This window comes from Phycicoccus sp. Soil802, from assembly GCF_001429605.1.
Taxonomy (GTDB): domain Bacteria; phylum Actinomycetota; class Actinomycetes; order Actinomycetales; family Dermatophilaceae; genus Pedococcus.
Genome location: NZ_LMSS01000007.1, coordinates 281297 through 338967 on the forward strand (window position 1 = coordinate 281297; position 57671 = coordinate 338967).

50 protein-coding genes and 1 pseudogene (2 of these 51 running past the window's edge) are annotated in these 57671 nt (G+C 69.6%); 31 read left to right on the plus strand and 20 right to left on the minus strand.

All coding sequences use genetic code 11. The features are described 5' to 3' along the window. The 3 genes in view from ASG91_RS18285 to ASG91_RS18295 are tightly spaced (at most 2 nt apart) and all read right to left on the minus strand, a layout consistent with a single transcriptional unit that may run on beyond the window. Positions 1–272 carry the beginning of an amino acid ABC transporter ATP-binding protein gene (locus ASG91_RS18285; protein WP_056924064.1) on the minus strand. The gene continues 514 nt to the left of window position 1, outside the view, so 272 of the gene's 786 nt are visible here — the first part of the coding sequence; its start codon is at positions 270–272; its stop codon lies off the left edge, out of view. Continuing rightward, positions 272–1174, minus strand: coding sequence for an amino acid ABC transporter permease (locus ASG91_RS18290; RefSeq protein ID WP_056924065.1), 903 nt, complete (start codon positions 1172–1174; stop codon positions 272–274). The genes ASG91_RS18285 and ASG91_RS18290 overlap by 1 nt, the downstream gene beginning before the upstream one ends. A 2-nt stretch (positions 1175–1176) precedes the next feature. Beyond that, positions 1177–2094, minus strand: coding sequence for an ABC transporter substrate-binding protein (locus ASG91_RS18295; RefSeq protein ID WP_162257551.1), 918 nt, complete (start codon positions 2092–2094; stop codon positions 1177–1179). A 166-nt stretch (positions 2095–2260) separates the two neighbouring features. Between ASG91_RS18295 and ASG91_RS18300 the strand changes: the two genes are divergently transcribed. Next, positions 2261–2848 carry a cupin domain-containing protein gene (locus tag ASG91_RS18300; RefSeq protein ID WP_056924067.1) on the plus strand — a complete coding sequence of 196 codons (588 nt, stop codon included), beginning with the start codon at positions 2261–2263 and terminating at the stop codon, positions 2846–2848. Between the two features lie 78 nt (positions 2849–2926). Here ASG91_RS18300 and ASG91_RS18305 read toward each other — a convergent pair whose 3' ends face one another. Further along, positions 2927–5119: an Ig-like domain-containing protein gene (locus ASG91_RS18305; protein WP_056924068.1), complete on the minus strand. Its 2193-nt coding sequence runs from the start codon at positions 5117–5119 to the stop codon at positions 2927–2929. Between the two features lie 586 nt (positions 5120–5705). On the opposite strand from ASG91_RS18305, the gene ASG91_RS18310 reads away from it, so the two are divergent. Beyond that, positions 5706–6503, plus strand: coding sequence for an IclR family transcriptional regulator (locus ASG91_RS18310; protein WP_056924069.1), 798 nt, complete (start codon positions 5706–5708; stop codon positions 6501–6503). Between the two features lie 90 nt (positions 6504–6593). After that, positions 6594–7808 (plus strand): 4-hydroxybenzoate 3-monooxygenase, encoded by a 1215-nt coding sequence (locus ASG91_RS18315; protein WP_256363736.1) that lies wholly within the window; start codon positions 6594–6596, stop codon positions 7806–7808. 33 nt (positions 7809–7841) lie between these two features. Here the strand turns inward: ASG91_RS18315 and ASG91_RS18320 are convergent, their stop codons facing one another. Further along, a complete protein-coding gene (locus tag ASG91_RS18320) occupies positions 7842–8528 on the minus strand; it encodes a substrate-binding domain-containing protein (RefSeq protein WP_157606422.1) in 687 nt (228 codons plus the stop codon). Positions 8529–8626: 98 nt separating this feature from the next. Between ASG91_RS18320 and ASG91_RS18325 the strand changes: the two genes are divergently transcribed. The 6 genes from ASG91_RS18325 to ASG91_RS18350 are packed head-to-tail and all read left to right on the plus strand — an operon-like array spanning position 8627 to position 14637. Then, entirely contained in the window at positions 8627–9652 is a 1026-nt protein-coding gene (locus tag ASG91_RS18325) for an amidohydrolase family protein (RefSeq protein WP_056924070.1), read from the plus strand. Between the two features lie 24 nt (positions 9653–9676). Continuing rightward, a complete protein-coding gene (gene ligK / locus ASG91_RS18330; protein WP_056924071.1) occupies positions 9677–10366 on the plus strand; it encodes a 4-carboxy-4-hydroxy-2-oxoadipate aldolase/oxaloacetate decarboxylase in 690 nt (229 codons plus the stop codon). Positions 10367–10372: 6 nt separating this feature from the next. After that, the gene (locus ASG91_RS18335; RefSeq protein ID WP_056924072.1) at positions 10373–11302 is read left to right on the plus strand and encodes an amidohydrolase family protein; all 930 of its coding nucleotides are present in this window, start codon (positions 10373–10375) and stop codon (positions 11300–11302) included. Next, complete coding sequence (gene ligA, locus ASG91_RS18340; protein ID WP_056924073.1) at positions 11299–12660, plus strand: protocatechuate 4,5-dioxygenase subunit alpha; 1362 nt, start codon at positions 11299–11301, stop codon at positions 12658–12660. The genes ASG91_RS18335 and ligA overlap by 4 nt, the downstream gene beginning before the upstream one ends. A 1-nt stretch (position 12661) precedes the next feature. Next, a complete protein-coding gene (locus ASG91_RS18345) occupies positions 12662–13627 on the plus strand; it encodes a Gfo/Idh/MocA family oxidoreductase (protein WP_056924074.1) in 966 nt (321 codons plus the stop codon). After that, positions 13624–14637 carry an aldo/keto reductase gene (locus tag ASG91_RS18350; RefSeq protein ID WP_235545770.1) on the plus strand — a complete coding sequence of 338 codons (1014 nt, stop codon included), beginning with the start codon at positions 13624–13626 and terminating at the stop codon, positions 14635–14637. Before ASG91_RS18345 ends, ASG91_RS18350 begins: the two co-directional genes overlap by 4 nt. Positions 14638–15177: 540 nt before the next feature. On the opposite strand, the gene ASG91_RS18355 is transcribed toward ASG91_RS18350, so the two are convergent. Genes ASG91_RS18355 through ASG91_RS18380 form a run of 6 tightly spaced genes read right to left on the minus strand, consistent with a single transcriptional unit; the run spans position 15178 to position 20195 of the window. Then, a complete protein-coding gene (locus ASG91_RS18355; RefSeq protein WP_056924075.1) occupies positions 15178–15636 on the minus strand; it encodes a MarR family winged helix-turn-helix transcriptional regulator in 459 nt (152 codons plus the stop codon). Continuing rightward, on the minus strand, positions 15633–16625 hold the full coding sequence (locus tag ASG91_RS18360; protein WP_056924076.1) for a branched-chain amino acid ABC transporter permease: 993 nt from the start codon (positions 16623–16625) through the stop codon (positions 15633–15635). Before ASG91_RS18360 ends, ASG91_RS18355 begins: the two co-directional genes overlap by 4 nt. After that, on the minus strand, positions 16622–17476 hold the full coding sequence (locus ASG91_RS18365; protein WP_056924077.1) for a branched-chain amino acid ABC transporter permease: 855 nt from the start codon (positions 17474–17476) through the stop codon (positions 16622–16624). Before ASG91_RS18365 ends, ASG91_RS18360 begins: the two co-directional genes overlap by 4 nt. Then, a complete protein-coding gene (locus ASG91_RS18370; RefSeq protein WP_082594305.1) occupies positions 17473–18189 on the minus strand; it encodes an ABC transporter ATP-binding protein in 717 nt (238 codons plus the stop codon). The genes ASG91_RS18365 and ASG91_RS18370 overlap by 4 nt, the downstream gene beginning before the upstream one ends. Continuing rightward, positions 18176–18946 carry an ABC transporter ATP-binding protein gene (locus ASG91_RS18375; RefSeq protein ID WP_056924078.1) on the minus strand — a complete coding sequence of 257 codons (771 nt, stop codon included), beginning with the start codon at positions 18944–18946 and terminating at the stop codon, positions 18176–18178. Before ASG91_RS18375 ends, ASG91_RS18370 begins: the two co-directional genes overlap by 14 nt. Before the next feature lie 55 nt (positions 18947–19001). Continuing rightward, positions 19002–20195 carry an ABC transporter substrate-binding protein gene (locus ASG91_RS18380; protein ID WP_162257552.1) on the minus strand — a complete coding sequence of 398 codons (1194 nt, stop codon included), beginning with the start codon at positions 20193–20195 and terminating at the stop codon, positions 19002–19004. Between the two features lie 239 nt (positions 20196–20434). Here ASG91_RS18380 and ASG91_RS18385 point away from each other — a divergent pair, with 239 nt between their 5' ends. The 11 genes and pseudogenes from ASG91_RS18385 (at position 20435) to ASG91_RS18430 (ending at position 31393) form a co-directional block, all read left to right on the plus strand. Next, complete coding sequence (locus ASG91_RS18385) at positions 20435–21904, plus strand: aldehyde dehydrogenase (protein WP_200961353.1); 1470 nt, start codon at positions 20435–20437, stop codon at positions 21902–21904. Between the two features lie 100 nt (positions 21905–22004). Beyond that, positions 22005–23117 carry an NAD(P)-dependent alcohol dehydrogenase gene (locus ASG91_RS18390; protein ID WP_056924080.1) on the plus strand — a complete coding sequence of 371 codons (1113 nt, stop codon included), beginning with the start codon at positions 22005–22007 and terminating at the stop codon, positions 23115–23117. A 61-nt stretch (positions 23118–23178) separates the two neighbouring features. Further along, entirely contained in the window at positions 23179–24102 is a 924-nt protein-coding gene (locus tag ASG91_RS18395) for an SDR family NAD(P)-dependent oxidoreductase (RefSeq protein WP_056924081.1), read from the plus strand. Then, entirely contained in the window at positions 24099–25076 is a 978-nt protein-coding gene (locus tag ASG91_RS18400; RefSeq protein WP_305728752.1) for an amidohydrolase family protein, read from the plus strand. The genes ASG91_RS18395 and ASG91_RS18400 overlap by 4 nt, the downstream gene beginning before the upstream one ends. Then, positions 25073–26626: a long-chain fatty acid--CoA ligase gene (locus ASG91_RS18405; protein ID WP_056924082.1), complete on the plus strand. Its 1554-nt coding sequence runs from the start codon at positions 25073–25075 to the stop codon at positions 26624–26626. The genes ASG91_RS18400 and ASG91_RS18405 overlap by 4 nt, the downstream gene beginning before the upstream one ends. Beyond that, complete coding sequence (locus ASG91_RS18410; RefSeq protein WP_056924083.1) at positions 26623–27093, plus strand: MaoC family dehydratase; 471 nt, start codon at positions 26623–26625, stop codon at positions 27091–27093. The genes ASG91_RS18405 and ASG91_RS18410 overlap by 4 nt, the downstream gene beginning before the upstream one ends. Before the next feature lie 4 nt (positions 27094–27097). Beyond that, complete coding sequence (locus tag ASG91_RS18415; protein ID WP_056924084.1) at positions 27098–28060, plus strand: alpha/beta hydrolase; 963 nt, start codon at positions 27098–27100, stop codon at positions 28058–28060. Between the two features lie 30 nt (positions 28061–28090). Further along, positions 28091–29013, plus strand: a 923-nt coding sequence (locus tag ASG91_RS18420) for a Rieske 2Fe-2S domain-containing protein (RefSeq protein ID WP_371262069.1), incomplete at its 3' end; no start/stop codon positions are given. Between the two features lies 1 nt (position 29014). Continuing rightward, positions 29015–29230, plus strand: a pseudogene (locus ASG91_RS21310) (aromatic ring-hydroxylating dioxygenase subunit alpha); the annotation flags it as partial. A 175-nt stretch (positions 29231–29405) separates the two neighbouring features. Then, positions 29406–30437, plus strand: a complete 1032-nt coding sequence (locus ASG91_RS18425; protein WP_056924269.1) for a PDR/VanB family oxidoreductase — start codon at positions 29406–29408, stop codon at positions 30435–30437. Positions 30438–30451: 14 nt separating this feature from the next. Next, the gene (locus tag ASG91_RS18430; RefSeq protein WP_056924085.1) at positions 30452–31393 is read left to right on the plus strand and encodes an alpha/beta hydrolase; all 942 of its coding nucleotides are present in this window, start codon (positions 30452–30454) and stop codon (positions 31391–31393) included. Between the two features lie 57 nt (positions 31394–31450). Here the strand turns inward: ASG91_RS18430 and ASG91_RS18435 are convergent, their stop codons facing one another. Then, the gene (locus ASG91_RS18435; protein ID WP_082594306.1) at positions 31451–32935 is read right to left on the minus strand and encodes an MFS transporter; all 1485 of its coding nucleotides are present in this window, start codon (positions 32933–32935) and stop codon (positions 31451–31453) included. A gap of 102 nt (positions 32936–33037) precedes the next feature. Here ASG91_RS18435 and ASG91_RS18440 point away from each other — a divergent pair, with 102 nt between their 5' ends. Continuing rightward, positions 33038–33514, plus strand: a complete 477-nt coding sequence (locus ASG91_RS18440) for a MarR family winged helix-turn-helix transcriptional regulator (protein ID WP_056924087.1) — start codon at positions 33038–33040, stop codon at positions 33512–33514. Positions 33515–33642: 128 nt separating this feature from the next. Here ASG91_RS18440 and bioD read toward each other — a convergent pair whose 3' ends face one another. The 4 genes from bioD to bioB all read right to left on the minus strand — a co-directional run bounded on the left by bioD (position 33643) and on the right by bioB (position 38088). Continuing rightward, on the minus strand, positions 33643–34401 hold the full coding sequence (gene bioD / locus ASG91_RS18445) for a dethiobiotin synthase (protein ID WP_371262061.1): 759 nt from the start codon (positions 34399–34401) through the stop codon (positions 33643–33645). Continuing rightward, complete coding sequence (locus ASG91_RS18450; protein ID WP_056924088.1) at positions 34394–35518, minus strand: 8-amino-7-oxononanoate synthase; 1125 nt, start codon at positions 35516–35518, stop codon at positions 34394–34396. Before ASG91_RS18450 ends, bioD begins: the two co-directional genes overlap by 8 nt. A gap of 12 nt (positions 35519–35530) precedes the next feature. After that, positions 35531–36856 (minus strand): adenosylmethionine--8-amino-7-oxononanoate transaminase, encoded by a 1326-nt coding sequence (locus ASG91_RS18455; protein ID WP_371262062.1) that lies wholly within the window; start codon positions 36854–36856, stop codon positions 35531–35533. A gap of 215 nt (positions 36857–37071) precedes the next feature. Then, positions 37072–38088 carry a biotin synthase BioB gene (gene bioB / locus ASG91_RS18460; protein ID WP_056924090.1) on the minus strand — a complete coding sequence of 339 codons (1017 nt, stop codon included), beginning with the start codon at positions 38086–38088 and terminating at the stop codon, positions 37072–37074. 256 nt (positions 38089–38344) lie between these two features. Here bioB and ASG91_RS18465 point away from each other — a divergent pair, with 256 nt between their 5' ends. Next, the gene (locus ASG91_RS18465; protein WP_056924091.1) at positions 38345–39346 is read left to right on the plus strand and encodes an aldo/keto reductase; all 1002 of its coding nucleotides are present in this window, start codon (positions 38345–38347) and stop codon (positions 39344–39346) included. A 20-nt stretch (positions 39347–39366) separates the two neighbouring features. Here the strand turns inward: ASG91_RS18465 and ASG91_RS18470 are convergent, their stop codons facing one another. Beyond that, positions 39367–40233 carry an FGGY-family carbohydrate kinase gene (locus ASG91_RS18470; protein ID WP_082594308.1) on the minus strand — a complete coding sequence of 289 codons (867 nt, stop codon included), beginning with the start codon at positions 40231–40233 and terminating at the stop codon, positions 39367–39369. A gap of 12 nt (positions 40234–40245) precedes the next feature. Then, on the minus strand, positions 40246–41424 hold the full coding sequence (gene xylA / locus ASG91_RS18475) for a xylose isomerase (RefSeq protein WP_056924092.1): 1179 nt from the start codon (positions 41422–41424) through the stop codon (positions 40246–40248). 64 nt (positions 41425–41488) lie between these two features. On the opposite strand from xylA, the gene ASG91_RS18480 reads away from it, so the two are divergent. The 8 genes from ASG91_RS18480 (at position 41489) to ASG91_RS18515 (ending at position 53178) form a co-directional block, all read left to right on the plus strand. Continuing rightward, the gene (locus tag ASG91_RS18480; RefSeq protein WP_235545772.1) at positions 41489–42721 is read left to right on the plus strand and encodes an ROK family protein; all 1233 of its coding nucleotides are present in this window, start codon (positions 41489–41491) and stop codon (positions 42719–42721) included. Between the two features lie 243 nt (positions 42722–42964). Next, positions 42965–44197: an FAD-binding protein gene (locus ASG91_RS18485; RefSeq protein WP_056924094.1), complete on the plus strand. Its 1233-nt coding sequence runs from the start codon at positions 42965–42967 to the stop codon at positions 44195–44197. Positions 44198–44708: 511 nt separating this feature from the next. Further along, positions 44709–45959, plus strand: coding sequence for an MFS transporter (locus ASG91_RS18490; RefSeq protein ID WP_235545774.1), 1251 nt, complete (start codon positions 44709–44711; stop codon positions 45957–45959). A gap of 35 nt (positions 45960–45994) precedes the next feature. Continuing rightward, entirely contained in the window at positions 45995–49711 is a 3717-nt protein-coding gene (locus ASG91_RS18495; protein WP_056924271.1) for a nitrate reductase subunit alpha, read from the plus strand. Next, positions 49711–51360: a nitrate reductase subunit beta gene (narH, locus tag ASG91_RS18500; RefSeq protein WP_056924096.1), complete on the plus strand. Its 1650-nt coding sequence runs from the start codon at positions 49711–49713 to the stop codon at positions 51358–51360. The genes ASG91_RS18495 and narH overlap by 1 nt, the downstream gene beginning before the upstream one ends. After that, on the plus strand, positions 51357–52067 hold the full coding sequence (gene narJ, locus ASG91_RS18505) for a nitrate reductase molybdenum cofactor assembly chaperone (RefSeq protein WP_056924097.1): 711 nt from the start codon (positions 51357–51359) through the stop codon (positions 52065–52067). Before narH ends, narJ begins: the two co-directional genes overlap by 4 nt. Beyond that, positions 52064–52792: a respiratory nitrate reductase subunit gamma gene (gene narI, locus ASG91_RS18510; protein ID WP_056924098.1), complete on the plus strand. Its 729-nt coding sequence runs from the start codon at positions 52064–52066 to the stop codon at positions 52790–52792. The genes narJ and narI overlap by 4 nt, the downstream gene beginning before the upstream one ends. Positions 52793–52833: 41 nt before the next feature. After that, positions 52834–53178, plus strand: a complete 345-nt coding sequence (locus ASG91_RS18515) for a cupin domain-containing protein (RefSeq protein ID WP_369820394.1) — start codon at positions 52834–52836, stop codon at positions 53176–53178. 63 nt (positions 53179–53241) lie between these two features. On the opposite strand, the gene ASG91_RS18520 is transcribed toward ASG91_RS18515, so the two are convergent. Beyond that, complete coding sequence (locus ASG91_RS18520; protein ID WP_200961354.1) at positions 53242–53685, minus strand: hemerythrin domain-containing protein; 444 nt, start codon at positions 53683–53685, stop codon at positions 53242–53244. Positions 53686–54153: 468 nt separating this feature from the next. Here ASG91_RS18520 and ASG91_RS21315 point away from each other — a divergent pair, with 468 nt between their 5' ends. Then, positions 54154–54444: a substrate-binding domain-containing protein gene (locus tag ASG91_RS21315; RefSeq protein ID WP_056924100.1), complete on the plus strand. Its 291-nt coding sequence runs from the start codon at positions 54154–54156 to the stop codon at positions 54442–54444. A gap of 421 nt (positions 54445–54865) precedes the next feature. Here the strand turns inward: ASG91_RS21315 and ASG91_RS18530 are convergent, their stop codons facing one another. Next, positions 54866–57671: the 3' portion of an aminotransferase gene (locus ASG91_RS18530; protein ID WP_056924101.1), read on the minus strand. 107 nt of this gene lie beyond the right edge of the window; 2806 of the gene's 2913 nt are visible here — the last part of the coding sequence; the start codon falls outside the window, past its right edge; its stop codon occupies positions 54866–54868.

Genomic DNA, 57671 nt, shown 5'->3' on the forward strand with positions numbered 1-57671 from the left:
TTGGGCTTGAGCTCGAACTTCTTGCCGTGGCTGCGCCGGTAGCCCACGAGGTGGCCGTTGACGCTGATCTCGCCGCCGTCGATCCGTTCGAGGTGGTTGATGCAGCGCAGGAAGGTGGACTTGCCCGAACCGGACGGTCCCAGGAACGACACCACCTCACCCGCCCGGACGCTCAGGTTGACGCTCTTGAGCACCTCGTTGTCGCCGAACACCTTGCGGACGTTGATGGCCTCGACCATGGGTGTCGCCGGGCCTGCAGTGGTGCTGGTCATCACCGACCTCCGATCGCGAAGCGGTTGCGGCGTACCTGCGCACCGAGGACTCCCCTGCTCATCCGGCGCTCGATGCGTGACTGCACCACCGTCAGGATCGTGGTGAGCACGATGTACCAGATGCTGGCGACGATCAGGAGCGGGATCTGCTGGAAGTTCCTCCCGTAGATGAGCTGCGCCGTGGTGAGGAGCTCGGGGAGGCCGATCACCAGGCACAAGGACGTGAGCTTGAGCATCGAGATCAGCTCGTTGGCCGTCGGTGGCACGATCACCCGCGCGGCTTGCGGAAGCACGATCCTGCGGTAGGTCAGGCCCGGGTTCATGCTCAGGGCCTGGGCCGCCTCCGTCTGGCCCCGATCCACCGAGCCGATGCCGGCGCGGACGATCTCGGCCATGTAGGCGGCCTCGTTGAGCCCCAGTCCCAGGATGGCCGCGACGAACTGCGTGATCAGGGTGTTGCTCGAGATGCTGAAGAACTCCGGCCCGAACGGGATGCCCAGGCTGATCTTCGGGAGCACCGTGCCCAGGAAGAACCAGAACAGCAGCTGCACCAGGATCGGCGTGCCGCGGAACAGCCACACGTAGCCGCCCGCGACACCCCGCAGCAGCGGGTTCTCGGACAGCCGCATGACGGCCAGCAGGGTGCCGAGGACGACACCGACCAGCATGGCCGCTGCAGTCACCTCGATGGTGACCAGCAGGCCACGCAGGATCGACCGCTCGAACAGGTACCCGAACACGAGGTCCGGCCGCAGCTGCTCGGTGGTCACCACGAAGTTGACGAACATCGCCGCCAGGACGACCAGGACTGCCGCAGACACCCACCGGCCGGGGTGCCGGAGCCGGACGACCGGCTCGTCGGCGTGCCCCGCCTCGGTCGACTGCACGACGTGTGCGGTCATGGTCAGCTCCCGGAGTTGAGCGGTGCGCCCGTGAGCGCCTGGTTCTGCAGGTTCCACTTGGCCAGGAGCTGGTCGTAGGTGCCGGACTCGATGACCTTGAGCAGGGCAGCCTGGACAGCGTCCCGCAGCTCAGGGCTCTTCTTGGGCACCGGGATGCCGACCGGCAGGGTGCCGAACGGCTTGGCGGGCACCTCGAAGGCGTTGGGGGCCTGCTTGACGTTGTAGGCCAGGGTCAGGTCGAGGGCGACGACGGCGTCGGCCCGGCCGGACTGCAAGGCCTGGACTGCGCTGGCCTGGTCCGGGAAGGGCTGCTTCTTCACCGCCAGCTTGCCGGCGGCCGTGCACTCCTTGGTGATGTCGTCCACGGACAGGTCGCCGGTGGCGCTCTTCTCGACGGCCGCAGACTTGCCGCAGAGGTCCAGCTTGTCCTTGAGACCGGACGGGTTGCCCTTCTTCACCATGAAGGTGACACCCGAGTTCAGGTAGTCGATGAAGTCGACCGAGGTCTGGCGGGACTTCTTGTCGATCATGCTGGTGAGCGAGAGGTCGTACCGGCCGGCGTCGAGCCCGCCGATGATGCCGTCGAAGTTGGTGTTCTGGAACTCGAACTTCACGCCGAGGACCTGTCCGAGGGCGGCTCCGAGGTCGGCGTCGAACCCGAGGACGGTCTTGTTGTCGGTGTCGAAGAACTCCATGGGCGGGAAGCTCACGCCCGAGGCGACGCGCACCGTGCCAGCGGACTTGATGGCGGCCGGGAGCTTCGCGGCGATCGCGTCGTCCTTGGTGAGCGCGCCGACCGACGACGTCTGGCCGCTGCTGGAGCTGCTGGCGCCGGATCCTGCTTCGTCCGGGGCTGCGCAGCCGGACGCGATGGTCACCGCGGCCATGGTGCCGGCAAGTGCGAGGTGTCGAAGCTGCATGGTCATCTCCAGTGGTGTTTCGTGTAGAGCAACAAAGGTTGTGCAACGAGGATCGGGCAGGCATGATGGGATGTCAAGGGGTGCAGCCCGATCTGGACGCAGCAGCCCGTAACGTCGCCCTCACGAGGACGGCCACGTGTGTCGCCCGGTCAGAGAGGATCCACAGATGCGCCCGGTCCCCGTCTCCCCCACCCACAGCGGGGTCCGACTAGGCGCGCGCCTTCGCGCAGCGCGGAAGGCGAACGGGTTCACCCTCGACCAGCTCGCGACGTCGTCCGGGCTCACCAAGGGATTCCTCAGCCGGGTCGAGCGCGACGAGACCTCGCTCAGCGTCAGCTCGCTCATCACGCTCTGTGAGGTGATGAGCGTGGACGTGGGCACGCTGTTCAGCGCCCCGCAGGTCGCGCTCGTGCGACGCGAGTCAGCGCCGGCCATCAACCTCGGCGGTACCGGTGTCAGCGAGCAGCTGATGACTCCCCGGGGGCAGGCGAGGGTGCAGCTCGTGCACACCACGGCCGAACCAGGCGCCACCGGAGGGGCCGACCTCTACACGATCAACTGCGAGCTCGAGGTCCTGTACGTCCTCAAGGGTGCGGTCGAGCTGATCTTCTCGGACCGCCGACAGCGGCTCACCGCGGGCGACGCACTGACCTTCCCCGGCGGGGAGCCGCACACCTGGGAGAACACCAGCACCTCGAGAAGGGCCGAGATGGTGTGGATCCTCTCGCCCGCGCCGTGGAGCGGCAGCTCGTGATCGTCGCGGGCAGCTCGTGATCGTCGCGGGCAGCTCGTGACCGTCGCGGGCAGCAAGAGGGCGGCACGCCCATTCCTGCTAGGCCCGCGTCAGGTGGAACCGTCGCAGCAGACCGAGGCCGAGGAGGAGCAGGACCAGGCCGAGCGCACCGAGCGGTGCGATGTCGCTTCCCGTCTGGGCGAGCGAGTCACCGCCACCGCTGGGGACGGGGGCGGCCGCCGGGCAGCTGACGGTGAACTCGACCTCGTCACCGCTCAGCCCGAACTCGTTGCCCGTGACGGCCACGACTGTGTGCTGGCCGCAGGCCAGGTCGGAGGTGGGCGTGAGGCTCCAGCTGCCCCGTTCGTCGGTGTCGACGTCGACCGGCTCGCCTTCGTCGATGGACACGAGGACGACCGAGTTCGGCTGGTCCGACGTCCCAGTGATGTCCGGCGTGCGATCGGTGGTCGTCGACCCGTCAGCAGGGGTCGTGATCGCCACCTCAGGGAGGGGACCTTCCGCGAACACCTCGAACTCCACGGAGTCCGTCGCGGTGGCGCCGGACGCGTTGGTCGCCGTCGCCTCGGCCACGTGGACGTCATTCGAGAGCGGCACCGTCGGCGTGTAGGTCCAGCCACCTGACGCGTCGGTCGGGACACTGACCGGGTTGCCCCCGTCGATGACCAGCGTAATCGTGCCGTTCACGACGGACGAGCTGCCGGCAATCTCGGGCGTCTGGTCCTCTGTGGTGGAGCCGTCCGCAGGGGTGCTGATGGTGATGGCGGGTGGGATCGAGACCGTGAAGGTGGTCGTGTCCGAAGCCGTGCCTGCAGGCGTGGTAGCGGTCGCGATGACGGTGTGCGACCCCTCCACCAGAGGAGTCGTCGGCGTGTAGGTCCAAGCCCCGGTGGCGTCCGTCGACACGGTGACCGGAGCGGCCCCGTCGATGACCAGGCTGATGGATCCCGAGAGCACGTTCGACGTGCCCGTGACGGCCGGCGTGGTGTCGGCGACCGTCGAGCCCGTGGACGGAGCCGTGATGACGATGGCCGGGGCGGGGGCGGCCACCGTGAACGTGTTGCTGTCCGTGGCTGAGTTGCCTGCAGCATTCGTCACCGAGGCGTTCACCGTGGTGGCGCCGTTGGCCAAGGGGGTGGGCCACTCGAAGGTCCATGCACCCGAGGCGTCCGTCGTGACCGTGTGGGTCTCGCCGCCGATGGTGATGGTGACGGTGCCGCTGGGCACGTTCGAGGTCCCGGAGATGGTCGGGGTCGAGTCGGCCGTCGTGGAGCCTTCGGCTGGTGTCGCGATGTCGATGACGGCGCGGGTGCACTCCACGCCACCAGTGGGTGCGGTGGCCGACACGGAGAGTGGGAGGACGCCCACGGAGACAGTGCCGGCGCCGGCGAGCAGGGTGATGTCAACCGTGAGGAAGGTCGTCGAGAAGACCCCGCCGTTGGCAGTGACGTCTGCATTGCTGGCCACGTGGACCGTCGCGGTCCCGACCAGGGGGATCGAGACCGCGGCGCTGGTGTCGCCGAGGTTGAGGGTCTGGGAACCGCCGGGGTAGGTGAGCGTGACCGCGGAACCGGTCAGCGAGGCGCTACCCGCCGGACCGCTGCTGGCGGTTGCGGTGAGGGTCGGCTGGAGCGCGCTGACGGAGATGGCCCCGAGCAGGGTCAGGCCCGCGACGTTGCCCGTCGCGGCCGACTGCACCGACCTGGTGTCGTTGGTCGCGGACTGCGCGATGAGCGAGGTCGTGGCGGTCGTCGAGGCGTCCCCCGTGGACAGGACGGGGACCCCGAGCAGGGTGGCGGAGGCGCCGGTCGTCGACGTCGTTGCGGTCGACAGGGGTGTGCCCAGGGCGACGCACGCGAGGTCGCCCGCCCAGTTGGCGCTCGTCACGGCGCTCAGGATGCCCGTGCCGAAGGTTGCGGGGGCGCTCGCAAGGGAGGCCTGGACGATGCTCCCGTTGTTGGTCGAGGACGGCGGCGCGGTAGCCGTCCGGCTGTTCAGCTGGGCGCCGACGGGGCCGACTTGGGCGCCGAGGTTGGCCGACGTGGCAGAGGTGCGCGGGCTCGTGGTGGAGCCGGCGGCCGCGTCGGCATGCACCAGGTCCACTGCGGCGAGGGGCGCGGTCGCGAGGGTGCTGGCCACGGTCAGGACGTCACCGGACGCGTTGGCGGTGTATGCCGCGGGCAGCGGGGCGGCGTCGGCGCTACCGGCGACGAGGACGGAGGGTGCGGCCAGGACGGCCGCGCTGGCGGCCATCACGAGCAGGCGGCGCGCCAAGGGGGCCCTCCTGCCGTGCAACGGGGGAAACAGACGCATGTGGAGCCTTCCTCGCAGAACAAGACGGATAGCGTTCACAGTCACGCCAATCGCAGGCTACGTGCGGCCGAGAACTCAAACAGGCAATTCCCAGGAAATTTGTCCGGCTTGTCCACGTGGCGGGAGGCACCCGGCCCGAGGGTTTGAAGTCGGCCACACACGGGTACTCGCCCCCGCACATTGCTTCCCGGGACGGTGACGGGTAGTTGGTGGCAGGCGCTGTGATGCGGCACGGCAGTCAGTCGCTGCTTCGCAGCGAGACAGGGATTGACCGTGCTCTGCATGGTGACGTTGCGGTCCCGAGTCCGGAGCAGGCTCTCATCGCCCGCTGGACACGACCGAGGAGTTCATCGGCGCGAGATGGTCTCACGCGGGGAAGTCAGCCAGGGGCCGTCAGGCAGCCGACCGGCACAGCGTCGATCCACTGACGTGTGCAGGCCGCTCGGATTGCCGCGAATCCACATGCGAAGGCGGTGCCGCAGAGCCAGGCAGCCAGACGTCCAGGGTCGGCCTATACCCACACCCGGGAGGCTGACAGGATCGGGACATGGCGCGCGAGGGGCTGACCGCGGGCGGCAAGGCCTTGGCGGTCCTGTCGACCTTCGGACGAGAGCATGCCCAGCTCACCCTTTCTCAGATCGCCCGACGCACCGGACTTCCGCTCAGCACTGCGCACCGGATCGTCGCTGAACTGGCGGCATGGGGGGCCCTCGAGCGGGACGACGAGGGGCGGTGGCACATCGGCCTGCGCCTGTGGGAGGTGGGTTCGCTCTGTCCTCGTGGCCAGATCCTGCGGGAGGTGGCCCTTCCCTATCTCCAGGACCTCTACGAGGCGACTCACGAGAACATCCAGCTGGCCGTGCGCGAGGGCACCGAGCTGACCTTCGTCGAGCGCATCGCGGGCCACCGATCGGTCGAGCTGAAGACGATGGTGGGCACCCGCTTCCCGCTGCCGTCGACCGGCGTGGGCATGGTCCTGCTCGCCTTCGCCCCCACGGACATCCGTGACGCCGTCCTGTCCCAGCCGCTGCCGCGACACACTGAGTTCACGGTCACGGACCAGCGCCGACTGCGAGCCATGCTCGCCTCGGTGCGACGGCACGGGTATGCCGTGAACGACCGCCAGCTGTCCGACCACACCGTTGGACTGGCCGCCCCAGTGCGGATCGGCGCGGGGGGCCCGGTGCACGCCGCCATCGGCATCGTCGTGTTGGGCAAGACTGCGTCTGCGGTGCGTCACCTGCGGCAGCCCGTGGTCGCCGCCGCCGCTGCGATCTCGGTAGAGCTGGGTCGGCGGGCCGGCACTCCGTCGGGCGTCGTCGCGGCCGACGCCACAATCCGATAGGCCTTCCACCTGGCGGAAGGCGGCTGTGGAGGACCCGGCGGACCGGCGATGCTGGAACCGAAACCACAGCACTGACGCGAGGAGACCCGGGTGGCACCTGCGCCGACAGAGCGCGTCGACACCGTCGTCGACGTTCCCATCGCCATCCTGGGCGCGGGGCCGGCGGGCCTGATGCTTGCCCACCGGCTCGGCAGGTCGGGCATCGCCTGCGTGAACATCGACCTGCGCACCCGGGCGGAGATCGAGGGCACACACCGAGCTGGCATCCTCGAGGCCGGCGCTGCTCGTGACCTCGTCGACACGGGTGTCTCGGACCGGATCCTGAGGGACGGGCACGAGCACGGCGGGACCGAGCTCCGTTTCGGCGGACGGGGCCACCGCATCGACTTCCGGGAGCTCGTCGGGGGCTCGGTGTGGCTCTACCCGCAGACGGACGTCTTCATCGACCTGGCCAACGCGCGGGACCGTGACGGTGGCACCGTGCACTTCGGCGTGACCGACCCCGAGGTGAATGGGGTCGAGACCGACCGACCCACCATGCGGTTCACGAGTGCTGACGGGGTGCGTCACGAGGTGCGCGCCACGATCGTCGTCGGCGCCGACGGCTCTCGCTCGATGTGTCGTTCGCTCATCCCCGAGGCCGGTCGCACCCAGTTCTTCCGGGAGTACCCGTTCGCGTGGTTCGGCATCCTCGCTGCCGCACCCAAGAGCGCCCCGGAGCTCGTCTACGCCCACTCAGAGCACGGCTTCGCCCTGATCAGCCAGCGCACCGACGCCGTGCAGCGGATGTACTTCCAGTGCGACCCGGAGGAGGACACCGAAGCCTGGAGCGACGACCGGATCTGGGAGACCCTGCAGGTGCGCGTGGCGGGCGACGACGGCTTCTCCCTGGTCGAGGGGCCGGTCATCGAGAAGACCGTGCTGCGCTTCAGGTCCTTTGTGCAGCAACCGATGCGGTGGGGTTCCATGGTGCTCGCCGGCGACGCCGCGCACACGGTTCCCCCCACCGGAGCGCGCGGACTGAATCTGGCTCTCCACGACGTCAAGGTCCTCGCCGAGGTGATCCCGCGTGCTCTGGGGAAGGAGGGGCTCGACGCCCTCGACGACTACGAGCCACGGGCACTCAGCCGGGTCTGGCGGGCCCAGAACTTCTCCTACTGGATGACCCAGATGTTGCACACCGCGCCCGGCGCGAGCGCCTTCGACCTGCGCCGCCAGCTGGGTGAGCTGGACAACGTCGTCTCCACGCGCGCCGGTCGGACCTACCTCGCCGAGCAGTACGCAGGGTGGCCGACCGAATCCTGACGTCGGTCGACGCATCAGGTGGCGGGCGCGTGGTCAGGTAGCTGGTTCGAGCGCGTGACGCCTGATCACCCCGTGTGCCGCGGGCGCAGCGAGCAGGGTGAGGACCGCCAGGGCCTCAGCCGGGTGTTCCGAAGCCGTCGCCACCGCGCCGGTGAAGATCGTGATGATCTCAGCACCGGGTGGCATCCGGCCGGCGACGGTCACACCGGGAGCGGCGGCGAGCTCACTGCGTTGCTGGAACCCGAGATCAGCCGCGCCGTCGGCCAGCAGCCGGGCGACCGGCACACCCGGAGGCGCCTGGACCCATCGGTCCGCCAGCTGTTCGTCGAGACCCCAGGCCCCCACGAGCGCCTGCAACGCCGAGCCGCTCGGCCCGGTGGAGTAGCCGATTCGTCGCGAGGCGAGCAGGGCAGCCGTCAAGGATTCCACACTGCTGATGTCCGGGACGGGGGCGCCCTGGGGGACACCGACCACGACATCGGACCGGAGCAAGGGCAGCACCGTCTGACCGTCGAGGACGCCGTCGCGGGCCAGCGCTTCGATCGCGTCGCTCGCGAGCACCACGACGTCGGCCTGCCCGCCCGCTCGCAGTCGTCGCGCCACCTCGACGCCGCCCGCCGACTCCACCTCGAGATGGCCCAGCCCGAGGTCGCCCTCGGCAGTCAAGGCAGTCAGGACGCCGCGCGTGGCCATTGACGAAAGCCCTCGCAGGGTGACCATGCTTTCCACCCTAGGCGGCCACCTGCCTCCTCCACAGAGCCCTTCCGCCAGACGGAAGTCTCGCTGTCTGGCGGACCAGCGGGTGCGAGGCTGGGCCCGTGATCATCGACTGCCACGGGCACTACACGACGGCGCCGGCGCCGCTCGAGGCCTGGCGCAACGCCCAGGTCGCCGCGATCGGCGGCCCAGGCAGCGCGCCCGACCCGGCCGCACTGCGGATCACCGACGACGAGATCCGGGCGAGCATCGAGGCCAACCAGCTCCGGTTGATGGACGAGCGCGGCATCGACGTGACGATCTTCTCGCCGCGCGCGAGCTTCATGGCCCACCACATCGGCGACTTCGACGTGTCCTCGACCTGGGCGCGGATCTGCAACGACCTCTGCCACCGGGTCAGCACGCTCTACCCAGAGCGGTTCGTCATGGGGGCCATGCTGCCGCAGTCCCCCGGGGCTGATCCCGCGACGTCGGTGCCGGAGCTTCGTCGCGCGGTCGAGGAGCTCGGCGCGGTGACCGTCAACCTCAACCCCGATCCGTCCGGCGGGCACTGGGACAGCCCGCCGCTGACCGACCGGTCCTGGTACCCCATCTACGAGGCGCTGGTCGAGCTCGACGTGCCGGCCATGGTGCACGTCAGCACCTCGTGCAACGACGCCTTCCACACGACGGGAGCGCACTACCTCAACGCCGACACGACGGCCTTCATGCAGCTCCTCCAGGGCGACCTCTTCGCCGACTTCCCCACCCTGCGCCTGGTCATCCCCCACGGTGGCGGCGCGGTCCCCTACCACTGGGGCCGGTTCCGGGGCCTTGCCATGGCGCTCAAGCGTCCCGACCCGGAAGCGTTGCTGGCCAACGTCTTCTTCGACACCTGCGTCTACCACCAGCCCGGCGTCGACCTGCTGACCACCGTCATCCCGAGCAGCGCCATCCTCTTCGCCAGCGAGATGATCGGAGCCGTTCGCGACGTCGACCCGCGCACCGGTGCGTACTTCGACGACACCAAGCGCTACGTCGACGCCACACCGCACCTGAGCGACGCCCAGCGCGAGGACGTGTATGCCGCGAACGCGCGCCGCGTCTACCCCCGCCTCGACGCGCGGCTGCGCGAGCAAGGACGCTGACATGACCACCCGAAGGGAGTACCCATGAGCGGAACCGAGCTCGGTGTCGTGCACACCAGGATCGAGCGGGCCGACCCGAATGCGGTCCGCGACCTGTCCGCGTTCGGCGTGGCCACCATCCACGAGGCCATGGGCCGCGTCGGCCTGATGCGTCCCTACCTCCGACCCGTCTACCAAGGCGCGAAGCTGTGCGGCCCGGCCGTGACCGTCCTCCTCCAGCCCGGCGACAACTGGATGCTCCACGTCGCAGCCGAGCAGGTCCAGGAGGGCGACGTGCTCGTGGCAGGGTGCACCACCGAGAGCGAGGACGGCTTCTTCGGCGAGCTCCTCGCGACGTCGCTCCGCAGCCGTGGGTGCGCGGGCCTGGTCATCGACGGTGGAGTCCGTGACGTCGCCGACCTGGAGAAGATGGACTTCCCCGTCTTCAGCAGGGCCATCAACGCCAAGGGCACCATCAAGGCAACCCTGGGCTCGGTCAACATCCCGGTCGTGTGCGCCAACGCCCTCGTGCATCCCGGCGACGTCATCGTGGCCGATGTCGACGGCGTGGTCGTCGTGCCCGCCGCGAGCGCGCCCGCGGTGGCGGCCGAGGCCGCGAAGCGGGAGGCCAACGAAGAGGGCAAGCGCGCCAAGTTCCGCAGCGGCACACTGGGACTCGACCTCTATGACATGCGCGAGCCGCTGGCCCGTCTCGGCCTGCGCTACGAGGACTGACGCCCGATGACCGAGACCATCACCAAGACCCCCGGCTGGCTGGACTGGTACGCCGACCCGACGAAGCCCCGCTTCACCCTCCCCGAGGGCGCCGTCGACGCCCACTGCCACGTGTTCGGCCCCGGCGCGGAGTTCCCCTTCGCACCGGAACGCAAGTACACGCCCTGCGACGCCTCCAAGAACCAGCTCTTCGCCCTGCGCGACCACCTCGGCTTCAGCCGGAACGTCATCGTGCAGGCGACCTGCCACGGGGCCGACAACCGGGCCATGGTCGACGCGCTGCGGGCCTCGGGCGGCAGGGCGCGCGGAGTCGCGACGGTCCGGCCGGGCATCTCCGAGGCCGAGCTGGCCGACCTGCACGAAGCCGGCGTGCGCGGCGTGCGGTTCAACTACGTCAAGCGGCTCGTCGACACGCCCTCCCCCGAGGACCTGCGTGACGTCGTCGCGCGGATCACACCCTTCGGCTGGCACGTCGTCATCTACTTCGAGGCACCCGACCTGCCCGAGCTGCGCGACTTCTTCACCTCGATCCCCCTGCCCCTCGTCGTCGACCACATGGGCCGGCCCGACGTGTCCGCGTCGCCGGACGGACCCGGCTTCGCCGGCTTCCTCGACTTCATGCGGGACAAGACCGACGTGTGGTGCAAGGTGACCTGTCCCGAACGCCTGTCGCGCACGGGGCCACCGGCCCTCGATGGCGAGCACGCGGCATACCGGGACGTCGTGCCGTTCGCCCGCCGCGTCGTCGAGGACTTTCCCGACCGGGTGCTGTGGGGCACCGACTGGCCACACCCGAACCTCACCGACCACATGCCCGACGACGGCCTGCTGGTGGACGGCATCCCCCACATCGCGACGACTCCGGAACTGCAGCAGGCGCTGCTCGTCGACAACCCGATGCGCCTGTACTGGCCTGAGGAAGGATCCACCCCATGACCATGGACAAGCCGTACCTCGACGTGCCCGGCACGACGATCTTCGATGCCGACCAGTCAGCCAAGGGCTACCACCTGAACCAGTTCTGCATGTCGCTGATGAAGCCGGACAACCGAGCCCGGTTCATCGCCGACCAGAGCGCCTACCTCGACGAGTGGGAGCTGTCGCCGGAGCAGAAGCAGGCCGTGCTCGACCTCGACCTCAACGAGTGCATCCGGCTGGGCGGCAACATCTACTTCCTGTCCAAGATCGGCGCGACGTTCGGGCTGTCCTTCCAGCAGATGGCCGGTTCGATGACGGGAATGACCGAGGCCGAGTACCGCGACATGATGCTCGCCGGTGGTCGCTCGATCGAGGGCAACCGGATCCGCGACGCGCTTGCGGCGCGCATCGTCGAGCAGGGGTATGCCGCGCCGTCGCCCGCCGCGGAAGCGCACCCCACGATCAGCGCCAGCGTCTACACCTCGCACGTGCCCGCGATCGGTGCGGCGATGGACCTCGGCAAGACCGAAGAGCCTTACTGGAAGGCGGTGTTCGACGGGTACGAGTGGTCGCGTCAGTGGATGGCCGACAACACCCCGGACGTCGTCATCCTCGTCTACAACGACCACGCGACGGCGTTCGACCTGCACCTCATCCCCACCTTCGTCATCGGGACGGGGCCGCACTTCCCGGTCGCCGACGAGGGGTACGGGCCGCGGCCAGTCCCGCCGGTGGAGGGCGACCCCGACTTCGCGGCACACCTGGCCCAGGCGCTCATCCTCGACGACTTCGACCTGACCCTCGTCAACGAGATGGCCGTCGACCACGGGTTGACCGTGCCATTGTCACTGATGTTCGGCGAGCGTCCGCCCGACGAGCCGTGGCCGTGCAAGGTGATCCCCCTGGCCGTCAACGTCGTGCAGTACCCCGTCCCCCACGGTGCCCGGTGCTATGCCCTCGGTCGGGCCCTGCGCCGGGCGGTTGAGTCCTATGACAAGCCGCTGCGCGTCCAGATCTGGGGCACCGGCGGGATGAGCCACCAGCTGCAGGGGCCGCGGGCCGGACTGATCAACCGCGAGTGGGACAACGCCTTCCTCGACCGGCTCATCTCTGATCCCGCTGGCCAGGCGGAGGTCGGCCACCTCAACTACGTGGAAGAGGCAGGATCAGAGGGCATCGAGCTCGTCATGTGGCTGATCGCCCGCGGCGCGATGGCGGACATCGCCGACGACGGTGGTCCCGGCGCCGGCACCACCGAGGTCCTGCACCGCTTCTACCATGTGCCTGCCTCGAACACTGCGGTCGGCCACCTCGTCCTCGCCAACCACGCGGCCCAGGACCCGGCCAGCGGTCCGGCTGCACCCACCCAGGAGTGAGATGACCAATCAGCCGATCCGAGTGGCCCTCGCCGGGGGCGGTGCCTTCGGCGCCAAGCACGTCAACGGCTTGAAGCGCATCGAGGACGTCGAGGTGGCGGCGGTCGTGAGCAGCTCGCTGGAGTCGGGGCAGGCCTTCGCGGCCGAGCACGGCGTCGGCCGGGCCGTGGCGACGCTCGAGGAGATCCTCACCATGGATGACGTCGACGCCGTCATCCTGGCCACCCCGACGCCGATGCACGCCGACCAGACCCAGGCCGTGCTGCGGGCCGGCAAGCACGTCCAGGTCGAGATCCCGCTCGCCGACTCCCTCGCCGGCGCGCAGGCCTGTGCCGACTTGCAGGAGGAGACGGGGCTGGTGGCGATGGTGGGCCACACCCGCCGGTTCAACCCCAGTCACCAGTGGGTGCACCAACAGGTCGTGGACGGCAGCTTCACCATCCAGCAGATGGACGTGCAGACCTACTTCCTGCGCCGCCAGAACCTCAACGCCCTCGGCCAGCCCCGGTCGTGGACCGACCACCTCCTGTGGCACCACGCCGCGCACACGGTTGACCTGTTCGCCTACCAGACCGGCTCGCCCATCGTGCAGGCCAACGCGATCCAGGGCCCGATCCACCCCGAGCTCGGCATCGCCATGGACCTGTCCATCCAGCTGCGAGCTGAGAGTGGCGCGATCTGCACCCTGTCCCTGTCCTTCAACAACGACGGGCCCTTCGGCACGTTCTTCAGGTACATCGGCAACACCGGCACCTACCTCGCTCGGTACGACGACCTGAGCACGGGCAAGGACGAGCCGATCGACGTGAGCCAGGTGGCGGTGTCGATGGACGGCATCGAGCTGCAGGACCGCGAGTTCGTGGCAGCCATCCGCGAGGGCCGGCAGCCCAACTCCTCGATCACAGACGTCATTGACTGCTATCGGACCCTGGACGCACTGGAGCAGCAGCTCGAGGCCGCCCGGTGACCGAGCCCGACCCCGTCACCCGTCGGATCGGCCAGTTCGAGGTATCCCCCATCGGCCTGGGGTGCATGAACCTCAGCCATGCCTACGGCACCCCACCCCGTCCGGCGGACGCCGAGCAGGTCCTGCTCACGGCGCTGGAGCTCGGCGTCACGCTCTTCGACACGGCAGCGCTGTACGGCTTCGGCGCCAACGAGGAGCTCGTCGGCCGGGTCCTCAAGCCGCATCGCGACCGGATCGTGCTGGCCAGCAAGTGCGGCATGACCGGCGTGGATGGCAAGCGCGTCATCGACGGCCGCCCCGACACGATTCGCCGCACCGCCGACGCGGCCCTGTCGCGGCTGGGGACCGAGGTCATCGACCTCTACTACCTGCACCGCCGGGACTTCTCGGTGCCGATCGAGGAGTCCGTGGGCGCCCTGGCCGAGCTCGTGGCGGCGGGCAAGGTCCGCGCCATCGGTCTGTCCGAGGTGTCGGCCGAGACGCTCCGGCGCGCACACGCCGTCCACCCCGTCGCTGCTCTCCAGAACGAGTACAGCCTGTGGTCCCGCAACCCCGAGCTCGGCACCCACGCCGTATGCCGCGAGCTCGGGATCGCGCTCGTCGCCTTCAGTCCCCTGGCACGCGGCTTTCTCACAGCGTCTCCGCCGGTCATGAAGTCGTTGCCGTTAAACGACATTCGGCAGAACATGCCGCGCTTCGACACCGTCAACTACCCGCTCAACCTGGCGATCCACGCGCGGCTGATCACGCTCGCCCGCGATTTCGGGTGCACCCTCTCCCAGCTCGCCCTGGCCTGGCTGCTCTCGCGGGGCGACCACGTCATCCCGATCGCCGGCACGCGCAGCGCGACGCATCTCCGGGACAACCTGAAGGCGCTCCCGCTCGCCGTCCCGCCCGACGTCTTGGCGGCCGCGGCCGACCTGCTGAACGCCGTTACCGTCCACGGCGCTCGGTACAACGCCACCACGGCGCTGGAGATCGACACCGAGGCCTTCGTCGCGGCGGGCTGATCCGACCCCGGTGCTTGATCGCGACTGGCGATTCCTCTCAGTGAGAAGTCCCGTTGCCCTGCGGGTCACGACCGGCCAGATTGGCGACCACGTCGCACACCCCGACGTGATGGCAGCGCGTGGCGACACGGCGAGAGCGGAGCAGGCAAGTGGTGCGCGGGCATGGACCAGGCCGAGCTGACCGCTGACCAACGCAGGACCCGTGCGGACTTCGAGCGCAGGCGCGGGTACTGGGCCGACGACTGACAGATGATTCTCGAGCTCGCGGACGCTCGGCATCGATCGAACGATGCCTGCCGACCGCATGCCTGCGACATCGCGGCTCGGCGGGATCTTCCGTCTGGAGTTGACGGACAGGCGCACTCTTTCCACACGTTGGGGACGGCACGCCTCCTCCCCTCACCGCTCACGCCGCCACGCAGCGCCGCTCCGCGGTCCGCCCAGAGACGCCACCGGGTGCCCCGCAGCAGCGCCGACCTTGCACGCGAAGGCGCCACGGCGCGGCATACGTGATCTCGAGGGCGGGGGGCCGGAGGGCGGTCAGCGCAGGGGGTTGCCGCTCAGTGCCCGCCGGCAGCGCAGCAGGTAGGTGCGGAAGATCTCCGTCTGACCGGTGTCGAACGCCTCGAGCATCCGCGACTCGATGTCAGCCACCGACTCGTAGAGGCCGTCGAGCAGCTGCTGACCCTCCCCGCTGAGGGACAACAGGTACTGCCGTCGGTTGCTCCGGTCGCGCTCGCGGATGACCAGCCCCCTGGTGATCAGGAAGGTGACCATCTCAGCCATGGTCTGGGCTCGGACGAACGAGCTGCGCGCCAGCTCGGCCGAAGTGGTGCCGGGGTGCCGCTCGAGCACGGTCAGCGCGGTGTACTGCAAGGTGGTCAGGTCAGCGGTCGCCACCACCTCGTCCAGCGCGTCGCGGACGGCCAGCTCCACCTGCTTGATCAGGTAGAGCAGCGTGACGTCGCGGTCCGGCGCGGCGGAAGGACTGGTGGTCACCCGCCGGCTCCCGCTCCGAGTCGCCGTCGCCCGGCGCCGAGGGCCGCAGATGCCGACGGCAGGATCCCCCGGGGCAGGAACAGCAGCGTCGCGATGAGGACGGCGCCGTACGTGGCGTACTGCAGGATCGGCCCAGCCGTCGGCGGCAGGCCGGGCTGGCTGCTCACGGAGTTGAGCACCTGCAACAGCACCGAGATGACCACCGCTCCGATCACTCCTCCCCACACCGTGCCCAGTCCGCCGACCACTGCCATGATCACGTAGGTGAACGACTCTACGGCCGGGAACGAGTCCGGGCTCACGTAGGGCGTGAAGAACGCGGAGAGCGCGCCGGCAAGACCGGCGTACGCGCCAGACAGGGCGAAGACCGCCACCTTGCTGCGCCCGACCGGGACGCCGGCCGACTCGGCTGCCGTCTCGCTGCCGGCCAAGGCGCGGACACCGCGGCCGAACCGGCTGTGCACCACCCGATGCGTGAGCGTGAGCACCAGACCCAGGCACACCAGCGCGAGGTAGGCGTACGGCAGCTGCCCGGAGAACGCTGTGCCGGCCACGCCGAAGGCAGGAATGCCGCTGATCCCGAAGGCGCCACCGAGCACGTCAAAGGCGCTCATCGCCGCCTGGACCATCAGGAGCAGGGCGAGCGTCCCGAACGCGAGGTAGTGGCCCTGCAGGCGCAGGATCGGTATGCCGACCAGCGCGGCGAAGGCCGCGGCCACCAACGGGGCCAGCAGCAACGCGACCAGCGGCGGCAGCTCCAGCCGCGTCGTCCCGATCGCGACGGTCAAGGCACCCGCGGCCACGAACGCACCCTGCCCGAGGGAGGCCTGCCCGGCATACCCCATGAGCATGGACAGGCCCGTCACCACGATCGCGGCGAGGACGGTTCGCATGAAGAAGGTGAGGTCGGCCATCACCAGCGGCGCCACACACGCAGCCACCGACCCGGCCACGACGAGCAGCGTCTTCCAGTTCAGCAGCCGACTCATTTTGCCTCCTCCGCGACGAAGGACTTGCTTCGCGCGATCATGATCACCAGCATCAACAGCAGGGCCACCTCTGTCTGGTACGACCCGTTGAGATAGCCGGCAGTGAGCTGTCCGGCGACTCCCAGACAGAGGCCGCCGACGAGTGTGCGAAGCGGGCTGGTCAGTCCGCCGAAGACGGCAGCGGCGAAGCCACTGAGTGCCAGCGGCAGGTCCGAGGAGAACGAGAGTGCGTTCGTCGGCGCCACCAGCACCCCGGCCAGGCCACCCAGGACTCCGGCGAGGGCGAAGGCGACCAGCCCCATCCGCCGCACGTCGATGCCGACCATCCTGGCGGCGAAGGGGTTGGACGCGCTGGCGGTGAGCGCCTTGCCCAGGTAGGACCTGGAGAAGACCAGCGCGAGGGCTGCAAAGGTCAACAGGGTGGCGACGAGGACGAGCAGCCGCTGGCGCTCGACGCTGGCACCCAGGATCGTCATGGAGCCGCTCAGCCCCGGCGGCGAGACCGGGTCCTGGCCCCAGAGCCAGATGATCGCAGCCGACGCCAGCAGCGAGATCCCGAGGGTCACGATCAGGGAGATGAGTGGTGGGGTGCCGCGCCTGCCCACGGCGAGGATGCCCATCAGCAGGCCCACCGCGCCGCAGACCACGACCGCGACGAGCTCGCCCACACCGTGCGGCAGGCGTCCGCCGAGCAGGGACGCCGACAGCATGCCTCCGAGGACGGCCAGCGAGCCCTGTGCGAAGTTGACGACCCGGGTGACCCGGTGCACGACGACGAAGCCGCTGCCGATGAGGGCGAACGACGAACCGAGGGCGACTCCAGACACCAGGTACCCGACCAGCTCGTTCATCGAATGACCTCTTCCATGTCTTCGGTGTTCATGTCTTCGGTGTTCAGGTCTTCGGGGCGGGGCAGGTCGCCGAAGTAGGCCCGGCGCACCACCTCGGTGCCAGCCAGCTCCGACGAGGTTCCGGAGGCCACGACGCGGCCGGCGTCGAGGACGCAGGCACGGGTGCAGACATCGAAGGCGAGTCCGACCTCCTGCTCGACGAGCAGCACCGCGGTGCCGCGTTCACGGTTGAGGAGACGCAGGTGGTCTGCCAGCTCGTCGACGACGAGCGGGGCCAGGCCCAGGGAGAGCTCGTCTATGACGAGGAGGTCGGGGCGCGCCATCAGCGCCCGGCCGACCGCGACCATCTGCTGCTGCCCACCGGAGAGCCGCCCTGCCTTCCGCCTGCGCAGGGACCCCAGGTCGGGCAGCAGGTCGAGGACCTCGGCGAGGTCCCGGTTGCGGATGGACCAGCCACCGAGCTTCAGGTTGTCCTCGACGGTCATGTCGGGGAACATCTGCCGCCCTTCTGGCACCAGCGCGACGCGGCCCTCGAGTCGGACCGACCCGGCCGACGGCTTGAGCAGACCCGCGATGGTGTTGACCATCGTGGACTTGCCGGCGCCGTTGGGCCCGACCAAGGCCACCATCTCGCCGGCCTCGACCTGCAGCGAGACGCCGTCCAGTGCCACCGCGGAGCCGTACCGAACCACCAGGTCCTCAACGTGCAGCATGATGCGCCCCTGTTCCGAGATAGGCCTTGACGACGGCTGGGTCGGACGTGACCTCGTCCGGCGTCCCGTCGGCGATCACCCGGCCGAGGTCGAGCACGGCGATCTGCTGCGCCAGCGAGGTCACCATGCCGACGTCGTGCTCGACGAGGAGGATCGTCGTGCCGGTCCGGTGCAGCTCGGTGATGAGCTCCGCGAGCTGGCTCCGCTCTTCGGAGCGCAGGCCCGAGGCCGGCTCGTCGAGCAGCAGCAACCGCGGCCGCCCTGCCAGGGCCCGCGCCACCTGGAGCCGGCGCTGCTGGCCCAGCGGCAGGCTGTCTGCCGGCCGCGCCGCCCACGACAGCAGCCCGACCCGCTCGAGACAGTCGGCAGCAAGCGCCTGGGTCTCGCGCTCCTCGCGCCGCTGGTACGGCGTACGGAGCGCAGCGGCCAGCACGCCGGCCCGGGTGCGGCTGTGGGCGCCGACCATGACGTTCTCCAGCAGGCTCATGCCCGGGAACAGGCGCGCACCCTGGAACACGATCGCGACCCCGAGGCGAGCCCGGCTGTGCGCGGGGAGCCGGTCGATCCGCTGGCCGGCGAGCGAGATGGAGCCTGCGTCGGGACGGGTGTGGCCGGCAATCAGGTTGAAGAGCGTGGACTTGCCCGCGCCGTTCGGGCCGATGATGCCGCGGAGCTCGCCGTCGGCCACCCGGAGGGTGACGTCCCGGTTGGCGTACACGCCGCCGTAGTGGCGCGACACCCGGTCGATCGTGAGCATGGTCGTCCTTCCCAGCAGGTGGGGCCCGGACGCATGGCGCCCGGGCCCCCGGTGGTCACTTCGGAAGATTCGTGCTGAACCGCTGGAGCGAGTACGGCGTCGTCTTGAGGTCACCGTTCTCGACCTTGACGATGGCGACGGCGTCGGTGTCCAGGCCGGCATGGTCGGTCTTGGAGAACGTGAACCTGCCGGTCGGGGTGAGCACGTCCAGCGACTCGAGCGCGTCGCGGACCTTCGCACGATCGGTGGAGCCAGCCTCCTCGATCGCTGCCTTCAGCAGCTGCACGCCGGTGGCGCCGTCGAACGCGAACTGCGGGGGGTAGCCCGCGTTCGTCTTCGCCCAGGGGCCGGTGAACGCGTCGACCAGGTCCTTGAGCGGGCCTGCGGGGAGCTCCCGCCCCGGCACGGCGATGCTGCTGGTCATCACGACGCCCTCGGCCGCCGCTCCCGCCGGCTTCACGTAGAGCTGGGACGCCTGGGCGCCGGTCATGAGCAGCGGGATCCCGGAGCCCGCGAACTGCTTGCTGATGATCACGGGGGCCGGACCCGCACCCCAGACCAGGAACGCGGCGGGCTTGGCCGCCTTCACCTTCGACACCAGGGCGCTGAAGTCGGTCGCGGTCTGGTCATAGGGCTCGTCCAGGACGACGTCGATGCCAGCCTCCTTCGCGGCGGCCACGGTGGCCTTGTTCCCGGTCTCGCCGTACAGGTCCTTGCCGGTGTAGCCGATCGCCAGCGAGCTGATCTTCTGCGCCGCGAGATAGTCGACCATCGCCCGGGCGTACACCTCGGGAACTGCCACCCCGGTGAATGCGTAGGGGTTGCTGCCGTCGGCGAACGCACTCACCGGCCCCAGGGCCACGATCGGGATCTTGGCGGTCTTCGCGCTCGGTCCGACGGCCGTCGATGCGGAGACGAACGATGAGGACAGGATCGCGCTGTAGCTCTTGTCGGCCGCCAGCTGGTTGAACTCCGTCACCGACTGCGGGACGTCGGACTTGTCGTCCTTGATGGTCACCTCGAGCTTGCGCCCGAGGACCCCGCCGGCGTCGTTGATCGCCTTGACCTCCTGCTCCACCGCCGCCTTGTCCCCCAGTCCGAGCGGCGACAGGAAGCCGGTGACCGGCACGACGACCCCGATCTTCACCGGCCCCGTGCTCGTCGACGAGCCGGCGTCCGCGGCGGTGCACGCCGCGGTCAGGCTCAGCGCACCTGCTGCCGCTACCGCGGCGAGTCGTGAAGTCAGCATCTGTTCCACCTCATTGTGATCGTCAGCGTTCATCAGGTTTCCTGATGATGCCACCGGAGTATGAGCGCCGTCACACACGGTGTCAAGACCCCTTCCGCGAGCTGCGGTTGGGTTGATTTCACGCGTGAGACCGGGCCTAAGTAGTTCTGGGGGATCTACGTGGATTCACCCATTGACAAGTCGTCCAGCCTCGAAGCAGACTTCAATCCGACAGGAATCCTGATAATGGAGGCAGCACAATGAGCATGGAGACAACGACGTTTCCCCGGGGTGAGCTGTTCGTCGCAGGACACTGGCGGCAGTCCGGCACCGGTGCGCGGCGTGATGTGATCGACCCCGCGCACGGTCGGCTGCTGACCACGGTCGCCGAGGCCGACGCCGGTGACGTCGCCGTCGCGGTGGCTGCCGCACGCGAGGCCTTCGACAACGGCCCCTGGCCCCGGATGTCTGGCCGCGAACGGGCCCGCATCCTGCACCGGGTCGCCGACCTGATCCGCGAGCGCGCGGACGAGCTCGTCGCCATCGAGAGCCACGACGTCGGCAAACCGGTCACGCTGTGCCGCGCCGTCGACGTGGAGACCGCGGCGGAGCAGTACGAGTACTGCGCGGCCCTGGCCCAGGGCATCGACGGCGCCACGCGCGCCACTCCCCTCGGCGCCCTGGCCTACACGCTCCGCGAGCCGGTCGGCGTCGTCGCCGCCATCACGCCGTTCAACTTCCCGCTGATCCTGTCCAGCACCAAGATCGCCCCCGCCCTGGCGGCCGGCAACGTCGTCGTGCACAAGCCGGCGGACGACACGCCGCTCAGCGCCCTGTTCATGGCACAGCTGCTGCACGACGCCGGCGTCCCCGACGGTGTCCTCAACGTGGTGACCGGCAGCGGGCAGGTCGTCGGCGAAGCCCTCCTGCGGCACCCGGGTGTGGACAAGATCGCGTTCACCGGCTCGACCGCCGTCGGTCGCCACGCGGCGAGCGTGGCCGGCGAGCACCTCAAGCCGGTCACGATGGAACTGGGCGGCAACGCGGCACACCTCGTCTTCGACGACGCAGACCTCGACATCGCCATCGGCGCGGTCATCAAGGCCTTCGTGTTCAACTCCGGCCAGTTCTGCATGGCCGGACCGAGGTTGCTGGTGGCTCGACCCTTGTACGAGACCGTCCTGGGCATCCTGGCCGACGCGGTGCCCACGGTGCCGATCGGCAACCCCCGTGAGGCGGCGACGGTCGTCGGCCCGATGGCCGGGGAGCGTCAGTTGCGCAACGTCGAGGAGTGGGTCGACCTCGCCCGGAAGGAGGGCGGTCGGGTCGTGTGCGGCGGTGAGCGCCTCGAGCTCGACGGCGGTTACTACTACCTGCCCACGGTCATCGCCGACCTGCCGGATGACTCGCGGGTGGTGGCCGAGGAGGTCTTCGGCCCCGTGCTCACCGTGCAGGCCTTCGACACCGAGGACGAAGCCGTCGCACTCGCCAACGGGACGGCCTACGGGCTGGCCGCCGGTCTGCAGACGCGCGACCTCACCAGGGCGCACCGGGTCGCGTCGCGCCTGCAGGCAGGCATCGTCTGGGTCAACGACTGGGCGATGCTCGACCCGGCCATCCCCTTCGGCGGAGTCAAGGACTCCGGCTTCGGGCGTGAGTACGGCCCCGAGGCCCTCGAGGCCTACACCAGGGTCAAGTCGGTCGTCGTGTCCCTCCCGCCACCGGCCTGACCGCCGGTCTGGTTCCCTCCAGTCCCGCTACCGCCTTCTTCGGTCGCCCGACCTCTCCCGCTCGCCGGGTCCCTCACCTCGACACGTTCAGGAGCTCGCCATGCCCATTGCCACCCAAGCCGCTGTCATCGAGGCCGGCGGCGCGCCATTCACCGTCCACGACGTCGAGCTGGACGAACCACGACCTGGCGAGGTCCTCGTCAGGATGACCGCCGCCGGCCTGTGCCACACCGACCTCGGCGTCGCCTCCGGTGGACTGCCCTTCCCCCTGCCGGGCGTGCTCGGTCACGAGGGCGCCGGCGTCGTCGAGCGGGTGGGTTCGGCGGTGACCTCGGTCCAGCCGGGCGACCACGTCGTGCTCTCCTTCACCTCCTGCGGGAGGTGCGCCAACTGTCGGCGTGGCCACCCGGCATACTGCGCCACCTGGTTGCCCGCGAACCTGATCGGCGGCACGCGCGACGACGGCTCCGCGACCATCACGCGGGACGGTCAGCCCCTCGGCAGCCACTTCTTCGGACAGTCCTCCTTCGCCCGAGCCGCGATCGCCGACGAGCGCAGTGTGGTCAAGGTCGACCCCGCCCTGCCACTCGAGCTGCTCGCTCCCTTGGGGTGTGGCGTGCAGACCGGCGTGGGCGCGGTCTGGAACGTCCTCGACCCGCGCCCGGGCAGCACGGTCGTCATCGCCGGAGCAGGCGCCGTCGGCCTCTCGGCGGTCATGGCCGCCGCGCTGACGCCCGCCCTGCGGATCGTTGCCGTGGACATCGTGCCGCGGCGGCTCGACGTCGCGCGCAAGCTCGGCGCCACCCACGTGGTCGACGCCTCCACCGAGGACTTCGCCGCTCGCGTCGCCGAGATCACGGGCGGCGCCGGCTGCGACGGGGTGATCGAGACGACGGGCAACGTGGCCGTGCTGCGCCAGTCCGTCGACGCACTCTCCGCGCGTGGCACGGTCGTCGTGGTCGGTGCCCCGCCGTTCGGCACCGAGGTGAGCCTCGACGTCAACGGCATGCTCGGCGGCAAGAAGGTCGTCGGCGTGACACTCGGCGACAGCGAGACCCAGACCCTCATCCCGGTGCTGGCGTCGATGGTCGCCGACGGACGGCTGCCGGTCTCCGAGCTGGTGAGCTTCTACGACTTCGGCGACATCCAGCAGGCGGTCGAGGACGTCAAGAGTGGCACCGCCATCAAGCCGGTGCTGCGCTTCACCGACTGATCGGCCGCACCCCCGTACTGCTGCAGACCACGCACCACCCAGGAACCAAGAGGAGCAACACATGGACATCACCGGCAAGGTCGCCGTCGTCACCGGCGCAGGTCAGGGACTCGGCCTCGCGTACGCGAAGGCACTGGCCGACGCGGGTGCCGCTGTCGTCGTCAACGACGTGCAGCAGGAGACCGCCGACGCGGCGGTCGAGGCCATCACCGCGAGCGGTGGTCGCGCCGTGGCGGAGGTCGTCCCCGTCGGCACGACTGAGGCGGCTGAGCGGCTCGTGGGCCGCGCCGTGCAGTCGTTCGGCCGACTCGACGTCATGGTGACCAATGCGGGGGTGCTGCGCGACCGGGTCCTGTGGAACATGACCGACGAGGACTTCGACACGGTCGTCCACGTCCACCTACGCGGCACCTTCACCTGCGTCCGAGAGGCTGCGCGGCACTTCCGCACCCAGGGCGAGGGCGGGCGGGTCATCCTGGCCGGCTCACCAGCGGGTCAGCGGGGCAACTTCGGGCAGACCAACTACGCCGCCTCCAAGGCAGGCATCGTCGCCATGGCGCGGACCTGGGCGATGGAGCTCGCCAAGGCCGGCGTCACCGTCAACGCAGTCATCCCCAACGCCGCCACCGCCATGACCGAGACCATCCCCTTCCTCGCGCCCTACGTCGACCTGATGACGCAGGGACTTCCGGTGCCCTCGGTCGTGCGTCGCGCCGCGTCGTTCGGCACACCGGAGGACGTCGCCGGGCTGGTGGTGTACCTCGCGTCCGACGCCTCGGCCGACGTGACCGGGCAGGCCATCGGCATCGGTGGTGACCGGCTCTCGCTCTGGTCGCACCCGACCGAGATCCGCAGCGCCTTCCTCGACGGTGGCTGGACCGCCGACGCGCTCGCCGAGGCGTTCCGGTCCACCGTCGGCGAGAGCCTCGAGAGCTACGGCATCCCGATGCCGGTGCTCCCCGAGCTGCAGGCCCACGGGGCGTGACCGTGCCCTCCCCTGCCGCGCCCGCCAGTGCCGTCGCGCCGCGGTACACGCCGCAGCTCGACCTCGACGGCCTGACGGCGATCGACGTGCACACGCACGCCGAGACCGACGGCTGCGGACACTTCTCGCTGCCGGAGAACCTCCGGGCCGGGGCCGACAAGTACTTCGGCGTCGACGGCGGCGGCCCCCCGACGCTCGACCAGCTGGCGGCCTACTACCGGGAACGGCGGATGGCCGCGGTGGTCTTCACCGTCGACGCGGAGGCTGCGCTCGGTCACACCCGGATCGCCAACGAGGCGGTGGTCGAGTCGGCACGACGCAACGCCGACGTCCTCATCCCGTTCGCCAGCATCGACCCCGCCAAGGGCAAGGCCGGTGTCGCGGAGGCACGCCGCCTGGTCGAGGACCTCGGCGTCCGCGGCTTCAAGTTCCACCCGAGCGTGCAGGCGTTCTACCCCAACGACCGGAGCGTCTACCCCTTCTACGAGGTGCTCGCTGAGCTGGGCGTCCCTGCCCTGTTCCACAGCGGCCAGACCGGGATCGGTTCGGGCCTGCCCGGCGGGGGCGGCATCCGGCTCAAGTACTCAAACCCCCTGCACCTGGACGACGTCGCGGTCGACTTCCCGGACCTCACGATCATCATCGCGCACCCGTCATTCCCCTGGCAGGACGAGGCGCTGGCGGTCGCCTCCCACAAGCCGCGGGTCTACATCGACCTGTCCGGCTGGTCTCCGAAGTACTTCCCGCCCCAGCTGGTGGCGTACGCAAACACCCTGCTCAAGGACAAGGTGATGTTCGGCTCCGACTTTCCGCTGATCTCGCCGGACCGCTGGCTTGCGGAGTTCGGGAAACTGGGCATCAAGGACGAGGTGCGACCGCGGATCCTCAAGGACAACGCCGTCACCGCGCTCAACCTTCGCCCGCCGACGCCAGAGCTCGACGGCAGCCAGGTGCGGCAGAAGGAGCCGTCATGAACATCCCCGGTATCGGCAGCTGGCCCGCACGCAGGGCGCGCATGAACCCTGACGTCATCGCGCTCGCCACCGACGAGGAGGAGCTGAGCTACACCGAGCTGGCCGCCAAGGTGGAGGCCACCGCCCGAGCGCTCGGCGAGCTGGGGGTCGCCGCGGGCGAGCGGGTCGCCTATCTCGGTCAAAACAGCATCGACACCTTCGTGTGCTTCTTCGCCACGGCTCGGCTCGGCGCGGTCTTCGTCTCGCTCAACACCCGGCTTGCTGCTCCAGAGATCGCGTACATGCTCCAGGACAGCGGTAGTGCGGTGCTGGTCCACGGCAGCGAGTGCACCGAGCTCGTGCGCGCAGCTGGCCCGGCTTCCAGCGGCGTCGGTCACGTGCTCACGACCGAGGAGCTGCGACGCTCCACCACCATGCACCCGCACGAGGTCTCGTGGCCGGACGATCTGGTGCCTCACGACGACGCGGTGCTGATCCTCTACACCTCGGGCACCACGGGCCGCCCCAAGGGAGCGGTGCTCACCCACGGCAACATCACCTGGAACACCGTCAACCAGCTCGCCCACGTCGATGTGCTCGGCACGGACGTCGCGCTCTGCGTGGCACCGCTGTTCCACGTCACAGGCCTCGGGCAGGTGTCGATGCCGACGCTGCTCAAGGGCGGGACCGTCGTCGTCGTGCCCAAGTTCGACGCGGGGGCTTTCCTGGCGATGATCGAGCGCCGCCGCGCCACCTCGTTCTCCGCCGTCCCGACGATGCTCCAGATGCTGTGCGACCACCCCGACTGGGGATCGGCCGACCTGTCGTCGCTGCGGTACGTCATCTACGGCGGGTCGCCGATCACCGAGCGGGTGGCGAAGGCCTGGCTGTCGCGCGGCGTGGTGCTGCAGCAGGGCTACGGCATGACCGAGGCGGCTCCAGGTGTCTTCATGGGACTGCCCGAGGGGGCCGTGTCACGCCCGGTATCCGCCGGGGTGCCGCACTTCTTCACCGACGTGCTGCTCGAGGCAACCGATGGTGTCCGGTCATCAGGGCCCGGGCAGGGCGAGCTCCTCGTCCGCGGGCCGCACGTGTTCGCCGGCTACTGGCGCCGCCCCGAGGAGACCGCCGGCGCCCGCACCGACGACGGGTGGTACCGCTCGGGTGACGTGGTCCGCATCGACGAGGACGGCTGGGCCTACGTCGTCGACCGCGTCAAGGACGTCATCATCTCCGGTGGCGAGAACATCTACCCCGCGGAGGTGGAGGCGGTCATCACCGAGCTCCCGGGCGTCGTCGCCGCCGCGGTCGTCAGCCTGCCGGACGAGCGCTGGGGAGAGGTGGGCTGCGCCTACGTGTGCCAGCGGCCCACCCAGGGGTCCGGCGAGGCGCTGGACGAGGCAGCGCTGCGCAGGCATCTCGAGCAACGGCTGGCTCGCTACAAGATCCCCCGCTACATCGAGTTCTGCGAGGACCTTCCCACGAACGCCACCGGCAAGGTGCTCCGCTCGGTGCTGCGCGACCGGGCGGCACGTGCCCATTCATCACCCGACAGGACGGAAACCCCATGACACACAGCTCCACGACGATCTCGCACCCCAAGGACCTGCTCACGATGGTGGGCGACGACCTCGGCACGAGCCCGTGGGTCGAGGTGGGCCAGGACCGGATCAACCTGTTCGCCGATGCCACGGGCGACCACCAGTGGATCCATGTCGACGTCGAACGCGCGAAGCAGGGGCCGTTCGGCGAGCCGATCGCCCATGGCTACCTCACGCTGTCGCTGCTCATCCCGCTCTGGTCGCAAATCCTGGTCTTCGAGGAGCTCGGCATGGCGGTGAACTACGGCCTCAACAAGGTTCGCTTCCCAGCACCTGTTCCGGCCGGTTCCCGCGTGCGAGTCACGGCGTCGCTGGCCGGCGCCGAAGAGGTCGCGGGCGGTGGGGTCCAGGCCACCATCGACGCGGTCATGGAGCTCGAGGGCGCACCCAAGCCCGTCTGCATCGCGCAGATGGTCCACCGCTACTACAAGGACTGAGCCAATGACTTATGCCTTCGATCCCGAGCTGGCCCCCTGGGTGCCGGCGCTGTCCGACCTGCCCTTCGCCGACTATGTTGCCGCCCGCGCAGGCGAGGCGGCGCTGCTCGAGGCGCTGCCGGCATACCAGCCGACCTCGCCGGTCGAGGTCCTCGATGTCCTCGTGCCCGGCCCTGGCTACGCACCGCCGGTGCCGGTCCGGGTCTACACCCCCTCGACGACGGACGTCCCACGTCCGGGGCTGGTGTACCTGCACGGGGGCGGCTTCGTCCTCGGCAGCCTCGAGCTGTACCACTCCGACGTCCTGCGCATCGCCGACCAGGTGGGCGCGGTCGTGGTCTCGGTGGACTACCGGCTGGCGCCGGAGCACCGGTTCCCGGCCGGCCTCGAGGACTGTTACGCCGCGCTGGTCTGGACCGCCGAGAACGCCACCGAGCTCGGCATCGATCCCGACCGGATCGCGGTCGGTGGCGAGAGCGCCGGCGGTGGCCTGTCGGCGGCGGTCGCCCTGCTGTCTCGCGACCGGGGCGGGCCCGCCCTGTGCTTCCAGTATCTCGGCATACCCGAGCTGGACGACCGGCTCGACTCACCCTCGATGCAGGCGTTCCACGACACACCGCTCTGGAACCGGCCCACCGCGGAGGTCAGCTGGGACTACTACCTCGGCGAGGGGGTGCGTGGCAGCGAGAGGGTCGAGCCGTATGCCGCGCCGGCGCGGCACACGGACCTCGCCGGACTTCCGCCCGCCCTGGTGACCACGTGCGAGTTCGACCCGCTCCGCGACGAGGGCATCGCCTACGCCCAACGCCTGGTGCAGGCCGGCGTGCCGACCGAGCTGCACCTCTACCCGGGTACGTTCCACGGTTCCGCGATGATCCCCGGCGCGAGGGTGACCCAGCAGATGGTGTCCGACCAGCTCGAGGCCCTCCGCCGCGCCTTCCGTGCGTCGGTGACGCAGGGGGTCTGAGCGGTGACCGACCTGGTGCCGAGCGGACGCGTGACCGCGAAGATCTTCCCCTACCCCCTGAACGCCTGGTATGCCGTCGCGTGGGACCACGAGGTCACCAGCAAGGGCCTCCTGGCGAGGACCGTCGCGGGCAAGCCGATGGCGCTCTACCGCACGACCGACGGCCGGCCGGTGGCGCTGGCCGATGCGTGCTGGCACCGGCTGGCACCACTCTCGCAGGGCAAGCTGGTCGGACGCGACGAGGTGCAGTGCCCCTACCACGGGCTCCGGTTCAACTCCGCGGGTCGCTGCACCCAGATGCCGGCCCAGGAGACGATCAACCCCAGCGCGATGGTGCCGTCGTACCCCGTCGTCGAGCGCTACCGGTTCCTGTGGGTGTGGCCCGGCGACGTCACCCTGGCCGACCCCGACTTGATCCCGGACATGCACCAGATGGACCACCCCGAGTGGGCCGGCGACGGCCTGACCATCGAGGCGCCGTGCAACTACCAGCTGATCCTGGACAACCTGATGGACCTCACCCACGAGGAGTTCGTCCACGGCAGCAGCATCGGACAGGCGGAGCTGAGCGAGTCCGGCTTCCGCACCCGCCTCGAGGACGACGGCAGGGTGACGGTCGAGCGGTGGATGCTCGACGTGGACCCGCCACCGTTCTGGCGCAAGAACATCCGAGACAAGTTCCCCGAGTTCGACGGCCGGGTCGACCGGTGGCAGATCATCCACTACGAGGCCCCGTCCACGATCTGCATCGACGTCGGCGTCGCACGGGCCGGCACCGGCGCTCCCGAGGGCGACCGGAGCCAGGGCGTCAACGGCTACGTCATGAACACGATCACTCCGGAGACCGACCGCACCTCCCACTACTTCTGGGCCTTCATGCGCAACTACCGGCTGGACAGCCAGCTGATCACGACACAGCTGCGCGAGGGCGTGAAGGGCGTGTTCGCCGAGGANCTCCCACTACTTCTGGGCCTTCATGCGCAACTACCGGCTGGACAGCCAGCTGATCACGACACAGCTGCGCGAGGGCGTGAAGGGCGTGTTCGCCGAGGACGAGGCGATGCTGTCGGCCCAGCAGGCGGCAATCGACGCCAACCCGGACCACGAGTTCTACAGCCTCAACATCGACGCCGGCGGTATGTGGGTGCGCCGGATCCTCGACCGGATGCTNCCAGCAGGCGGCAATCGACGCCAACCCGGACCACGAGTTCTACAGCCTCAACATCGACGCCGGCGGTATGTGGGTGCGCCGGATCCTCGACCGGATGCTGGCCGCGGAGGGCCGGGGTGGCGCAATGAGCGAGGATGGCGCAGACTCCGGGGCCGCCTCCTCGGTGCAGGCGCGATGAGCACCGGCACCCAGCCCGACTGGCGGCGGGGACGGGTCGTCGCCAGCGACCCTGTGACACAGGAGACCCGGCGGATCACCATCGAGCGACCGGCACGCGGGCGCGCTGCCCCGGGCAGCCACCTCGATGTCCGCGTGCGGATCGGGGATGTGACCGACACCCGCTCGTACTCGGTGGTCGAGTCCGACCCCAGCGGCGGCCGGCTCACCATCAGCGTGCTGCGCTGCGTACCGTCACGGGGTGGCTCGACCTTCATGCACGAGCTCGCTGTCGGCGACGAGGTCGAGGTCACCCAGCCGCTGCAGAACTTCCCGCTGCGGGTCGGCGCGCGCCGGTACGTGCTCCTGGCCGGCGGGATCGGGATCACCGCGCTGGTCGAGATGGGACGGGTGCTGCACTCGCTGGGAGCCGACTACACACTCGTCTACGTCGGACGCAGCCGCGGCCGGATGGCCTACCTGCGAGAGCTCACCGCGCTTCACGGCAAGCGGCTCGTGGCGGCGATCGACGACGAGGGGTCCGCCCTGGACGTGGCCGCCCTCGTTGCTGGCGTTGCGCACGATCCGCTCGGTGCGGAGACGGAGCTCTACATGTGCGGCCCGATCCGGTTGATGGATGCCGTTCGTCGTGAGTGGGAGGGTGCGCAGCTGCCTGCCTCGAACCTGCGCTACGAGACCTTCGGCAGCAGCGGCTGGTTCCGGCCCGAGGAGTTCACCGTCCGGATCCCCCAGCTGCAGCTCGAGACGACCGTGGGGGCGGACGAGACGATGCTGGAGGCCCTGACGCGCGCCGGCGCTGACCTCATGTACGACTGCCGCAAGGGAGAGTGCGGACTCTGCTGTATCGACATCGACCAGGTCGACGGCAGGGTGGACCATCGCGACGTCTTTCTCAGCAGCGCCCAGAAGAGCGGCGACCGGTCCTTGTGCACCTGCGTCTCCAGGATCGTCGCCGCCAGCGCACGCGACAGGCCTGCCGTCTCGCTCGTGCTGCCCGGCGCGGCTGCACGAACCCCCAGCCTTCCCTGACCGAACGGAGTCTCATGTCTGCCCTCTCGCAGCCGATGGTGGCCTCGCTGGCCGCCAAGGCCATGCAGCGCCTCGTCGTTGCCGGCCAAGGCCGGAGCAAGCGCCGCTCCCCCCTCGCGCGCTTCCCGGACGTCCCACGCGACGCCTTCGAGCTGTCGATCCCGACCTCGATCGCACCCGCCAGGGCTGTCGTGTACCTGCCTGCGAAGACGGACGGCAACCCGCCTCCCGTGCACGTCAACTTCCACGGGGGCGGCTACGTCATGCCGCTCCTCGACGGGGATGACCCCTTGTGCCGGTTCCTCGCCGCCGATGCGGGTGTCGCCGTCATCAACGTGGACTACGTCCTCGCTCCCCAGCACCCGTTCCCGGCGGCGCCCCGACAGGCGTTCGAGGTGGTCCGGTGGGCCGCCTCACACGGTGCCCAGCACGGCTGGGACGGCACCCGTCTCACCGTGGGCGGCCAGAGCGCCGGGGGCGGGCTCGCGGCGGCAGTCGCGCGCCAGGCCCTCGAGGAGGGCGGCCCTGCCCTCGCACTCCAGGTGCTTCACTACCCACCGCTCGACCTCGCAACCAGTGCCAAGGACAAGCGCGCCTCCATCCCCAAGCCGTTCCTCCGCCCGTGGATGGCCGAGATCTTCGACAGCTCCTACGTCCCCGACCGGCAGGCCCGCTTCGACCGCCTCGTCTCACCGGCCAACCCGGCGGACGACGAGGACCTGACCGGAATCGCCCCTGCCCTCGTCATCACGGCGGCCTTCGACCTGCTCAAGGCAGAAGGGGCGCGGTACGCCGACCGACTCCGACGAGCCGGCGCCCTGGTCGAGCACCACGACGTGTCAGACGCCGACCACGGGTACGACGGCGAGGACGACGCCAAGGCACGTGCTGCCTACTCCCTGATCGCCCGTCACGTCCACCGGGCCACCACCCCTGAGGAGGCCAAGGCCCCCTGAGCTTCCGCTCCGCCGAAATCGGCCCATCGCCGCCTCCTTGGCGCGTGTGGCGATCGGTCAGGCATCGAAGACGACCGGCTCATTGCTGCGTGTGCCACTCGTGAACCTGGGCAGGAACCGGGCACCCACCGTGAGCAGCAGGGCGATCAGGAACTGGATGCCGACCGTGGTCGCGAAGGCGGTCGGGATGCTGTGCGGCTCGAGGGCGAGGTAGATGGTGCCGAGGGTGGCCACGCCCAACGCGAGGCCGGACTGCTGGAGCGTGATCAGGACGCCGCCTCCGATGCCGGCGTGGTGCGCCGGGACGTCGGTGATCACGACGCGGAACAGACCGGCGAACAGCAGAGACTGGCCGGCGCCGATCAACGCCAGTGGCCCGGCGAGCGCGACGAGGGCGACGTGCGGCCAGGTTTCGACCATGACTGTGGCGATGAGGGCCAGACCGAGGGCCTGGGTTGCGGCGCCGGCGGCGATGGCGGCGCGGCCGTACCGGTTGATGATCTTCGCGCTGACGAGGGAGCCGAGGAGGAACATCGCGGCCATCGGCAGGATCGACAGCCCGCCGACCAGTGCGTCCGCGTGCAGCCCGTTCTGCACGGTGAGTGCGAAGACGAACATGAAGGAACCGAAGCCCACGCTGAATGGCAGGACCATCGCCAGGCCGCGCGCCATGGACGGCAACCTGAGCACGGATGGCGGCAGCAGCGGAGTGAGTCCCGCGCGCTCGCTGCGCCGTTCGACTCTGACTGTGAGGGCGCCCAGCACGACGGCCAACCCGAGCAGCGCCCAGGTCCAGGTCGGCCAGCCGAGCGTGTGACCCAGGCTCAGCGGCAGCAACAGCGCGACGAGGGTCCCGCCGAACAGCAGAGTGCCCGGCAGGTCGACGTGGCTTGGGTGCGGCGACCGGGTGGCTGGGACGACGTGTCCGGCGATGTAGTACACGGCGACGCCGAGTGGCACGTTGATCAGGAAGATCGGTCGCCAGGAGGACCCGGCGATGTCCGCGGTCACCAGCAGCCCGCCGGCGAGCTGTCCGACGACGGCGGCGATGCCGGACGTCGCCCCGTAGAGCGCCAGCGCGCGAGTCTTGCGTTCACCCTCCAGCACCGCATGGAACGTCGCCAGGACCTGCGGGACCAGCGCAGCCGCGGTCGCGCCCTGGACCAGCCGCGCCGCGACCAGGACCCAGGTGTTCGGGGCGAGGCCGCAGGCGGCCGACGCGAGCACGAATCCGGCAGCGCCGATCTGGAAGAGGCGATGCCGCCCCATGCGGTCGCCAAGCCGCCCGCCAAGGACCAGCAAGGCTGCGTAGGCCAAACCGTAGGCAGCGACCACCAGTTCGAGTGCACCGGGGGTCGCACGCAGCGACCTGCCGATGCTGGGCAGCGCCACGTTGACGATGAAGAAGTCCGCGATCGGCAGGAAGGCACCAGCCAGGAGGATGAACACGCCCAAGGGGTGGAGGCCTCCGGCCCGGGCCACCTCGCGCGGCGAGCCTCGGCGGGTTCCTGCGACGCCGGCTTGGACAACGACTTCGGTCATGACACGCCCACTTCGTAGAGTGTTAATGCTTTCATAATCAATATAGATTCATAACTACGCTTTTCTCATACGTATGTCAAGCGGAGCAGTTAGGGTGTCGGAATGGTTGCCAGAGGTGGACGACGCCCCCGTGGGGCACGTCGAGCCGACCAACGCTGGGCCGAGCTCGGCGACCTCGCACTGGTCGTCGCCCGGGAGATCCAGATCCGGCCCTACCTCGACGAGCGCGTCCTGCACCTCTCGCCGTCCGAGGGCATGGTGATGCGCCACCTCCAAGGGGGCGACGCCGCGACCCCCACCAGCATCGCCGCTGCCGTCGGACTGCAACGCACGAACGTCTCCACGGTGCTACGCGGCCTCGAGCAGAAGGGCCTCATCGAACGCAGCACGAACACCGAGGACCGGCGCGTGGTCACCGTGCAGCTGAGCGAACGCGGGCGCGGGCACTACGAGCTGGCCCGCAACGAGTGGGCCGCCGCAGTAGCCTCGGCCGCCGGCAACGACACCCGCCAGCTCGACGCAGCCATCGAGCTCCTGACCCGAGTCCGAGACGGAATGACTTCGTACCGGCGAGGCTGATCCTCCTGGGCGAGACACCGCGACTACCACCACCCCGCAATCGAGCGCGGGCAACGCGCGGGGCAACGCGCTACCCGGAGGCGTTGGCGGGAGACGACGAGCGACTCGCCCACGCACAGGAGAACAGATCAAGTCTTCGACAGCCAGCTGCCTGCCCGAGAGCCGAACTCTCTGGCAGAGAGGGCTCCGGCGCCGCTGGGCAGGGTCCCGAGCAGGGGTGCGTTGGCGACCCGTGGGAGGTCGAGCAGGTTCGACTGCTCAGCCAAACCGGGCTGCGTCGGGTACGAGCCGACCACGACCCCCAGCAGTGGGAGCCCCCGGGAGGCCAGTGCCTCGGCGGTGAGGGCGGTGTGGTTGAGGGTCCCGAGGCTGGGACTGGCCACCAGGATGAACCCGGTGCTCATCCCCTTGTACCGCAACGCTGTTCCGATGTCGGCCAACGTGCCGCCGCGGCTGTCGAGCCGTACCAGCAGCCCACCGGCCCCCTCGACCAGCACGACGTCGACGTCGGTCGCGATGGCCGCAATCGCCCGCGCGTGCTCGGCGACGGGAGGCAGGGTCAGCTCCTCGAGCCGTGCCGCCGCGTCCGGCGCCAGTGGTGCCCGGAGCCGGACGAACTCGTGGAAGGTGACGCCCGGGTCGTCGCCGAGCAGCGTCTGGACGGTCTGGATGTCCCCGTCCTCGCCTTCGGTCACCCCCGTCTGCACTGGCTTCACCACGGCCACCGCGGCCCCGCGTCGGCGCAGCATCACGGCGAGGGCGGCCGTCACGACGGTCTTCCCCACGTCGGTGCTGGTGCCGGTGACGACGACGACCTTGGGCAGGGAGATCGGGTCGGAGGTGTCGGGGTCAGCCATGTCGGGGTCGGGCTCCGTCGGGTCAGCCACGCGCGACCAGTCCCCGCAAGACCTCGACCGCGTGGTCGAGCACGTCGGGCCCGTGATCCGCATGGGCCGTCAGCCGCAGCCGCGAGCTGCCGTCCGGCGTGGATGGCGGCCGGAAACAACCGATGTGTATGCCGCGCTGCTTCGCTTGGGCGACCGCCGCGAGGGCCTCCGCGGGTCCGGGCATCGTGACCGAGAGGACCGCCCCGGCCGGGGCGTCCACGCCGCAGGCCTCGGCCAGTCGTGCCGAGTTGGCCCGCGCAGCGGCCGGCAGGTGAACGTCGCCGGCCAGGACGTCGAGGGCACCCAGCGCCGCCCCCGCGGCAGCCGGCGCCAGTCCAGTGTCGTAGATGAACGGACGCGCCGTGTTGACGAGGTGGTCCCGCACCGCCTCGTGCGCGAGCACCGCTCCCCCTTGGGCCGCAAGCGATTTCGAGAGCGTGACGGTGACGACGACGTGCTCGCGGGCGATGACACCGGCCTGCGCGGCGCCGCCCTCACCACGCTCCCCCACGACCCCGAGTCCGTGGGCGTCGTCCACGACCAGCACGGCACCGAGCTCCTCGGCAAGGCCAGCCAGCGGCCCCAGCGGAGCGGCGTCGCCGAGCACCGAGTAGACCGACTCCACCACGACGATGGCTCGCGGCTGGATGCGGGTGGTGAGCAGCTCGCGGACGTGGTCGAGGTCGTTGTGGCGGCTGACGGCGACCGTTCCTCGGCTGAGGCGGGCCCCGTCGATGAGGGAGGCATGGGCGTGGGCGTCGGAGACGATCAGGGTCTCCGGGTCGGCCAGGGAGGTCAGGACGGCGAGGTTCGCGTGGTAGCCCGTCGACAGCACCAGCCCCGCTGGCGCCCCGGTGAGGCGGCACAGCGCGCGCTCCAGCTCCTCGTGGATCTCCAGCGTGCCGGTCACCAGCCGGGACGCCCCCGCTCCGCCGCCGTACGTTTCCGCCGCGGCGACGGCGCCCGCGACGACGGCCGGGTGCCGGCGCAGGCCCAGGTAGTCGTTGCCCGCCAGGTCGACCAGCTCACCGGTCTTGAACGGCCTGACCTCGCGGCGCAGCCCGCGGCGGTCACGCTCGTCGGCGCGGTCGGCCAGCCAGTCCAGGAACGCACTCACGCGGGCATCCTCTCAGCCGTGCACCGTGGCGACGGACTGCACCATGGCGTCGCAGACGGTGGCCAGGTCCTCGGCGGACGTGACGTAGGGCGGCATCGCGTAGACGAGGTCGCGGAACGGCCGGATCCAGACGCCACGCGCCAGCGCTGCAGCCGTGAGCTCGGCAACCCGCGCCGGCTCCCGCAGCTGGATCACGCCGACTCCCCCGAGGACACGGACATCAGCCACGGCAGGGAGGTCGGCGGCGGGCTTCAGGCCGGTGGTCAGACCAGCCTCCAGACCCCGCACCTGGGCACTGAAGTCGTTGTCCTGCACCAGGTCGAGACTCGCCAAGGCCACTGCACAGGCCAACGGGTTGGCCATGAAGGTGGGCCCGTGCATCAACGCTCCCCCGGCCCGCTCGGTGCTCACACCGATGGCCACCTCGTCGGTGCACAGGACCGCCGCCAGCGTGACGTAGCCGCCCGTGAGTGCCTTGCCGACGCACACGATGTCGGGCACGACCCCGGCGCGCTCCATCGCGAACAGGGTCCCGGTGCGGCCGAACCCGGTGGCGATCTCGTCGAAGATCACGAGAGCACCGTGTTCGCGGGCCAGCTCGGCCAGGACCTGCACCACGCGCGGGCTGTGGAACCGCATCCCTCCTGCGCCCTGGAGCAGTGGTTCCAGGATGACCGCGGCGACCTCGTGCGCGTGCGCCGCGAAGAGCTCACGGGTCTGGCGCTCCCACGCCAGCAGGGCCGGGTCGTCCGCCGCGACGTCGATGCCCGCCGGGGGGATGGGCGCGAAGACGTGCTCGGGCAGGATGCCGGTGAAGAGCGTGTGCATTCCCCCGACCGGGTCGGTCACCGACATGGGCGAGAAGGTGTCGCCGTGGTAGCCACCGCGGATCGTGAAGAACCGGGTGCGCCGGGCGCCGGCTCCGCCCCCGACGCCGACCTGGAACTGCAGCGCCATCTTCATCGCCACCTCCACGGACACCGAGCCCGAGTCGGCGAAGAACACCCGCTGCAGAGCCGCTGGGGTCAGCGCCACGAGCCGCTCGGCCAAGGCGATGGCGGGCTCATGGGTCAGGCCGCCGAACATCACGTGGCTCATCCGCGAGAGCTGGGCCCGCACCGCGTCGTCGAGCTCTGGCACGGCGTAGCCGTGGATGGCACACCACCACGACGACATGGCGTCGATGGCCTCCACAGCCGAGCCACCCGGCATACGCAAGGACAGGCGGACGCCCGCGGCGGACTCCACGAGGTAGGACGCGGCAGCCGAGCCAGCCGACGAGTAGGGGTGCCAGACGTGGTCGCGGTCGAAGGCCATCAAGCGGTCGAAGCCAGCCACGCCGTCAACCATCGCTGCGGGTCTCTCCGTGGACGGCGCACTGCGCGGACCAGCCGCGTGGGAGCACCTGCACCTTCATCCGGCGACGGCACCGCTCGCAGAACCGCGGCGGCTCAAGGGTGAGCGCCCGGTCGCACGCGGCATGGTCGGCGCCCTCCCGCGCCCGTCCGCAGCGTCCGCACCACGGGCCCTCACTCGGCATACCCGTCACGCTCTCAGAACGTCTCGCTCAACGCCTTGATCGGCATCTCCAGCTCGGAGAGCAGGCCGAGGTCTTCCTTCGGGTCGCGGCCCAGGGTGGTCAGGTAGTTGCCGACGATCACGGCGTTGATCCCGCCGAGCAGCCCCTCGCGGGTGCCGAGGTCGCCCAGGGTGAGCTCGCGCCCACCGGCGTACCGCAGGATCGTCCGCGGGAGCGCGAGCCGGAACGCCGCGATCGTGCGCAGGGCGTCCCGCGAGTCCATCACCGGCAGGTCACCGAACGGCGTCCCCGGGCGCGGGTTGAGGAAGTTCAGCGGCACCTCGTGGGGGGCCAGCTCACCCAGCTGTGCGGCCAGCTCGGCGCGCTGCTCGAGCGTCTCACCCATGCCGACGAGCCCGCCGCAGCAGAGCTCCATGCCGGACTCCTTGACCATGAGGCAGGTGTCCCAGCGCTCCTCGAACGAGTGCGTCGTCACCACCTGCGGGAAGAACGACCGCCCCGCCTCGAGGTTGTGGTTGTAACGGTGCACGCCCATGTCGACCAGGTCGTCGACCTGCTCCTGGCTGAGCATGCCCAAGGAGGCCGCCACCTGGATGTCGACCTCCGCCTTGATGGCCGCCACACCCTCGCGCATCTGGGTCATCAGGCGGGCGTCGGGACCCCGCACCGCAGCGACGATGCAGAACTCGCTGGCCCCGGTCTCACGCGTCTGCCTGGCCGCGCGGACCAGCTCGGGGATGTCCAGCCAGACCGAGCGCACCGGGGAGCTGAACTGGCCCGACTGGCTGCAGAAGTGGCAGTCCTCGGGGCAACCGCCGGTCTTGATCGAGACGATGCCCTCGACCTCGACCTCGGGCCCGTTGAACTGCAGCCGCACCTCGTGGGCCAGGGCGAGCAGCTCCTCGAGCTGGTCGTCGGAGGTCTGCAGCACGGCGAGGATCTGGTCGTAGCCCAACGGCTCACCCCGCCCAAGCACCTGCTCACGGGCGATCGAGAGGATGTCTGCGCTGACGGTTGCCTCGGCGGTCATGGAGCGAGTGTGGCGCAGCCGTGGGTGGGTTGCGGACCGATCTCAAACCCCGAACGTCCAGGCGGCCGGCGGCGCCCGAATCGCCGGCTCCCCGCTCCGTGTCGGGCGGTAGCCTTCTCGCGATGTGGTCCAGTCGCGATGTGGTCCAGTCGTTACCTGGTTCAGCTCGGATACCAGCGACGCAGGCCCACGCCTGAGTCAGGCGAGGAACAGGCTCTCGAGCGGACAGACCACGGCCTGAAAGGGGCGAGCGTCGATGGAGCAACGGGTACTAGGGCGTACTGGCAGGCACGTTTCGGTGGTCGGGCTGGGGACCTGGCAGCTCGGCGGCGACTGGGGCGACGACGTCGGTGACGGCCAGGCCTTGGGGATCCTCGAGGCCGCGGCCGCTGAAGGGGTGACGTTCTTCGACACGGCCGACGTCTATGGCGACGGGCGCAGTGAGCAGCTGATCGGCCGCTTCCTACGCGAGTCCGACCCGGATCGCACCATCACCGTGGCGACCAAGATGGGACGTCGAGCCGAGCAGGTGCCGGCGAACTACACCCTGAAGAACTTCCGCCTGTGGGCCGACCGATCGCGGCGCAACCTTGGCGTGGACCAGCTCGATCTCGTCCAGCTGCACTGTCCGCCAAGCGATGTCTACTCCCAGGACGCCGTCTTCGACGCCTTGGACACCCTCGTTGACGACGGGGTCCTGGCCCATTACGGCGTGAGCGTCGAGCGGGTCGACGAGGCGCTGACCGCTATCAGTCGACCGCGGGTTGCAACGGTGCAGATCATTGCGAACGCCTTCCGAGTCAAGCCGATCGAGCAGGTCCTGCCTGCCGCTGCCCGAGCGGGTGTCGGCGTGATCCTGAGGGTCCCGCTCGCCTCCGGCCTGCTTTCCGGGAAGTACGACGAGCAGACCACCTTCGCGGCGGACGACCACCGGACCTACAACCGGGACGGCAGCGCCTTCGATGTCGGCGAGACCTTCTCCGGAGTCGACTTCACCACGGGGGTGGAGGCTTCGAGGACCTTCGCGGAACTGGTCCGTCAGGAAGCGCCAGCCGGCACGACCAGCGCTCAGGCGGCCATCGCGTGGCTCTGCCAACAACCCGAGGTGTCCACCGTCATCCCGGGCGCGCGCACCGTGCAGCAAGCCCGGGCCAACGCGGCGGCAGCCTCCGTGCCAGCGCTCGGGCCTTCCTTCACCAAAGAGGTCATGGCGATCTACGACTCCCGCTTCCGGGAGGCCGTCCACTCCCGCTGGTGAGCTCCGGGGCCCGACGCGCATCACCGCAGCTGGGACCCTGCGACCTCTCGCGCCGCCTCGCGGTAGCGCTCGAGGACCGTGGGCGTGGCCTCGGCCTCGAAGGTCGCGACCTGCCCGGGCTGCCACTTCGGCGGTTCTGCCGCGCCGGAGAGGACCCAAGCGGCCTGGCGCGCTGCCCCGTCCGCGACGTACTCCCCGGGCGACGGCACTTCGACCGGCACACCGAGGATCGCAGGCGCGATCTCGCGCACGGCCCGGGACCGAGCTCCCCCACCGACGAGCGTGACCCTCTCGATGGGCACGCCTTGGCGGCGCACCGCCTCCATGCCATCGGCCATGAGGCAGAGCAGACCCTCGACCGCCGCGCGAGCCAGGTTCTCCCGGCTCATCGACTCGAGCGTCATGCCCCACAGGGAGCCGGTTGCTCGCGGCAGGTTGGGCGTGCGCTCGCCCTCGAGGTAGGGCACGTGGACGAGACCGCCCGCGCCGGGACCCGCGGCAAGGGCGAGCTCGGTCAACCCGTCGTGATCCACACCGAGGAGGCGAGCGGTGGCGTCGAGGACCCGCGCGGCGTTGAGGGTGCACGCGAGTGGGAGGAACTGCCCGGTGGCGTCGGCGAAGCCCGCCACGAGCCCGCTGGGATCGGAGGTGGTGGTGTGCGACACCGCTGCCACCACGCCCGAGGTCCCGAGGGAGACGGAGGTCTCGCCGGGCCGTAGTCCGAGGCCCAGAGCAGCGCCGGCGTTGTCGCCACAGCCGGGTCCCAGCTGCAGGTGGCCTCGGCCGGCGGTGTGGTCCCCGTCTCGGACGAGGCGGCCCGTCTCCGCGTCGCGGATGACGACCTTGCAGGACTGGGTGGAGGAGTCGATACCCGCGACGAGGGTCATCAGACGGTCCGGTCAGCCGATCAGGTGCTCGAGCGCGAGCTGCTGAAGCTTCACGAAGCCGTAGTCGCGCTCCGCGGCCTTCTCCGGGTCGAAGCCGTCGTCCGTCGCCAGGAGGTCGGCCACGGTCTCGCCCGGCTCCAAGGTGGGCCGGGCAAGGTCGAGCACCCCGGCATACTCCATCGCTTCCTGGACCCGCGCGTCGGCGCGGTACGCCTTGGCCTTGTCCGCAAGCATGATGTACATGGACATGCAGGCCCGTGCCGACTCCCAGACGCCCTCCATGCCCTCCGTGCGGGACGGCTTGTAGTCGAAGTGCCGCGGCCCGTCGTAGCGCGGGCCGTCCGGGTGGCCGGGAAAGCCGTTCTCGATCAGGTCGACGGTGAAGAACGCGGAGATCAGGTCACCGTGGCCGAAGACGAGGTCCTGGTCGTACTTCAGGCCGCGCTGCCCGTTGAGGTCGATGTGGAAGAGCTTGCCGCTCCACAGCGCCTGACCCAAGGCGTGGGTGTAGTTCAGGTTGGCCATCTGCTCGTGCCCGGTCTCGGGGTTGAGCCCGACGATGTCACCGTGCTCGAGCTCGGCGATCAGCGCGAGGGCGTGGCCAGCGGTCGGGAGGAAGATGTCACCCCGCGGCTCGTTCGGCTTGGGCTCGAGGGCGATCTTGAGGTCGTAGCCCTGGGCCTTGATGTGACCCGCGACGGTGTCCAGACCTTCCTTGTAGCGCTCCATGGCGCTGAAGACGTCCTTGGAGCCGTCGTACTCGCTGCCTTCGCGGCCACCCCACATCACGAACGTGCTGGCGCCCACCTCCGCGGCCAGGTCGACGGCGCGCAGGACCTTGCGCAGGCCGAAGCGGCGCACCGACCGGTCGTTCGCGGTCAGGCCGCCGTCCTTGAAGACCGGGTGCGTGAACGTGTTGGTGGTGACCATCTCGATGACCAGGCCGGCCTGGTCGGTGGCCTCCTTGAACCGCCCGAGGAGGCGCTGCTTCGTGGCGTCGTCGGCGTCGAACGGGAACACGTCGTTGTCGTGGAAGGTCACGCCCCAGGCGCCGAGCTCGGCAAGCTTCTCGGAGTACTCCCACGGATCGAGGGCGGGCCGGCTGGGCCCGCCGAACGGGTCGGTGCCCGTCCAGCCGACGGTCCAGAGACCGAACGAGAACTTGTCCTCAAGGGTGGGCTGACGTACCACGGCTACTCCTCGGATAATTTGTTTTCGCGTACAACATATAGAAGCCGGAAGGTAGGGTCAAGGGGTGCCGACACCCTCCGCTGCCAGCGCCGCGCGGCCGGATCCGCCAGCCGTGGAGCCGCTGGGCGCGAGGCAGTCCACCCTGCGGGAGAGCAACCTCTCCCTGGTGGCCCGGACGGTGTGCGCGTCCCCAGCTCCGCTGTCGCGCGCCGGCGTGGCTGCCCGCACCTCGATGACTCGCTCGACCGTTTCGCGGCTGGTCGACGATCTCGTCGCAGGAGGGGTGCTGGCGGAGCTCGAGCCGCCCGCGGTGACCGGACCGGGCCGACCAGCCATCCCGCTCGTCCCGAGCAGCGGGCTGGTGGCGCTCGGCCTGCAGGTCAACGCCAGCTACCTCGCCGCCCGGCTCGTTGACCTGCGCGGTCGCGTGGTGGCCGAACACGTCGAGTACGACGACCTCGTCGGCTGCGATCCACGCTCGACGCTCGGCCGCCTGGGGGCCATGAGCAAACAGGTGCTCGGCCAGGCACAGGGCGCCCGACTGGTGGGCGCCGGCCTTGCTCTGCCCGGGATCGTCTCCTCGGGATCCGGCCGGCTGCTGCTCGCACCCAACCTGGGCTGGTCCGATCTCGAGCCTGCCGCGTTCCTGGACGACGAGGCCGTGGGCGGCACACCTTTGCGGATCGGCAACGAGGCGGACCTGGCCGCCCGGACGGTGGCGCAGGTCGCACCGGGCCGTCCTGGCCGGCTGGCGGACTTCATCTACCTCTCCGGCGAGATCGGCATCGGCGGCGCCGCGGTCGTCGACGGGCAGGTCATGTCGGGCCGGCACGGCTGGGCGGGGGAAGTGGGACACGTCTGCGTGGACCCCGACGGCCCACCCTGCCGCTGCGGGTCCACCGGGTGCCTCGAGCAGTATGCCGGTCGGCAGGCGCTCGTTGCCGCCGCCGGACTCGCTCCTGACGCGACCCCCGCCGAGCTCGCGGAACGGTTGCGGTCAGGCGACTCCCGCGCGAAGACCGCCGTCGCGAGCGCCGCGTGGGCCCTGGGCATCGCCCTGGCGGGTGTCGTGAACGTCCTCGACATCCCGGCCATCGTCCTGGGCGGTCACCTGGGCCAGATCACCGAGCTTCTCCGGCCGGACCTCGAGCAGCAGCTGCGCCGGCGAGTGCTGTCCGCCCGCTGGGTTGCCCTGACCATCGAGCCGGCGGACGGCGACCCTGCACCGGGTGCGACGGGGGCGGCCCAGCTCGAGCTGACCGCCGTCCTCGCGAACCCCGCGAAGTGGGTCGACTGAGCCGGCCGCCCTCGCCCGATGGATGGGGCGGCGGGCGGCCGGGACGATTCCTGGCCTCTTGTGGCGATCCTGAGTGCGGTGTTACCGTCCCCACGGCTTTAGTTTTGCCACGCACCAAACTATCGAGCCCGCACAACCACGCGGGCCGCTGGGTCGCTGGCAGACCAGGCTTCGCCGTCACGGCAGTTCGAATCGACAACGTCCGCGCCCCCGGGCACACCTTCGGCGAAGGAGCCGCACGACATGCAGACCAACTGGGCCGGGAACCACGTGTACCGGGCCGCTCGCCTCGAGGAGCCCGGATCCGTGGCAGAGCTCCAGGAGCTCGTGGCCTCGCACGAGCGCGTGCGGGCACTGGGCTCGCGGCACTCCTTCACGGACATCGCTGACACCGACGGCGTGCTCGTGTCGCTCGCGAACCTGCCCGACGACGTGGACATTTTCGAGCCCGGCCGCAGCGTCACGGTCGGCGGTGGGGTTCTCTATGGCCACGTGGCAGAGTCGCTCCAGCAGCGTGGTTGGGCCATGGCGAACATGGCGTCCTTGCCGCACATCTCGGTCGCGGGCGCCGTGGCCACTGGCACGCATGGGTCCGGCGACCGCAACGGAAGCCTCGCGGCGGCTGTGAGTGCAGTAGAGGCGGTGGGGCCCTCAGGCGAGATCTACCGGCTGCAGCGTGGTGACGCCGACTTCGCAGGCAGCGTCGTGGCGCTCGGGGCCCTGGGGATCGTCACCGCCCTGACCCTCGACATCGAGCCCAGCTTCGACGTGCGCCAGGACGTCTTCACCGACCTGCCCTGGCCGGTGGTCGAGCAGAGCTTCGACGACATCACCGGCCGCGCGTACAGCGTCAGCCTCTTCACGGACTGGACTGCCGACTCGGTGCAGCAGGTCTGGATGAAGAGCCGGGGCACCGACTCGCCAGGGGACCTCCTCGGTGCCGCGCCGGCGACCGCCACGCTCCACATGCTCCGCGGTGGAGCGACCGAGTCGGTCACCGAGCAAGGTGGCGTCACGGGTCCTTGGCACGAAAGGCTCCCGCACTTCCGGATGGCCTTCACGCCCAGCCGGGGCGAGGAGCTGCAGACCGAGTACTTCGTACCCCGCCGGCACGCCCAGGCGGCCTTCGCCGCCATGCGGCGGCTCGGCCCCCGCATGGCGCCGCTCCTCCAGGTGGGCGAGATCCGCACCGTCGCCCGGGACGAGCTTTGGCTCAGCGGTGCCTACCAAGAGGATGTCGTCGGCCTCCACTTCACGTGGGTCCGCGACCCGGAGGCCGTGTATGCCGTCTTGCCCGCCATCGAGGCCGAGCTCCTTCCGCTCGACGCCCGGCCGCACTGGGGCAAGTGCTTCACGGCCTCGCGAGACCAGCTGCTGGCCGCGTACCCCCGGCTCACGGACTTCGTCGCGCTGCGGACCAAGGTCGACCCTGGGGGCAAGTTCGGCAACGCATTCCTCGAGCGCGTCCTGGGCTGAGGCCCACGCTACGACGCCGCCGCGCGACGCCGTTCGAGCACCCCGGATCACCAGAAGCCCTGATCGGCGCGTGCGGCACGCCGCCCGGCATGACGTCGTGGGGCCAGTCCGTCGGGACCCAGCATGACCGGACTGACCAGTTGGGTCCGAGCCGAGCTCAGGCGTGGATCCGGCACCGCACGAGTCGGCGCCAGTCGGCTCGGCAAGGGCTATGTTGGTCGGGACAGGTCCAACTCGTCGTCGCCCTGGACCCGGTGACTTCAGCTGCTGCACCGCTTGGCAGAGGAGACATCGTGTGGCACCGCCCGGGACCAGCGTCCCGACAGGCTCGAAGAGCCGACCGGGCATCTCCGATGGGCAGGACGTTTGGCACTGGCAGGCATGCACCGAAGCCACTGTGCTTGTTTCCGCGCCGCCCCACCACCGCCGGTGGGCCGATAAGGAGACCAGCCATGGCCGAACAGGCCGCCGCAACGCCCGTCGTCGACAGCTCCGTCGTCAGAGCACGACCGTGACCACTCCGATGACCACCACCCCGTTGACCTCGGACCAACAGCCCCGAGCGGCAACCAGATCGCCCTGGCTGATGCTGGCGATGGCCACCCTCGGCTTCGCGGTGAACTTCTGGGCCTGGGCGCTGATCAGCCCGCTCGGACCACTATTCCGGGCCACCGGGTCCCTCGGCACCCTGACCGAGTCCGACGTCGCCCTCCTCGTCGCTGTCCCCGTCGTGGTGGGCTCCCTCGGCCGCATCATCGTGGGCGGGCTGACCGACCGGTACGGCGGACGGGTCATGTTCCCGATCGTCTCGGGCGTGACCATCATCCCGACCCTCTTCATCGCCTTCTTCGCCCTCGACTCCTACGCCCTGCTCATCCTCGGCGGCTTCCTCCTCGGCATCGCCGGCACCGCTTTCGCCGTGGGCGTCCCGTTCGTGAACGCGTGGTTCCCGCCAGAGAAGCGCGGTCTCGCGGTCGGCATCTTCGGCGCCGGCATGGGCGGTACCGCGATCAGCGCGCTGACCACCGTCAAGCTCACCGACCACCTGGGCGCAAAGGCACCCTTCCTCATCACCGCGGTGGTGCTGGCCGGCTACTCCCTCGCCGCCTGGCTGATCCTTCGGGACGCACCCGACCGCGTGGTGCCCACCACCTCACTGGCCTCGCGGATCTCGGCCAACGCCCGGCTCCCGATCACTTGGCAGGCGTGCCTTCTCTACGCGGTGGCCTTCGGTGGGTACGTCGCCTTCTCGGTCTACCTCCCGGCATACCTCAAGACCGCCCACCACCTCACCCCGGACAGCGCGGCCAACCGGATGGCCGGCTTCGTGCTCATCGCGGTCATCCTGCGCCCCGTCGGCGGCTGGCTCGCCGACAAGGTGGGTTCGATCCCTGTGCTGGCCACCGGGTTCGGCGTCGTCGTCGTGTGCGCCGCCATCTCCGCCGGCACACCACCACTGCACGGCATCGGCACCCTCGCGTTCCTCGCGATGGCCGCCGCGCTCGGCTCCGGAAGCGGCGCCACGTTCGCCCTCATCGCCAAGGTCACTGAGCCTTCTCGGGTCGGGGGCGTGACCGGACTCGTCGGCGCAGCCGGAGGTCTGGGTGGTTTCGTGCCGCCACTGATCATGGGCTACGTCTACGGCCGCACCGACTCCTACGCCATCGGGCTGTGGATGCTCAGCGTCACCGCCGCACTGGCACTGCTCCTCACCGTCACGGTCGTCCGACGAACCGCCGCCCAAGGACAGGAAGCTCGTTGACCCCCTCGCACAAGAAGTCCACGTCCGACATCGGGATGGACGGCTCCCTCATGGAGGCACTGGTCCGCAGCCGGAGGTTCTTCACCAAGGGAACCGTCTCGGACGACCTCCGGACCATCTCGCAGGTCGGAGGGCGCGAGGCCGACGACTTCTACCGCGACCGCTGGAGCCACGACAAGGTCGTACGGTCCACCCACGGGGTGAACTGCACCGGCTCCTGCTCGTGGAAGGTCTACGTCAAGGACGGGATCATCACGTGGGAGACCCAGCAGACCGACTATCCCTCGGTCGGCCCGGACTCCCCCGAGTACGAGCCCCGCGGCTGCCCCCGTGGCGCGGCGTTCTCCTGGTACACCTACTCCCCCACTCGAGTGCGCTACCCGTATGTGCGCGGCGTCCTGCTCCAGATGTTCCGCGAGGCCAGGTCCCAGCACGACGGGGACCCGGTGAAAGCCTGGGAGCACATCGTCGAGAACCCGTTGCGGGCCAAGGCATACAAGTCGGCGCGCGGTAAGGGCGGCCTGGTCCGCGCCACCTGGGAGGAAGTCAGCGAGATCGTCGCCGCTGCGCACGTCCACACGATCAAGAAGTACGGGCCCGACCGCGTCGCCGGATTCTCGCCCATCCCCGCGATGTCGATGGTCTCGCATGCCTCCGGCGCCAGGTTCGTGAACCTCATCGGCGGCTCCATGCTGAGCTTCTACGACTGGTACGCCGACCTCCCCGTCGCCTCCCCGCAGGTCTTCGGCGACCAGACCGACGTCCCCGAGTCCGGTGACTGGTGGAACGCGGGCTACCTGATCATGTGGGGCTCCAACCTCCCCGTCACCCGCACGCCGGACGCCCACTGGATGACCGAGGCCCGATACCGCGGCCAGAAGGTCATCGCCGTCGCCCCGGACTACGCCGACAACGTGAAGTTCGCCGACGAGTGGCTGGCTGCCAAGCCCGGCACGGACGCCGCCCTCGCGATGGCGATGGGCCACGTCGTGCTGAAGGAGTTCTTCGTCGACCGCCAGACGCCCTACTTCACCGAGTACGTGAAGACCTACACCGACCTGCCCCACCTGGTCCGCCTCGAGGAAGCGGCTGACGGTGAGTACACCGCCGGCAAGTTCCTCACCGCCGCCGACCTCCCCGACCACATCGGCGACGAGAACGCCGCCTTCAAGACCGTGCTCATCGACTCCGTCACCGGCAAGCCCGTCATCCCGAACGGGTCGCTGGGCCATCGGTACGGCGAGGCAGGGGTGGGCAGCTGGAACCTCGAGCTCGGCGACGTCGACCCGGTTCTCTCCCTCCTGGACACCGCGACCGAGTCCGTCGTCGTCCGTATGCCGCGTTTCGACACCCCTGACGGCGCGGCCGCCGACCTTCCTCGGGGCATACCCGTGCGCCGCGTCGACGGTCACCTGGTCACCACCGTCTACGACCTGCTCCTCGCGCAGTACGGGGTTGGCCGGTCGCACGAGGGTCAGGCCCTTCCGGGAGTCTGGCCGACCGGTGACAACAGGGGTTACGACGACGCACAGTCGCCGTACACGCCCGCCTGGCAAGAGGCCATCACGGGAGTGCCGGCCGCCACCGCCGCTCGGATCGGGCGCGAGTTCGCGCAGAACGCCGAGGAGTCCAAGGGCCGGTCCATGATCGTCATGGGCGCCGGCACCAACCACTGGTTCCACTCCGACACGATCTACCGCGCCTTCCTCACCCTCACCAACCTCACCGGCTGCCAAGGCGTCAACGGCGGCGGCTGGGCCCACTACGTCGGTCAGGAGAAGGTCCGCCCGATCACCGGCTACACGCAGATCGCCAACGCACTCGACTGGAACCGGCCGCCGCGCAACATGATCCAAACGGCGTACTGGTACCTGCACACCAACCAGTTCCGCTACGACCAGTTCGGCGCCGATACCCTCTCAGCGACCACCGGCAAGGGCCAGCTCGCGGGCAAGTCCACTGCCGACGTCATCGCCCAGAGCGCCCGGATGGGCTGGATGCCGTCCTATCCCACCTTCGACCGCAACCCGCTCGACCTCAGCGACGACGCGGCTGCCGCCGGGAAGCCGATCGGCGAGTACGTCGCCGAACAGCTCAAGTCCGGCGAGCTGGACTTCGCCGGCGAGGACCCTGACGCGCCCAGCAACTATCCGAGGATCCTGTCGATCTGGCGGGCCAACCTCCTCGGCTCGTCGGGCAAGGGCAACGAGTACTTCCTCAAGCACCTGCTCGGCACCGACTCCTCGGTGCGAGCCACCGAGACACCTGAGGGGCAACGACCCGTCGATGTGAAGTGGAGGGACGAGGCACCGGAGGGAAAGCTCGACCTGCTCATGACGATCGACTTCCGCCAGACCAGCACCACGATCTTCTCCGACGTCGTCCTCCCCGCCGCCACCTGGTACGAGAAGCACGACCTCAACACCACCGACATGCACCCCTTCGTACACTCCTTCAACCCCGCCATCGCCCCGCCGTGGCAGACCCGCACCGACTGGGACGCGTGGCAGACGATCGCCGAGAAGTTCAGCGAGCTCGCCGCCACGCACCTCGGTGTCCGCAAGGACGTGGTCGCCGTGCCGCTCACCCACGACACCCCCGACGCGATGGCCAACCCGCACGGCGTCGTGCGCGACTGGAAGAAGGGCGAGTGCGAGCCGATCCCCGGTGTCACGATGCCCAAGCTCGTCGAGGTGGAGCGTGATTACGGCGCAGTCGCAGAGAAGATGAACGCACTCGGCCCCCTGGTGGACACGCTCGGCGCGACCACCAAGGGCGTCACGTTCGAGCTCAGTAAGCAGGTCGACTACCTCCGGGCCAAGAACGGGGCGGTCCGAGGCGGCGTGGCCGACGGTCGGCCGTCGCTGAAGAAGGACGTCAACGTGTGCGAGGCGATCCTCGCGATGTCCGGGACCACCAACGGGCACCTGGCCACCCAGGGCTTCAAGACCCTCGAGAAGCGCACCGGAGTGCGACTGGCCGATCTGGCCGAGGAGCACGAGGGCAAGCAGATCACCTTCGCCGACACCCAGGGGCCGCCCGTGCCGGTGATCACCTCGCCGGAGTGGTCGGGTTCGGAGACCGGGGGGCGGCGCTACTCACCCTTCACGATCAACGTGGAGCGCAAGAAGCCCTGGCACACCCTGACCGGGCGGATGCACTTCTACCTCGACCACGACTGGATGACCGAGCTCGGCGAGGGCCTTCCCGTATACCGGCCCCCGCTCAACATGGCGGCGCTGTTCGCCGAGCCCGCGCTGGGCACCGTGTCGGACGGTTCGGCCGGCCAGGTCGAGGGGCTGACCGTGCGGTACCTGACCCCACACAACAAGTGGTCGATCCACTCGGAGTACCAGGACAACCTGTTCATGCTCTCGCTCTCGCGCGGCGGCCAGAACATCTGGATGAGCGACCGCGACGCGGCCAAGGTCGGCATCAAGGACAACGACTGGATCGAGGCGGTCAACCGCAACGGCGTCGTCGTGGCCCGGGCGATCGTCTCGCACCGGATGCCGGAGGGAACGGTGTACATGTACCACGCCCAGGACCGGCTGATCGACGTACCGCTGGCGGAGACGTCCGGCAAGCGCGGAGGAATCCACAACTCACTGACCCGGCTGCTCGTGAAGCCGTCCCACCTGATCGGGGGGTACGCCCAGCTGACCTTTGCGTTCAACTATCTCGGCCCCACCGGCAACCAACGTGACGAGGTCACCATCATCCGCAAGCGCAGCCAGGACGTGACGTACTGATGAAGGTCATGGCCCAGATGGCGATGGTGATGAACCTCGACAAGTGCATCGGGTGCCACACCTGCTCGGTGACCTGCAAGCAGGCATGGACCAACCGCTCGGGCACCGAGTACATCTGGTTCAACAACGTCGAGACTCGGCCTGGGCTCGGCTACCCGCGCACCTACGAGGACCAGGAGAAGTGGAAGGGCGGCTGGGAGCTCACCAAGAGCGGCCGCATGAAGCTCAAGGCAGGCGGACGCCTCAAGAACCTGATGACGATCTTCTCCAACCCGATCCTGCCCTCGATCGGCGAGTACTACGAACCGTGGACGTACGACTACTCCACCCTCACCGACGCGCCCGCCCAGGAGCACACTCCGGTCGCACGACCCAAGTCGCTGATCAGCGGCAAGAACATGAAGATCGAGTGGTCGGCCAACTGGGACGACGACCTCGGCGGCTCCACCGAGACCGCGCACCGCGACCCCATGCTCAAGAAGATCGCCGACAAGGTGAAGTTCGAGTTCGAGCAGACCTTCATGTTCTACCTGCCCCGGATCTGCGAGCACTGCCTCAACCCGTCGTGCGCCGCGTCCTGCCCCAGCGGCGCGATCTACAAGCGCGAGGAGGACGGCATCGTCCTGGTTGACCAGGACAAGTGCCGGGGCTGGCGCAAGTGCGTCTCGGGCTGCCCCTACAAGAAGATCTACTTCAACCACCGCACCGGCAAGGCCGAGAAGTGCACGTTCTGCTTCCCGCGTATCGAGGTCGGCCTGCCAACCGTGTGCGCCGAGACCTGTGTGGGTCGGCTGCGCTACATCGGGTTGATGCTCTACGACGCCGACAAGGTCCTCGCGGCCGCCTCGACCACTGACGACCAGGGGCTCTACGAGGCCCAGCGCGACGTGTTCCTCGACCCGTTCGACCCCGAGGTGATGCGTGCGGCGGAGTACGCCGGCATCGCCCGCGACTGGATCGACGCGGCACAGCGCTCACCGATCTACGCCCTGATCAACACCTTCAAGGTCGCACTGCCGCTCCACCCGGAGTACCGCACCATGCCCATGGTCTGGTACATCCCACCCCTGTCCCCCGTCGTCGACGTCGTCGCAGAGACCGGGGAGGACGCCGAGGACAAGGGCAACCTCTTCGCCGCGATCGACGCCCTCCGGATCCCCATCGAGTACCTCGCCGAGCTCTTCACGGCCGGCGAGGTCGAACCCGTGGACGCCGTCCTCAAGAAGCTCGCCGCGATGCGCTGCTACATGCGCGACATCAACATGGGCCGCGACCCCGACCCCTCGATCCCCGCCGCAGTGGGGATGAGCGAGGAGGAGTTGTACGACATGTACCGCCTCCTCGCGATCGCGAAGTACGACGAGCGCTACGTCATCCCGGCCGCGCACGCCGAGCAGGCCCACTCCCTGGAGGAGCTGTCCACGGAGTGCTCCGTGTCGGAGTACGGCGGCGGACAGCAGGACCTGTTCGGCGAGGGGTCCGGAATCCCGACGCCGATCGCGGTCGAGAACTTCCAGATGCTCCAGGACCGGCAGACCTCCGACTCGCTGGCCGGACCGAGCCACACAAAGGGCCGGGTCAACCTCCTCAACTGGGATGGCAAGGGCTCCCCGCCGGGGATGTTCCCACCAACGGGCTCCGACTCATGAGCAGCCGCCGTCCCAGACCGACCCTGCCCCCCGACCAGCTCACCATCGTGTGGCAGTCGGTCTCCCTGCTCCTGGACTACCCGGACGAGTTCCTCCTCGCCCGCGCCGACCTGCTGAGGTCCGCCTCGCAGCGGCTGACGCCGGCGGTTGGGGGCTCCATCCGGGCCTTCCTTGACCACCTCCAGTCCACTCCGCTGCCGGAGCTCCAGGCGGACTACGTCGAGACGTTCGACACTCGGCGCCGCTGCAACCTGTTCCTGACCTACTTCGCCCATGGGGACACCCGCAAGCGCGGGATGGCACTGCTCCGGTTCAAGCAGTCGTACCTGCGCGCCGGGTTCGAGCTCGACGACGGGGAGCTGCCCGACCACCTCTGTGTGGTGCTCGAGTTCGCCGCCACCGTCGACCAGGACATCGGCCGCGACCTGATGCTCGACCACCGGGCCGGCCTCGAGCTGCTGCGACTCTCGCTGCGGGACATGGGCTCGCCGTGGGCGCACCTGATCGATGCAGTCACCGCCACGTTGCCGCCGCTGCGTGGCGACGAGCGCGATGCCGTCCGGCGTCTCGCTGCCGAGGGGCCACCCGAGGAAGAGGTCGGGCTCGCCCCGTTCGCCAACCCGCAGTTCAGCCCCGGCGCGGACACCCGTGCTGCCACGGCATCCATCGCGCTGCCCATGCCGTCGTTCCCGGGAGCCCGCACATGAACGAGTTCCTCTTCGTCATCCTCCCCTACCTGTGCCTGACGACCTTCGTGGTCGGTCACCTGTGGCGCTACCGCTACGACAAGTTCGGGTGGACCACGCGATCGTCCCAGCTCTACGAGAACCGCCTGCTGCGCATCGGGAGCCCGCTCTTCCACTTCGGGATGCTCGGCGTCGTCGGCGGCCACATCATCGGCCTGCTGGTGCCGCAGTCCTGGACGGACTGGGCCGGGGTCAGCGAGCACGCCTACCACGTGGTGGCCGTCACGGGAGGCCTGCTGGCCGGCGTGATGGCCGTGGTCGGCATGGCGATCCTGATGTACCGCAGACGCACCGTCGGCCCCGTCTTCTCCGCCACCACGCGCATGGACAAGGTCATGTACGCCTTCCTCGCCGTCGTGATCGTGCTGGGCATGTGGAACACCATCGCCGGCTCGATCATGACGATCGGCGGCGAGTACAACTACCGCGAGGGCGTATCCGTCTGGTACCGCTCGTTCCTCGCGTTCCACCCCGACGCCTCCCTGATGGCGGACGCGCCGCTGGGATTCCAGCTGCACGCGCTGGTCGCCTTCGGGCTGTTCGCCCTGTGGCCCTTCACCAGGCTGGTGCACGTGTTCAGCGCGCCGGTCGGCTACCTGACCCGCCCCTACATCGTCTACCGCAGTCGCGACGACGCCCAGCTCGGCAGCCACCGGCCCCGTCGCGGTTGGGACCGCGTCGGCTGAGGGCTCTGCGCCCCCGCCAGACCTGAACCACAACCCTGGAGATGAGCACGATGCAGAACGAGTCCCTGAACGATCTGACGCGACACCACCTCGAGCTCGCCCGGACGGCGACCAGCGGACGGAGTGCACAGACCGTGTTCGGAGGTCACGACCATGTCCTTCGCCAGACCCTCATCGCACTCCGCGCCGGCAGCGCCCTCGACGAGCACGAGAATCCGGGCGAAGCGACGGTCCAGGTCCTGCACGGACACGTCAGGCTCGTCTCAGGGGACACTTCGTGGAGCGGGTCAACGGGGGACCTGCTGGTCGTGCCCGATGCCAGACACGCCCTCGAGGCCGACGAAGACTCCGCGATCCTCTTGAGCGTCGGGAAGAAGAACGGCTGACACCTGGCTGCCAGCCCGCGCACTGACCCAAGGTCGGGCGGCTGGCCCTGCACCAAGCGGGCATCACTGCCCGATCATGCTCTGACCCGGGTGAGCCTCCTGCCACGCCAGCATCGAGGCGTCCCACTCGGCGCCTCCCAGCGCGATGAGTGACGCAGGGAAGAGGCCGTCCTCCTCCTTCGCGATGTGTTCGTGCAGCTCGGAGACCGCAGTCCGGATACGTTCCTGGTCGGCCGGGTCAGCCAGATCCACGGCGACAAGCAGGTCCTCGAGCTCGCGGTGCTCCCGCACCAATGGACCGATGTGCTCCGCCGCCAGGGGGTCGCGACCCATCACGGCGAACAGGCCGTTCTCCTCGCCCTGCCAGTGGGACCGCAGCTCGGCACCCATCAGGCGCAGAAGCTCACTCGCCTCGGCCAGCTCACCGCGGTCGATGGCGCGCACCGCGTCGCCACCGAGGTTGGTCGCCCGCTCGTGCTCGGCGATGTAGTCCCGGATCAGAGGCATCTCTCGACACCCGCAGTAGTGGCACATGGCTCCATCCCTCTACGGGGTCGGACCCGTTCCTCCGACCCTAGGCGACGTCGACCCGTAGACGACGGGCATGGGACCAGCCAGTTCTCGAGGCCGGGAAGACGGCCCAGCAAGGAAGGCCCACCCGGCCAGGAAGGCCTGACACCCGGCGGCCTCACTCCCGGGCCGGTCCGTGCGCCCGCAGAAGGGCGCGCTGATCTGCGGTGTCACGCGGTACCGCCGCCCAACGGTCTCGGGTTGTGACTCCGCAGCGCGCTGGCGCTTGGGATGTCAGCCTGTATGGGGATCTGGTCATCAGTGATCTCACCACGCTTCGGTGGATCCTGTGTCGGCCAAGCATCCTCAACGTCGGTCCGGTCGGGGCCCGGACTCCCCGTGGTGCCGCGCAGCACAAGCTCCGTCGGGGCTGTCACGATCTCAGCCGGAAGGGTCGGATCCCCCATGCGCCGGATGAGCATCTCGGCAGCCAGCTCACCCTGCGCTTGCAAGTCTTGTCACGGGCTGCGCGTTCCCGACGACGTCTCCCTCGTCTCCTTCGACGACGACGAGCTGGGGGCCTACATGCGACCGCCCCTGACCACGGCCAGACTTCCCTACTACGAGATGGGCAGACTCGCGATGGCGATCGCTCTGGCGCCGGACACGGGGAACGGCGAGAACTTGGTGCCGATGCCGCTCCAGGTCCGCGACTCCGTTCGCGACCTGCGGCGCGCCACGTCCTGGTCAGGTTGAGCCCCTCAGGGGCCCGCGGTCAGGCGGCGTGACCGGGACCCGGTCAGCACCGGGGTGGGCAGCGGACGGCCGCGGCACTACGCACCAGGAATCGCGCGGCGCGAGGCGATCATGGTTGCCGCCTACGAAGCCTTCGGCATCCGGGCGCGGGTGCCAGCCCGCCGGCATACCGACCGATCGGCGTCCGGACCCCGAGACCAGGTATGCCGCGCACAGGGCTCACGTGGCGCCCCCCGGAGATACGGGCGCGACCGTGTTCGGTGACCGCGCAGGCCCCGTGATCCGTGGTCCACACGCTGGACGCCGGGCCGTACTTGACGTCGTTGGCCAAGCCTGACCGCTTACCGCTCGTCGTCGAAAGTTTGAACGCCTGCGAGCGATGCACCGGAGGTGCCACACTCGGGGTGAGTCGCGCGCTCGGTCACCAGCCCTCCGACAGCACCCGGTCGAGGGTGTCGACAAAGAAGTCGGCAGCGGCCTGGTCCAAGCACAGTGGCGGCTTCACCTTGAGCACGTTCATCCGGTCACTCGTCGGCTGAATCACCACACCGAGGTCGAGCATCCGGTCGCAGATGGCCGCTGTCTCACTCGATGCCGGTTCGAGCGTCGTCCGGTCGCGCACCAGTTCCACGCCCAGGTAGAGGCCGTATCCGTGGACGGCTCCGATGATGTCGTGCCGTTGCGCCAGCTCTTCGAGACGGGCCTTGAGATGGCCGCCCACCGTTCGAGCGTTTCCCTGCAGGTCCTCGTCACGGATGATGTCGAGCACGCACAGACCGATGCGTGAGGACAGCGGGCTGCCGCCGGTGGAGGAGAAGAAGTAGCCAGCGTCGCGGTACTTGTCGGCCACAGCGCGGCTGGTGATGACGGCTGCCACCGGGACGCCGTTTCCCACTGCCTTCGCCACGGCGATGATGTCGGGAACGACGCCTTGCTGCTCGAATCCCCAGAACCAGTGACCGAGCCGGCCGTAGCCGACCTGGATCTCGTCGGCGATCGTCAGGCCGCCGTGGCGGCGTACCGCGGAGTACACGGCGGCGAGGTATCCCTCGGGCAAGGGCATGCCGCCGGCGTTGCCGTAGTAGGCCTCGCCGATGAAGCCGGCCGGCGCTTGTCCGGATGCGGCGAGCTCGTCGATGGCGGCGGCCGCTTCGGGTCCGTACCGGGTCGCGTCGGCCCCGCGGTGCTGACCCCGGTACGGGTTCGGCGCCGGGACGGTGTGCACCCAGCTGGGTCGGGTGTGCAGGGCATTGGGGTTGTCGGCGACAGAGGTGGAGACCGCGTCCGACGCGTAGGTCCAGCCGTGGTATGCCTCGCTCATCGCGACCATGTCGGACCGGCCGGTGGCCACGAGCGCGAGCCGGATGGCCAGGTCGGTCGCCTCCGAGCCGGAGTTCACCAGGAAGACGGTGTCCAGCGGATCAGGCGCGAGGTCGGCGAGCCGGGCGCTGAACGCGGCGATCGCCTCGTAGTTGAATCGGGAGTTCGTGTTCAACAGCCGTAGCTGGCGTTCGGCAGTTCTCGCGAGACGCGGGTGAGAGTGGCCGACCACCGCGATGTTGTTGATCATGTCCAGCAGCGGGCGACCCTCCTCGGTGATGAGGAAGTGGCGCCAGCCGCGTTCGATCCGGGGCGGCTCGCGGTAGTAGTGCTCCTGGACTTCGGCCAGGGCACGTTCGCGTTGTTGGAGCACGGACTCCGCTGCGCTGCCGACGTCACCTGCGTCCGTCATGGGCAGCCCGAGCAGAGGAGCGGGGTCGGCCAGCGTCGCCAGCCATCCCCGTGCGTACTGCGCGGCTACCCCCTCGGGTACCCCTCCGGCCCGGAGGCCCGCCGTGATCCGGGTTCGACCGCTCGGCACCGTCGTGGCGACCACCGTGCCTGCGCCCACGGCTCCCGTTGCAGAAGCGACGACACCGTGCGCCACCAGCTCGAAGCCGTCGGCGAGCAGCACGATGCCAGACTCGTCGGAGGACACCTCGCAGTCCCACGGTGCCCTGAGCTCCTCGGATCCGGCCGTCCAGAGGTCTATCCCGGTCGCGACAGTCGCAGGCTGCGCGTGCACGAGCACGCCACTGCCGGCAAGGCGTGCCTCGCCGAACCTCGTCACCACGGCGCGATGCCCAGCCGCCAAAAGATCCGCGGCAAGCACCTCCGGAATCTCGGCGTTCTCCCACGCCCCGCCGTCCAGCAACGACGACTGCGGGGACAGGTCTAGCACCGCCGCGTCCGGGAGGGCTAGCAGCACTCCGTCCGGCACGGGCGCCGCTGCAGCGCCACGGATTGCGCTCAGGCCCAGGGCGTCGCCGATCATGGCGGTCATCACCTCGGGCGGGACCGAGAGCGCCTGTTCCGCGATGCGCCACTCCCTGACCAGGCGCGTCTCCGCATAGGCGTTGTCACCGTCGACTGCCACCTGGTGGCAGCCGCTGGCCACCAGGACCCCGGCACGCAGAACCACGAGTGGCCAGATCGCCATGACCTCGGCCTCGGACAGCGGACGCAGGGAGTGGTACGCCCGCACCGCGGGTAGAACGCTGGCCGGCTCCGCGCCGGGGTGGTGCAGGATCGAAGAGATCGCGATCGCGAGCTCGCAGACCGTCCAGGTCCTGGTCAGATCGCTGAAGTCGATCACCCCGTCGACGAGACCGTCTGCGCCGAGCACGGTGTTGTCGTCGGTGAGGTCGAGGTGCACGACCTGTACAGGGAGGTCGGGGACGAGGGGTGCGAGCAGGTGCCAGGCCCTGGCCGCAGCTGTTTCGATCTCGGCACGCCGAGCTGCGGGTAGCGACGAGCCGAGCGTGGCCACCGTCCTGTCTGCATATTGCAGGTCCCACTGCAGGACCCGGTCGAGTCCGTTGCCATCGGTGATGTCAGCCAGCGCCAGGTCGACCTTGGCTGCGACCTCGCCCAACCGGGCCACGCTTCGCGGATCCAGGTAGCCCTTGTCGAAGAGCGTGCCGCCGTCCAGGAACCGGATCAGCCGCGCGACCGCTGGGCCGTCCGGAGTGGCGACCCTGATGCGCTGGGCGACTCCGTCATCACCGCGCAGCACATGGGCGACCCTCAGCTCCGGACATGCAGCGGCTATTCGGTCGGCAGCATCGTCCTGGACTGTGACCTCGGCGGCGCCGAAGGCGGGATTCGACACCTTGAGCACCGCCACTGGTTGGCCGTCGGGCGTCCGGATGAGGAAGTTGGCGTCCTGGTTGCTACCCAGCTGGTGC

Bases quoted from the DNA above. Each gene is read 5' to 3' on its own strand.
- ASG91_RS18290 (WP_056924065.1), bottom strand. From the start codon at position 1,174: ATGACCGCACACGTCGTGCAGTCGACCGAGGCGGGGCACGCCGACGAG.
- ASG91_RS18295 (WP_162257551.1), bottom strand. From the start codon at position 2,094: ATGCAGCTTCGACACCTCGCACTTGCCGGCACCATGGCCGCGGTGACC.
- ASG91_RS18300 (WP_056924067.1), top strand. From the start codon at position 2,261: ATGCGCCCGGTCCCCGTCTCCCCCACCCACAGCGGGGTCCGACTAGGC.
- ASG91_RS18310 (WP_056924069.1), top strand. From the start codon at position 5,706: ATGGCGCGCGAGGGGCTGACCGCGGGCGGCAAGGCCTTGGCGGTCCTG.
- ASG91_RS18320 (WP_157606422.1), bottom strand. From the start codon at position 8,528: ATGGTCACCCTGCGAGGGCTTTCGTCAATGGCCACGCGCGGCGTCCTG.
- ligK (WP_056924071.1), top strand. From the start codon at position 9,677: ATGAGCGGAACCGAGCTCGGTGTCGTGCACACCAGGATCGAGCGGGCC.
- ASG91_RS18335 (WP_056924072.1), top strand. From the start codon at position 10,373: ATGACCGAGACCATCACCAAGACCCCCGGCTGGCTGGACTGGTACGCC.
- ligA (WP_056924073.1), top strand. From the start codon at position 11,299: ATGACCATGGACAAGCCGTACCTCGACGTGCCCGGCACGACGATCTTC.
- ASG91_RS18345 (WP_056924074.1), top strand. From the start codon at position 12,662: ATGACCAATCAGCCGATCCGAGTGGCCCTCGCCGGGGGCGGTGCCTTC.
- ASG91_RS18360 (WP_056924076.1), bottom strand. From the start codon at position 16,625: ATGAGTCGGCTGCTGAACTGGAAGACGCTGCTCGTCGTGGCCGGGTCG.
- ASG91_RS18365 (WP_056924077.1), bottom strand. From the start codon at position 17,476: ATGAACGAGCTGGTCGGGTACCTGGTGTCTGGAGTCGCCCTCGGTTCG.
- ASG91_RS18370 (WP_082594305.1), bottom strand. From the start codon at position 18,189: ATGCTGCACGTTGAGGACCTGGTGGTTCGGTACGGCTCCGCGGTGGCA.
- ASG91_RS18375 (WP_056924078.1), bottom strand. From the start codon at position 18,946: ATGCTCACGATCGACCGGGTGTCGCGCCACTACGGCGGCGTGTACGCC.
- ASG91_RS18380 (WP_162257552.1), bottom strand. From the start codon at position 20,195: ATGCTGACTTCACGACTCGCCGCGGTAGCGGCAGCAGGTGCGCTGAGC.
- ASG91_RS18385 (WP_200961353.1), top strand. From the start codon at position 20,435: ATGAGCATGGAGACAACGACGTTTCCCCGGGGTGAGCTGTTCGTCGCA.
- ASG91_RS18390 (WP_056924080.1), top strand. From the start codon at position 22,005: ATGCCCATTGCCACCCAAGCCGCTGTCATCGAGGCCGGCGGCGCGCCA.
- ASG91_RS18395 (WP_056924081.1), top strand. From the start codon at position 23,179: ATGGACATCACCGGCAAGGTCGCCGTCGTCACCGGCGCAGGTCAGGGA.
- ASG91_RS18405 (WP_056924082.1), top strand. From the start codon at position 25,073: ATGAACATCCCCGGTATCGGCAGCTGGCCCGCACGCAGGGCGCGCATG.
- ASG91_RS18410 (WP_056924083.1), top strand. From the start codon at position 26,623: ATGACACACAGCTCCACGACGATCTCGCACCCCAAGGACCTGCTCACG.
- ASG91_RS18415 (WP_056924084.1), top strand. From the start codon at position 27,098: ATGACTTATGCCTTCGATCCCGAGCTGGCCCCCTGGGTGCCGGCGCTG.
- ASG91_RS18425 (WP_056924269.1), top strand. From the start codon at position 29,406: ATGAGCACCGGCACCCAGCCCGACTGGCGGCGGGGACGGGTCGTCGCC.
- ASG91_RS18430 (WP_056924085.1), top strand. From the start codon at position 30,452: ATGTCTGCCCTCTCGCAGCCGATGGTGGCCTCGCTGGCCGCCAAGGCC.
- ASG91_RS18435 (WP_082594306.1), bottom strand. From the start codon at position 32,935: ATGACCGAAGTCGTTGTCCAAGCCGGCGTCGCAGGAACCCGCCGAGGC.
- ASG91_RS18440 (WP_056924087.1), top strand. From the start codon at position 33,038: ATGGTTGCCAGAGGTGGACGACGCCCCCGTGGGGCACGTCGAGCCGAC.
- bioB (WP_056924090.1), bottom strand. From the start codon at position 38,088: ATGACCGCCGAGGCAACCGTCAGCGCAGACATCCTCTCGATCGCCCGT.
- ASG91_RS18465 (WP_056924091.1), top strand. From the start codon at position 38,345: ATGGAGCAACGGGTACTAGGGCGTACTGGCAGGCACGTTTCGGTGGTC.
- ASG91_RS18470 (WP_082594308.1), bottom strand. From the start codon at position 40,233: ATGACCCTCGTCGCGGGTATCGACTCCTCCACCCAGTCCTGCAAGGTC.
- ASG91_RS18485 (WP_056924094.1), top strand. From the start codon at position 42,965: ATGCAGACCAACTGGGCCGGGAACCACGTGTACCGGGCCGCTCGCCTC.
- ASG91_RS18495 (WP_056924271.1), top strand. From the start codon at position 45,995: ATGGACGGCTCCCTCATGGAGGCACTGGTCCGCAGCCGGAGGTTCTTC.
- narH (WP_056924096.1), top strand. From the start codon at position 49,711: ATGAAGGTCATGGCCCAGATGGCGATGGTGATGAACCTCGACAAGTGC.
- narJ (WP_056924097.1), top strand. From the start codon at position 51,357: ATGAGCAGCCGCCGTCCCAGACCGACCCTGCCCCCCGACCAGCTCACC.
- narI (WP_056924098.1), top strand. From the start codon at position 52,064: ATGAACGAGTTCCTCTTCGTCATCCTCCCCTACCTGTGCCTGACGACC.
- ASG91_RS18515 (WP_369820394.1), top strand. From the start codon at position 52,834: ATGAGCACGATGCAGAACGAGTCCCTGAACGATCTGACGCGACACCAC.
- ASG91_RS18520 (WP_200961354.1), bottom strand. From the start codon at position 53,685: ATGCCTCTGATCCGGGACTACATCGCCGAGCACGAGCGGGCGACCAAC.
- ASG91_RS21315 (WP_056924100.1), top strand. From the start codon at position 54,154: ATGCGCCGGATGAGCATCTCGGCAGCCAGCTCACCCTGCGCTTGCAAG.